Source organism: Bacillus sp. AG4(2022) (genome assembly GCF_031844465.1).
GTDB lineage: Bacteria > Bacillota > Bacilli > Bacillales > Cytobacillaceae > Bacillus_AB > Bacillus_AB infantis.
This window is the reverse complement of record NZ_JAUZVH010000005.1, coordinates 56,358-114,028: the sequence shown is the minus strand read 5'-3', so window position 1 is coordinate 114,028 and position 57,671 is coordinate 56,358. Positions and strand designations below refer to the sequence as shown.

Annotated in this window: 56 protein-coding genes and 1 other annotated feature (2 of these 57 cut by a window edge); of the genes, 15 read left to right on the top strand and 41 right to left on the bottom strand. The window is 47.1% G+C overall.

Translation table 11 applies throughout. The annotated features are described in order from the left end of the window. Positions 1–104 carry the start of an acetate--CoA ligase gene (gene acsA, locus Q9R36_RS14765; RefSeq protein WP_009795357.1) on the bottom strand. It extends 1,615 nt beyond the left edge of the window, so 104 of the gene's 1,719 nt are visible here — the first part of the coding sequence; it begins with the start codon at positions 102–104; the stop codon falls past the left edge of the window. 248 nt (positions 105–352) lie between these two features. On the opposite strand from acsA, the gene Q9R36_RS14760 reads away from it, so the two are divergent. The 4 genes from Q9R36_RS14760 to Q9R36_RS14745 all read left to right on the top strand — a co-directional run bounded on the left by Q9R36_RS14760 (position 353) and on the right by Q9R36_RS14745 (position 3,407). Then, positions 353–985, top strand: a complete 633-nt coding sequence (locus Q9R36_RS14760; protein WP_094766884.1) for a GNAT family N-acetyltransferase — start codon at positions 353–355, stop codon at positions 983–985. Positions 986–1,021: 36 nt separating this feature from the next. Next, positions 1,022–1,669: an acetoin utilization AcuB family protein gene (locus Q9R36_RS14755; RefSeq protein ID WP_009795359.1), complete on the top strand. Its 648-nt coding sequence runs from the start codon at positions 1,022–1,024 to the stop codon at positions 1,667–1,669. Beyond that, a complete protein-coding gene (locus tag Q9R36_RS14750; protein WP_009795360.1) occupies positions 1,666–2,838 on the top strand; it encodes an acetoin utilization protein AcuC in 1,173 nt (390 codons plus the stop codon). Before Q9R36_RS14755 ends, Q9R36_RS14750 begins: the two co-directional genes overlap by 4 nt. Positions 2,839–2,942: 104 nt before the next feature. Continuing rightward, positions 2,943–3,407, top strand: a complete 465-nt coding sequence (locus Q9R36_RS14745) for a hypothetical protein (RefSeq protein WP_022544284.1) — start codon at positions 2,943–2,945, stop codon at positions 3,405–3,407. A gap of 58 nt (positions 3,408–3,465) precedes the next feature. Here Q9R36_RS14745 and motS read toward each other — a convergent pair whose 3' ends face one another. The 4 genes from motS to Q9R36_RS14725 all read right to left on the bottom strand — a co-directional run bounded on the left by motS (position 3,466) and on the right by Q9R36_RS14725 (position 7,739). After that, positions 3,466–4,206, bottom strand: coding sequence for a flagellar motor protein MotS (motS, locus tag Q9R36_RS14740; RefSeq protein WP_101550541.1), 741 nt, complete (start codon positions 4,204–4,206; stop codon positions 3,466–3,468). Continuing rightward, complete coding sequence (gene motP, locus Q9R36_RS14735; protein WP_094766882.1) at positions 4,196–5,014, bottom strand: flagellar motor protein MotP; 819 nt, start codon at positions 5,012–5,014, stop codon at positions 4,196–4,198. The genes motS and motP overlap by 11 nt, the downstream gene beginning before the upstream one ends. A gap of 106 nt (positions 5,015–5,120) precedes the next feature. Then, positions 5,121–6,119, bottom strand: a complete 999-nt coding sequence (gene ccpA, locus Q9R36_RS14730) for a catabolite control protein A (protein ID WP_009795364.1) — start codon at positions 6,117–6,119, stop codon at positions 5,121–5,123. 543 nt (positions 6,120–6,662) lie between these two features. Further along, the gene (locus Q9R36_RS14725) at positions 6,663–7,739 is read right to left on the bottom strand and encodes a bifunctional 3-deoxy-7-phosphoheptulonate synthase/chorismate mutase (protein ID WP_035403260.1); all 1,077 of its coding nucleotides are present in this window, start codon (positions 7,737–7,739) and stop codon (positions 6,663–6,665) included. Between the two features lie 245 nt (positions 7,740–7,984). Here Q9R36_RS14725 and pilM point away from each other — a divergent pair, with 245 nt between their 5' ends. Further along, on the top strand, positions 7,985–10,144 hold the full coding sequence (pilM, locus tag Q9R36_RS14720; protein ID WP_101550543.1) for a cell division protein FtsA: 2,160 nt from the start codon (positions 7,985–7,987) through the stop codon (positions 10,142–10,144). 40 nt (positions 10,145–10,184) lie between these two features. Here the strand turns inward: pilM and ytxJ are convergent, their stop codons facing one another. From ytxJ to Q9R36_RS14705, 3 genes are all read right to left on the bottom strand, one after another. Next, positions 10,185–10,514 carry a bacillithiol system redox-active protein YtxJ gene (gene ytxJ / locus Q9R36_RS14715; RefSeq protein WP_311225444.1) on the bottom strand — a complete coding sequence of 110 codons (330 nt, stop codon included), beginning with the start codon at positions 10,512–10,514 and terminating at the stop codon, positions 10,185–10,187. Positions 10,515–10,580: 66 nt separating this feature from the next. Continuing rightward, positions 10,581–11,081, bottom strand: a complete 501-nt coding sequence (locus Q9R36_RS14710; RefSeq protein ID WP_009795369.1) for a YtxH domain-containing protein — start codon at positions 11,079–11,081, stop codon at positions 10,581–10,583. A 22-nt stretch (positions 11,082–11,103) separates the two neighbouring features. Further along, a complete protein-coding gene (locus Q9R36_RS14705) occupies positions 11,104–11,619 on the bottom strand; it encodes a DUF948 domain-containing protein (RefSeq protein ID WP_022544286.1) in 516 nt (171 codons plus the stop codon). Between the two features lie 418 nt (positions 11,620–12,037). Here Q9R36_RS14705 and Q9R36_RS14700 point away from each other — a divergent pair, with 418 nt between their 5' ends. Continuing rightward, positions 12,038–13,153, top strand: coding sequence for an aminopeptidase (locus Q9R36_RS14700; RefSeq protein WP_311225443.1), 1,116 nt, complete (start codon positions 12,038–12,040; stop codon positions 13,151–13,153). A 325-nt stretch (positions 13,154–13,478) separates the two neighbouring features. Here the strand turns inward: Q9R36_RS14700 and murC are convergent, their stop codons facing one another. The 8 genes from murC to Q9R36_RS14660 form a co-directional block, all read right to left on the bottom strand. Then, entirely contained in the window at positions 13,479–14,774 is a 1,296-nt protein-coding gene (murC, locus tag Q9R36_RS14695) for a UDP-N-acetylmuramate--L-alanine ligase (protein ID WP_009795373.1), read from the bottom strand. 234 nt (positions 14,775–15,008) lie between these two features. Beyond that, a complete protein-coding gene (locus Q9R36_RS14690; RefSeq protein ID WP_311225442.1) occupies positions 15,009–15,644 on the bottom strand; it encodes a hypothetical protein in 636 nt (211 codons plus the stop codon). A gap of 40 nt (positions 15,645–15,684) precedes the next feature. Then, a complete protein-coding gene (locus Q9R36_RS14685) occupies positions 15,685–16,785 on the bottom strand; it encodes a nicotinate phosphoribosyltransferase (protein WP_311225441.1) in 1,101 nt (366 codons plus the stop codon). A 79-nt stretch (positions 16,786–16,864) separates the two neighbouring features. After that, positions 16,865–20,185 carry a DNA translocase FtsK gene (locus tag Q9R36_RS14680; protein WP_311225440.1) on the bottom strand — a complete coding sequence of 1,107 codons (3,321 nt, stop codon included), beginning with the start codon at positions 20,183–20,185 and terminating at the stop codon, positions 16,865–16,867. A gap of 349 nt (positions 20,186–20,534) precedes the next feature. Continuing rightward, entirely contained in the window at positions 20,535–21,335 is an 801-nt protein-coding gene (locus Q9R36_RS14675; protein ID WP_248137476.1) for a DUF1444 domain-containing protein, read from the bottom strand. An 89-nt stretch (positions 21,336–21,424) separates the two neighbouring features. Further along, positions 21,425–21,742, bottom strand: coding sequence for a thioredoxin family protein (locus Q9R36_RS14670; RefSeq protein WP_094766876.1), 318 nt, complete (start codon positions 21,740–21,742; stop codon positions 21,425–21,427). Beyond that, positions 21,729–22,772, bottom strand: a complete 1,044-nt coding sequence (locus tag Q9R36_RS14665) for a PTS sugar transporter subunit IIC (RefSeq protein WP_311225439.1) — start codon at positions 22,770–22,772, stop codon at positions 21,729–21,731. The genes Q9R36_RS14670 and Q9R36_RS14665 overlap by 14 nt, the downstream gene beginning before the upstream one ends. Positions 22,773–22,973: 201 nt before the next feature. Continuing rightward, positions 22,974–23,483 carry a hypothetical protein gene (locus Q9R36_RS14660; RefSeq protein WP_094767241.1) on the bottom strand — a complete coding sequence of 170 codons (510 nt, stop codon included), beginning with the start codon at positions 23,481–23,483 and terminating at the stop codon, positions 22,974–22,976. A 160-nt stretch (positions 23,484–23,643) separates the two neighbouring features. On the opposite strand from Q9R36_RS14660, the gene Q9R36_RS14655 reads away from it, so the two are divergent. Further along, the gene (locus Q9R36_RS14655) at positions 23,644–24,090 is read left to right on the top strand and encodes a YtoQ family protein (protein WP_094766874.1); all 447 of its coding nucleotides are present in this window, start codon (positions 23,644–23,646) and stop codon (positions 24,088–24,090) included. 41 nt (positions 24,091–24,131) lie between these two features. Here the strand turns inward: Q9R36_RS14655 and Q9R36_RS14650 are convergent, their stop codons facing one another. Beyond that, on the bottom strand, positions 24,132–24,656 hold the full coding sequence (locus Q9R36_RS14650) for a DUF84 family protein (RefSeq protein ID WP_094766873.1): 525 nt from the start codon (positions 24,654–24,656) through the stop codon (positions 24,132–24,134). Positions 24,657–24,751: 95 nt separating this feature from the next. Next, positions 24,752–25,825, bottom strand: coding sequence for a M42 family metallopeptidase (locus tag Q9R36_RS14645; RefSeq protein ID WP_094766872.1), 1,074 nt, complete (start codon positions 25,823–25,825; stop codon positions 24,752–24,754). A 212-nt stretch (positions 25,826–26,037) separates the two neighbouring features. Here Q9R36_RS14645 and Q9R36_RS14640 point away from each other — a divergent pair, with 212 nt between their 5' ends. Continuing rightward, a complete protein-coding gene (locus Q9R36_RS14640) occupies positions 26,038–26,352 on the top strand; it encodes a PepSY domain-containing protein (RefSeq protein WP_009795384.1) in 315 nt (104 codons plus the stop codon). Between the two features lie 49 nt (positions 26,353–26,401). Here Q9R36_RS14640 and Q9R36_RS14635 read toward each other — a convergent pair whose 3' ends face one another. Further along, on the bottom strand, positions 26,402–27,241 hold the full coding sequence (locus Q9R36_RS14635; protein WP_094766871.1) for a YtnP family quorum-quenching lactonase: 840 nt from the start codon (positions 27,239–27,241) through the stop codon (positions 26,402–26,404). A gap of 458 nt (positions 27,242–27,699) precedes the next feature. Next, positions 27,700–28,338, bottom strand: coding sequence for a tRNA (guanosine(46)-N7)-methyltransferase TrmB (trmB, locus tag Q9R36_RS14630; protein ID WP_022544290.1), 639 nt, complete (start codon positions 28,336–28,338; stop codon positions 27,700–27,702). 283 nt (positions 28,339–28,621) lie between these two features. Between trmB and Q9R36_RS14625 the strand changes: the two genes are divergently transcribed. Both Q9R36_RS14625 and Q9R36_RS14620 read left to right on the top strand, forming a co-directional pair. After that, positions 28,622–28,801 carry a hypothetical protein gene (locus tag Q9R36_RS14625; RefSeq protein ID WP_009795231.1) on the top strand — a complete coding sequence of 60 codons (180 nt, stop codon included), beginning with the start codon at positions 28,622–28,624 and terminating at the stop codon, positions 28,799–28,801. A gap of 112 nt (positions 28,802–28,913) precedes the next feature. Continuing rightward, complete coding sequence (locus tag Q9R36_RS14620) at positions 28,914–29,192, top strand: YtzH-like family protein (protein WP_009795233.1); 279 nt, start codon at positions 28,914–28,916, stop codon at positions 29,190–29,192. Here the strand turns inward: Q9R36_RS14620 and Q9R36_RS14615 are convergent. The 4 genes from Q9R36_RS14615 to thpR all read right to left on the bottom strand — a co-directional run bounded on the left by Q9R36_RS14615 (position 29,189) and on the right by thpR (position 34,214). After that, positions 29,189–29,968 carry a phosphotransferase family protein gene (locus Q9R36_RS14615; protein ID WP_009795234.1) on the bottom strand — a complete coding sequence of 260 codons (780 nt, stop codon included), beginning with the start codon at positions 29,966–29,968 and terminating at the stop codon, positions 29,189–29,191. The genes Q9R36_RS14620 and Q9R36_RS14615 overlap by 4 nt on opposite strands. Before the next feature lie 366 nt (positions 29,969–30,334). Next, positions 30,335–32,476: a type I pullulanase gene (gene pulA / locus Q9R36_RS14610; protein ID WP_009795236.1), complete on the bottom strand. Its 2,142-nt coding sequence runs from the start codon at positions 32,474–32,476 to the stop codon at positions 30,335–30,337. 197 nt (positions 32,477–32,673) lie between these two features. After that, complete coding sequence (locus Q9R36_RS14605) at positions 32,674–33,627, bottom strand: NERD domain-containing protein (protein ID WP_009795237.1); 954 nt, start codon at positions 33,625–33,627, stop codon at positions 32,674–32,676. Between the two features lie 29 nt (positions 33,628–33,656). Then, positions 33,657–34,214, bottom strand: a complete 558-nt coding sequence (gene thpR / locus Q9R36_RS14600; protein ID WP_311225438.1) for an RNA 2',3'-cyclic phosphodiesterase — start codon at positions 34,212–34,214, stop codon at positions 33,657–33,659. A 229-nt stretch (positions 34,215–34,443) separates the two neighbouring features. Between thpR and cysK the strand changes: the two genes are divergently transcribed. Beyond that, on the top strand, positions 34,444–35,376 hold the full coding sequence (gene cysK / locus Q9R36_RS14595) for a cysteine synthase A (RefSeq protein WP_009795240.1): 933 nt from the start codon (positions 34,444–34,446) through the stop codon (positions 35,374–35,376). Between the two features lie 79 nt (positions 35,377–35,455). Here the strand turns inward: cysK and dat are convergent, their stop codons facing one another. The 6 genes from dat to Q9R36_RS14565 form a co-directional block, all read right to left on the bottom strand. Beyond that, a complete protein-coding gene (gene dat, locus Q9R36_RS14590) occupies positions 35,456–36,331 on the bottom strand; it encodes a D-amino-acid transaminase (protein WP_148951085.1) in 876 nt (291 codons plus the stop codon). A 38-nt stretch (positions 36,332–36,369) separates the two neighbouring features. Continuing rightward, entirely contained in the window at positions 36,370–37,788 is a 1,419-nt protein-coding gene (pepV, locus tag Q9R36_RS14585) for a dipeptidase PepV (RefSeq protein ID WP_224952399.1), read from the bottom strand. Between the two features lie 104 nt (positions 37,789–37,892). Further along, positions 37,893–39,080 (bottom strand): ABC transporter permease, encoded by a 1,188-nt coding sequence (locus tag Q9R36_RS14580; RefSeq protein ID WP_009795243.1) that lies wholly within the window; start codon positions 39,078–39,080, stop codon positions 37,893–37,895. Beyond that, on the bottom strand, positions 39,073–39,786 hold the full coding sequence (locus Q9R36_RS14575) for an ABC transporter ATP-binding protein (protein WP_009795244.1): 714 nt from the start codon (positions 39,784–39,786) through the stop codon (positions 39,073–39,075). The genes Q9R36_RS14580 and Q9R36_RS14575 overlap by 8 nt, the downstream gene beginning before the upstream one ends. 51 nt (positions 39,787–39,837) lie before the next feature. Next, complete coding sequence (locus Q9R36_RS14570; RefSeq protein ID WP_022544293.1) at positions 39,838–40,566, bottom strand: MOSC domain-containing protein; 729 nt, start codon at positions 40,564–40,566, stop codon at positions 39,838–39,840. A 134-nt stretch (positions 40,567–40,700) separates the two neighbouring features. Then, positions 40,701–41,996, bottom strand: a complete 1,296-nt coding sequence (locus tag Q9R36_RS14565) for a M48 family metallopeptidase (protein ID WP_248137480.1) — start codon at positions 41,994–41,996, stop codon at positions 40,701–40,703. A gap of 433 nt (positions 41,997–42,429) precedes the next feature. On the opposite strand from Q9R36_RS14565, the gene Q9R36_RS14560 reads away from it, so the two are divergent. Next, positions 42,430–42,651, top strand: a complete 222-nt coding sequence (locus Q9R36_RS14560; RefSeq protein ID WP_009795247.1) for a DeoR family transcriptional regulator — start codon at positions 42,430–42,432, stop codon at positions 42,649–42,651. A 65-nt stretch (positions 42,652–42,716) separates the two neighbouring features. Here the strand turns inward: Q9R36_RS14560 and Q9R36_RS14555 are convergent, their stop codons facing one another. Further along, entirely contained in the window at positions 42,717–43,436 is a 720-nt protein-coding gene (locus Q9R36_RS14555; RefSeq protein ID WP_009795248.1) for a pseudouridine synthase, read from the bottom strand. Positions 43,437–43,535: 99 nt separating this feature from the next. On the opposite strand from Q9R36_RS14555, the gene Q9R36_RS14550 reads away from it, so the two are divergent. Beyond that, positions 43,536–43,781 (top strand): hypothetical protein, encoded by a 246-nt coding sequence (locus Q9R36_RS14550; RefSeq protein ID WP_311225437.1) that lies wholly within the window; start codon positions 43,536–43,538, stop codon positions 43,779–43,781. A 65-nt stretch (positions 43,782–43,846) separates the two neighbouring features. Here the strand turns inward: Q9R36_RS14550 and Q9R36_RS14545 are convergent, their stop codons facing one another. After that, positions 43,847–45,463: a putative polysaccharide biosynthesis protein gene (locus tag Q9R36_RS14545; protein WP_311225436.1), complete on the bottom strand. Its 1,617-nt coding sequence runs from the start codon at positions 45,461–45,463 to the stop codon at positions 43,847–43,849. 285 nt (positions 45,464–45,748) lie between these two features. Between Q9R36_RS14545 and Q9R36_RS14540 the strand changes: the two genes are divergently transcribed. Next, positions 45,749–47,008, top strand: coding sequence for a BaiN/RdsA family NAD(P)/FAD-dependent oxidoreductase (locus Q9R36_RS14540; protein ID WP_094769902.1), 1,260 nt, complete (start codon positions 45,749–45,751; stop codon positions 47,006–47,008). 17 nt (positions 47,009–47,025) lie between these two features. Here Q9R36_RS14540 and Q9R36_RS14535 read toward each other — a convergent pair whose 3' ends face one another. The 7 genes from Q9R36_RS14535 to Q9R36_RS14505 form a co-directional block, all read right to left on the bottom strand. After that, on the bottom strand, positions 47,026–47,208 hold the full coding sequence (locus Q9R36_RS14535; RefSeq protein ID WP_009795251.1) for a sporulation protein Cse60: 183 nt from the start codon (positions 47,206–47,208) through the stop codon (positions 47,026–47,028). Between the two features lie 97 nt (positions 47,209–47,305). Next, entirely contained in the window at positions 47,306–47,611 is a 306-nt protein-coding gene (locus Q9R36_RS14530; RefSeq protein WP_009795252.1) for a rhodanese-like domain-containing protein, read from the bottom strand. Positions 47,612–47,774: 163 nt separating this feature from the next. Continuing rightward, complete coding sequence (leuS, locus tag Q9R36_RS14525) at positions 47,775–50,192, bottom strand: leucine--tRNA ligase (protein WP_311225435.1); 2,418 nt, start codon at positions 50,190–50,192, stop codon at positions 47,775–47,777. A gap of 99 nt (positions 50,193–50,291) precedes the next feature. Beyond that, positions 50,292–50,510, bottom strand: a binding site (T-box leader). A 177-nt stretch (positions 50,511–50,687) separates the two neighbouring features. Beyond that, entirely contained in the window at positions 50,688–51,464 is a 777-nt protein-coding gene (locus Q9R36_RS14520) for a 3-hydroxybutyrate dehydrogenase (RefSeq protein ID WP_253618206.1), read from the bottom strand. A gap of 63 nt (positions 51,465–51,527) precedes the next feature. Continuing rightward, the gene (locus tag Q9R36_RS14515) at positions 51,528–52,847 is read right to left on the bottom strand and encodes a GntP family permease (protein ID WP_022544298.1); all 1,320 of its coding nucleotides are present in this window, start codon (positions 52,845–52,847) and stop codon (positions 51,528–51,530) included. Between the two features lie 321 nt (positions 52,848–53,168). Further along, a complete protein-coding gene (locus tag Q9R36_RS14510; protein ID WP_187445550.1) occupies positions 53,169–54,533 on the bottom strand; it encodes a sigma-54 interaction domain-containing protein in 1,365 nt (454 codons plus the stop codon). A 461-nt stretch (positions 54,534–54,994) separates the two neighbouring features. Further along, positions 54,995–56,182, bottom strand: coding sequence for an MDR family MFS transporter (locus Q9R36_RS14505; protein WP_311225434.1), 1,188 nt, complete (start codon positions 56,180–56,182; stop codon positions 54,995–54,997). A gap of 245 nt (positions 56,183–56,427) precedes the next feature. Here Q9R36_RS14505 and Q9R36_RS14500 point away from each other — a divergent pair, with 245 nt between their 5' ends. Then, a complete protein-coding gene (locus Q9R36_RS14500; RefSeq protein WP_311225433.1) occupies positions 56,428–57,231 on the top strand; it encodes an alpha/beta fold hydrolase in 804 nt (267 codons plus the stop codon). Positions 57,232–57,270: 39 nt separating this feature from the next. Here Q9R36_RS14500 and Q9R36_RS14495 read toward each other — a convergent pair whose 3' ends face one another. Further along, on the bottom strand, positions 57,271–57,453 hold the full coding sequence (locus Q9R36_RS14495; RefSeq protein ID WP_224898268.1) for a glycogen biosynthesis protein GlgD: 183 nt from the start codon (positions 57,451–57,453) through the stop codon (positions 57,271–57,273). A 12-nt stretch (positions 57,454–57,465) separates the two neighbouring features. Continuing rightward, positions 57,466–57,671, bottom strand: partial view of a YtzC family protein gene (locus Q9R36_RS14490; protein ID WP_257992114.1) — the 3' portion only. It continues 58 nt past the right edge of the window; 206 of the gene's 264 nt are visible here — the last part of the coding sequence; its start codon lies off the right edge, out of view; its stop codon occupies positions 57,466–57,468.

Below are 57,671 nucleotides of genomic sequence, written 5' to 3'. Positions count from 1 at the left end.
GAAAACTCTTTTTCCGCTTCCTTCCAGTCAAATTGACTGTACAGTTCGTCATAGTTTGCCAGATTGAAATTCCCCTGGACTGCTGGCAGCGCTTCCACTTTCATTTGCATGCTCCCCCTTTTACAATGTTTGTCATTATTATAGTACAAAACATTTCTTTTCTCAATTTTTAAAATATTGCAAGCGATTGCGGTTAGCCGATTTAATACTTTTGTCATACAGGAAATATACGAAACTTCAAGATTAAATATTTGCAATTTATTGATAAAATAGTTTGGAAGCGCTTTTACCGCTGTTTTTTATGTATAATAGGAGTACAACTGAAATGCAATGATTTTTTGGTGGTGAATCGATGGAACATACAATGACTTATAATGCGAAAGAATTGAAGACAGTTAAAGGGAGCCTGATCATCGAGGGTCCCGTCCCGTCAGAAAAATTGGCACAGTATGAGTTTCACGAGGACCTGGTCGCATTCCGCCCTCCGCAGCAGCAGCATAAGGCCCTGATTGAAATCGCGTCCCTTCCGGAAGGCAGGATCATCATCGCCCGGGACGGGATGACGATTGTCGGCTATGTGACCTATCTGTACCCCGATCCCCTCGAAAGATGGTCGGAAGGCAATATGAAAAACCTGATAGAGCTGGGAGCCATTGAGGTGATCCCGAAGTTCAGGGGTGCAGGCACAGGAAAAAGCCTTTTGCAGGTATCCATGATGGATGATTATATGGAAAATTATATTATCATAACGACAGAATATTACTGGCATTGGGACCTTAAAGGGACAGGATTGAATGTGTGGGAATATCGCAAGGTAATGGAAAAAATGATGAATGCAGGCGGGCTCGAATGGTATGCCACGGATGATCCTGAAATCAGTTCCCATCCGGCCAACTGCCTGATGGCAAGGATCGGCAAAAGGGTGGACCCTGAATCCATCCAGAGATTTGACCAGCTCCGCTTTATGAACCGATTTATGTACTAGCCTTTTCTATTTCTCTAGTTAAGGGGGAAAATCTCCATGATTGTAGAAGACATAATGAAAGTCGATGTTGCCGCACTCTCTCCTGACCATTCTATTGCAGAAGCCCTCAGGCTTATGAATGACAGGAAAATCCGCCATCTTCCGATCATAGATTCGGAGCGCCGGTTAGTCGGCATCATTTCTGACAGGGATATCCGCGATGCGGCTCCTTCCATTTTCCAGCTGGATGCCGACAGGAGCGAGCTGGGCAAGCCGCTGAAGGCAATCATGAAAACAGATATCATCACCGGCCATCCGCTTGATTTTGCGGAGGAAATTGCAGCAGTGCTATATGAACATAATATTGGCTGCGTCCCAATCGTGAAGGAAGGGACACTGGTCGGTATTGTAACGGAAACGGATCTGCTTTATACCCTGGTGGAGCTGACAGGCGCCAACCAGCCAGGTTCCCAAATAGAAGTGAGGGTTCCGAACAGGGCCGGCGTTCTGTCAGACCTGACAGAGGTTTTCAAAGATCGCAAGGTCAATATCCAAAGTGTCCTCGTCTACCCTGACAAGCAGGATGAACAATTTAAAATCATTGTGCTCCGGGTCAGGACCATGAATCCGCAAACCTTGATATCAGACCTGAAAAAGGCCGGGCATCATGTGCTGTGGCCGAATGGCCAGGGGATGCTGCCATGACCCGCGACAGCATTTTTATTTTTTCAGAGGAGCTGCTGAACTATAAGTTCAATCCCCAGCATCCTTTTAACCAGCTGAGATTAAAACTTACACTTGATCTTCTTCAGCAGGCCGGAGCAATTGATGCCGGCAGCATCATTCCGCCCAGACCTGCTTCCGATGAGGAAATATGCCTTATCCATGATCCCAATTATGTACAGGCGGTGAAGCTGGCAGGCCAGGGCAAGCTTCCGGCAGAAATGGCCGAAAGCTATGGAATTGGTACAGAGGATACTCCGATATTTGCTGATATGCATGAAGCAAGCTCCCTGCTTGTCGGGGGAAGCCTGACTGCGGCAGATTATGTAATGGAGGGCAAAGCGCAGCATGCCCTCCATCTCGGCGGAGGCCTTCACCACGGTTTCCGCGGCAAAGCTTCGGGATTCTGCATTTATAATGACAGCTCTGTTGCCATAAAATATCTTCAGGAAAAATATAAAGCCCGTGTCCTGTATATCGACACTGATGCACACCACGGTGACGGTGTTCAATGGGCGTTTTATGATGATCCTGATGTGTGCACCCTGTCTATCCATGAAACAGGCCGCTATCTTTTTCCAGGGACCGGCAATGTCAATGAAAGAGGGCAGGGGAAAGGGTATGGCTATTCTTTTAATATCCCGGTGGACGCTTTTACGGAAGATGAATCATGGCTTCAGGCTTACCGCGATTCAGTAAGAGAGATCGCCGACTTTTTCCGCCCTGACGTCATTGTGACACAGAATGGCGCCGATTCTCATTATTTGGATCCGCTTACACATTTATCTGCGACCATGAAAATCTATCGTGAAATTCCTAAGCTGGCCCATGAAATAGCCCACCAATATTGTGATGGAAGATGGATTGCCGTCGGCGGAGGCGGCTATGATATCTGGCGGGTTGTGCCAAGGGCCTGGGCCCTGATCTGGATGGAGATGACGGGAAACTCCAATTGCTATGGGAGATTGCCGGAGGGATGGATTAAGACTTGGAAAGATCAGGCTCCGGTAGAGCTGCCGGAAGAGTGGGATGATCCTGACAATCTGTATCCGCCCATCCCGCGAAAACCTGAAATAACTGAGAAAAATGCCAATACAGCAGCCAAGGCTCTGTATCCTATCCGGAATAAGACACATTCTGAATCCCTCTAGTCTTTCCGGCAAAAAATCCTGCAAGCCATGCCCTTTGTCCAAGCTCATCCTTTCAGTTTGCATACAATATGCTGCGATGCTTTCTATGAAAGGAGATATGCAAATTGGGGAAAATGAGGACTCTCTCCACAGGTGTCCTGCGCAAAGAGCCAGGGACAGTGGCTGCGGTTATCAATCTGGCCAATACAGGGCAAAGCGGGCAGGAAGTGACTGTGGAAGTATGGAACTGGTCGTCCTATTCAAAACCGGCAAAGCTTCCCGTCCTGATTGGGAAGAATAATGCGGTGATGTTCCCGCATAAGCTGGAATCTGAGAAGCTGGCGGTCATGTATACAAATCTTGCTGGTGTACTTTTCTATGAAATCCGGATTATCGGCGGCGATGAAGTTATAGCGAATTGCTTTGGCAGGAATGCCAGCCTTGCTGCCCAGGAAGGAAACACAGTTCTTCACCAGCAGCTTACGCCAATAGGCGGGAATGATGATGGCAAATTTGAGTTCAATTTAGAATCCTTGCCCTGGCCATGGCTGCTCTCGGAGTTTGGAAAGAACTTTCTGGACAAGAAATAACAAATGGAATAGAAAAAAGGCTGTTTCTCAAGAAAGAGATACAGCCTTTTTCCTATTCCTATGAATCTGTATTTTCCTCATAGCGGGGATCTGAAATGATAACTTCAACACGCCGGTTCTTTTCAAGATTTTCCGCCGAATCATTCGGGACGAGCGGCCGGGTGTCTCCGTAGCCAACAGCAATAAAGCGTTTGCTGTCAACGCCTGTGCCTGCCAGATACCTGATGACACTGCTTGCCCGCGCGGCAGAAAGCTCCCAATTTGACGGATATCGGTAGGTGGCAATCGGCCTGTTGTCCGTGTGCCCCTCTACCTTGACTAGGTTCGGCATACCGGCAAGCAGTGACCCCACCTTATCCAGAAACCCGCTGTTCCTGTCGATGATTTCGGCTTCACCTGATTCAAACAGCACCTGCTCTTGAAGGACCAGCACCACACCTCGCTCTGTCCGGTTGGCCACAATAACATCCTCAAGGCCGTTCTTTTCAAGATAGCCTTCCACTTCCTGCAGAAGGTTCTCCAGTCTCTCCTCTTCCTGCCTGTCCGAATCCGGCCCCTGGTTCACAACATTCTTGTCATTTTCCGAAGGATTTTCAAATGGAATGATTGAAGGATAAAAATCCATGAACTGCTTGTCCTGAAACGATTCAGAAACGGCCTTGAATTTGACAATATCAATCTGCGACATAGAAAATAACAAAATGAAGAATACGAGGATAAGAGTGACAAGATCAGAAAATGTCACCATCCACTTTGGCGCACCCTTCGGCTCTGTTCTCGGTCGTCTGTTAATCGCCATATTCTAGGCCCTCCGCTGATGCTTGAGCCTCATACTTCTCTTTTCTTTCCTGGGCAGAAAGGAAAGCGCCCAGCTTTTCTTCCAGCAGCCTCGGGTTCTGCCCTGCCTGTACACCGAGAACGCCTTCAATGACAATTTGCTTCAGAAATACTTCCTTCTCAGTTTTCAGCAGAAGCTTGGCTGCCATCGGCAAAAAAACAAGATTGGCCAACAGCGAACCATATAAGGTCGTGAGGAGGGCAATTGCCATGTTCGGCCCAAGGCTTGCAGGATCATTCAGATTCTTCAGCATCAGTACAAGCCCGATGAGAGTCCCGATCATCCCCCAGGCAGGAGCATATTCTCCCGCTTTTTCAAGGATGCTCCTGCCCTTCCGGTGCCTTTCCTCCATGGCCGCAATCTCGGCATTCATAATATCATTGATCACATCCGGCTCGAGCCCGTCGACCGCCAGCAGGACACCCTTCCTGATAAAAGGATCTTCCATCTGTTCTATCTCGGTTTCAAGGGACAGCAGTCCTTCCCGCCGAGCCTTGTCCGATAGCTTGACAAATACATCGATGATCTCGGCCAAATTCTTTTCATCATTTGAAAAAGATTGGCGGACCACTGTAAAGGAATGCTTGATGTCCCTCAATGGAAAGCTGACCAGCAGGCCGGAAATCAGTCCGCCAAGGACAATCAGCATAGAAGCGGGATCCACAAAAGACAGGAAGCCGCTGAAGCCCCCGTTTGTCATAATTCCAAAAACCAGCATTGCAAAACCGATAAACAAGCCAATCGGTGTAAGAGTATCGAGCTTTCTCATAATTCCTCTCCCTGGTTAGCTTATAATCCAATAACACCTGAGAGCAGAATCCCCTGATCCTGGCATGAAGGATTCTGCCCGCTCTCTTTTTATATCGGCATTATTATTATTTTGTTGAGTCTCGATATTCAATCCGGTGAGGCAGGACGACAATGTTTTCCGTTACTTTCTCTTTGTTCATATATTTGGTCAGGAGGCGCATGGCAACCGCCCCGATATCATAAAGCGGCTGGACGACGCTCGTAAGCTGCGGCCTTACCATCAAAGCAAGGCGTGTGTTGTCTGAGCTGATGACTTCAACGTCGTTAGGTACAGAAAAGCCTTTGTCCTCTGCACCATGGACAACACCCAGGGCCATTTCATCAGACCCGGCAAAGATGGCTGTCGGCTTTACAGATGCCTCCATCAGCTTTTCAAACGCTTCGATTCCGGAATCATACGTATAATCTCCTTCTGCAACCAGCTCTTCCCTATATTCAATGCCTGCTTCACTGAGTGCCCTTTTGTAGCCGGCAAGCTTTTTCGCTTCATTGATCGGTTCATGCAGCGGCCCGATGGCAATGCCGATCTCCTTATGGCCTTTTTCAATGAAAGTCTGTACCGCATCATAAGCGGCCTGCTCGTAATTGATATTAACAGAAGGAATTTTCTCTGATTCCTCAATGGAACCGGCCAGAACGATCGGTACTGGGGATTTTTCGAACTCATCCACATGTTCAGCTGTAATATTTCCGCCCATGAATACGATCCCGTCCACTTGCTTGCCCAGCATAGTATTCAGCAGGTGAAGCTCTTTATCTTTATTCTGGTCAGAATTGCTCAGGATAATATTGTACTTATACATCGTTGCAATATCCTCGATGCCCCTTGCCAGCTCTGCAAAGAAGGTGCTGGAAATATCCGGGATGATGACGCCTACAGTGGTCGTTTTCTTGCTGGCAAGTCCCCTGGCAACGGCATTTGGACGGTATCCAAGCCTCTCGATGACCTCAAGCACTTTTTTCCTTGTTGCAGGTTTTACGTTCGGGTTTCCGTTTACTACACGGGAAACCGTTGCCATTGAAACATTTGCTTCACGGGCAACATCATAGATTGTTACATTCATTTAAAACACTCCTTTTTCACTTGAACATTCCTCTTTTACCACACTGTCTTAGCCAGTATCCTTTGCCAATCAGCTTTATTAATAAAAGGCTTTGTTAAACATTGCTGTTAAATTTTAGGATCATTTCAACTGTGCTGAAATCGTGTGAAACAAAGTTTCGCACGCATGAGCCCGAAATCAACAAGGTACACTAACACAGCCTAATAAAAAGAAAAATATAAATTGATTTGGCCATGCATTTTTTAAGTTCATTACTTATGTTGTCCTGATATCCCAAACAGTAACGCAATTTTCCTGTTTGTGAATAACTAAACTTGTCTAATTATGTCTTTAATCATACGACAGACAGGCGTTTGCCGCAATGTAAAGCCCTTTTATTTTACAAAAAAGCGGGGATTTATTCAAAGACATCACTCCGTAAATGCCAAAACCTCTTTATATTTTATGCAAATGACCTTCCCATCAAAGAAAAGGGCTCTCCTGAAAAAATCAGAAGAGCCCTTTTTATATAGCCGGCAAAGGAATATCCCTGTATGCTCTGCCTTATACTTTTACAAAGGAAGAAGCCTTAAGCTGTGCCATGAAATCGTCAAACTGATTCAGGTCCATCTGCTGTGCTGAATCCGAGAGAGCAACCGCAGGATCAGGGTGGACTTCGGCCATGACGCCGTCTGCACCGATTGCCAGTGCTGCTTTGGCAGTTGGAAGAAGCAAATCCCTTCTTCCGGTAGAGTGGGTGACATCGACCATAACAGGAAGATGCGTTTCCTGCTTCAGGATTGGAACGGCAGAAATATCAAGCGTATTGCGTGTTGCACGTTCGTATGTGCGGATGCCCCTCTCGCAGAGGATGATCTGCCCATTGCCCTGAGCCATGATATATTCAGCGGCATTGATGAATTCTTCAATGGTAGCCGCAAGGCCCCTCTTAAGCAATACCGGTTTATTGGCTGCACCCGCTGCTTTCAGGAGCTCGAAGTTCTGCATATTCCTTGCACCGATCTGAATGACATCCAGGTATTCTGAAGCTGTTTCAATATCAGCAGGATTGACTATTTCACTGATAACAGCAAGGTCATATTCATCTGCGACTCTCTTCAGGATTTTCAGGCCTTCAAGTCCCAGCCCCTGGAAATCATAAGGAGAGGTTCTAGGCTTATAGGCACCGCCGCGGAGAAGCTTCATGCCCTTGGCCTTTACTGCTGCCGCAACTGTAGCCACTTGTTCATAGGACTCGACAGCACATGGACCAAAGACAAAATGCGGGTTGCCGTCGCCGATTTTTTCGCCTCTTAAATCGACAATGGTATTTTCCGGCTTTTTCTTCCGGGAAACAAGGAGCGCTTTGCGGTGGTCATCTTTCTGCAGTTCAAGCCCTGCCTTAAAGATTTCCTTGAACAGGTGCTCGATCGTTGAGTTTTCAAACGGCCCCTCGTTATGTTCTTTAATGGAATCCAGCATTTTTCTTTCACGGACAGGATCATAGCGGTTAACACCCTGAGTTTCCTTAACCCTTCCAATTTCCTGAACAAGGCTTGCCCTCTCGCTGATCAATGATAACAGCTGAAGATTGATTTCCTCTACTCGTTCGCGCAGCTGATCTAATTCTTTATTGCTCATCATGTCCCGTCCCTTCTCTTTGGCTGAACCGAAGTATTGCGCCCTAAATTAGCATCCGCAACGGTTCTTCTTTATCGGCCTGTTAAAATATGATACATTTTTTATAATTAGGGATTATTATATATGAATTACCTGCCAATGTCACGTATTTTTTCTTTATTAATTAAACGCTTTTAAGCATTAAAGAAATTTACCTATGCAGATAGGCTTAAGTTTCCTCTATCCTGTAAAAGAAGGTGCATCCCTTGCTTAAAAATAAAATATTCGCCCTTGATATCGGCACCCGTTCAGTGGTCGGAATCATCCTGGAAGAACAGGACGGGCAGTTCAAAGTAATAGATATCCACACGAAAGAACATAAAGAACGAGCCATGCTTGATGGACAGATCCACGACGTCATCTCTGTATCCAAAATCATCGCTGAGATTAAGGAAGACCTTGAAGCAGCCCATGGCCCCTTAAAAAAGGTCTGCGTCGCAGCTGCCGGAAGGGCCCTCAAAACTAAAAGGGCACAGGCATCCGTCAATATCACCGGCAAGCCAATAATCCAGAAGGATGATATCCTCCATCTTGAGCTGAGCGCGGTTCAGCAGGCGCAGGCAGAAGTAGCGGAAGAGCAGAAGTCGGATAAAAGCCATTATTATTATTGTGTCGGATACTCTGTGCTGCATTACAGGCTGGATGGTGAAGAAATTGGCAATCTCATTGACCAGCAGGGAGAAGAAGCTTCAGTCGATATTATTGCCACATTCCTTCCCAGAGTGGTCGTTGAGTCGCTGATTTCTGCCCTCCACCGTGCCGGCCTTGAAATGCAGGCTCTTACACTCGAGCCTATTGCCGCCATCAATGTCCTCATACCGCCCTCCATGAGGAGGCTGAACGTTGCACTTGTCGACATTGGGGCGGGTACTTCTGATATTGCCCTTACAGATTCCGGAACCGTTATTGCATATGGTATGGTCCCTGTTGCAGGGGATGAGATCACTGAGTCACTCAGCGATCAGCTTCTTCTCGATTTCCCTTTGGCTGAAGAAGCAAAACGGAAACTGCTTGATCACAATACGATTAAAACGACAGATATTCTCGGCTTTGAAACAGACTGGGACAGTGAAGATATTATTTCACAAATTGAACCGGCAATCGAAAAGCTTGCAGATTCGATTTGTAATGAAATTCTGCAGCTCAATAATCATAAATCTCCCAAGGCCGTCATGCTTGTGGGGGGCGGGAGCCTTACGCCGCGCCTGCCCCAAATGGTTGCAGCCCGCCTGGAACTCCCGGAGAACCGGGTTGCCATCAGGGGGATTGATGCAGTCGCTTCCCTGGCCTTCGCCGACCATATATTAAAAGGCCCTGATCTTGTTACGCCGGTTGGGATAGCGATAGCGGCCTTGCAGTCTCCTGTCCAATACAGGACCGTTTATGTAAATGATCTGCCTGTCCGCCTTTTTGAAGTGAAAAAATTGACTGTGGGCGACTGCCTCCTTGCTGCCGGGATCAAAATGAGCAAGCTTTATGGAAAGCCCGGCATGGCCAAGATTATATCCTTGAATGGCCTAAGCATCACGATACCTGGAGAGCACGGCAATCCGCCTGTTCTCCTGCAAAATGGCTCTGCCTGTTCTTTGGATGACGGAGTCAAGGATGGAGATATGCTGACAGTTGCCAGGGGCGCTGACGGAAGAGCATCTTTTCTTAAAATTAAGGACCTGGTCGATACCATTCCGGATAAAAACCTGATCGTCAATGGGAAGGACTATAGTGTCAAAGCAATCATTTCCAAAAACGGTATAGCAGCGTCTTCGGAAGATTCTGTGGAGGACCGCGATAAAATTGAGTGCAGAAGTGCTGACAGCATTGAATCGGTCTTAAAGACTCTTAACCTGGGGGACTTATTAAAAAGCATAAAGCCCTTCCATCTGAGGATTAACGGAAAAGAAACATACATTCCCTCTCTTTCTGGAAGGCTGACCCGAAATGGGATTGATGCCAAACCTTCAAGCGGCTGTGAAGATGGGGATGTGATTGAAGCCGCGGGAAAACACCAGGCGACAGTGGCCGAGCTGGCTGAAAAGAAGCAGCTGACACTTACGCGGACATTGCCTGTATTCTTTAACGGCGAGCGCATTACCCTGACAAGGGATGCAGCCGAGGTTTGGCGCGAAGATGTGAAGCTGAAAGCTGAGAGTATAATCAGGAGCGGGGATTCAATCCAGATCAGGAACCTCCCTGAAGAACCTTTTATTTTCCAGGATCTTTTCACCTATGTTGAAGTAAAGCCGCCCGCTCATGCAGCCGGCAGCTTTGAACTAATGAGGAATGGAAGGAAATGCTCCTTCCATGAACCGGTAAATGCTGGGGACACCCTCCATATCCACTGGCCTGAGCACATTAAAGTAAAATAAATTAAAAAGGCCGTCCCTTTACCGGAACGGCCTTTTGGTGTCAGCTGTTTTCACTTACAGCCTTCACCAGTGAATCTTCCGTTATTTTCCAGTGTGATGCATGCCATACAACATCTTTGTTCAAGAAAAGAATCGCCTGAGGGGATTCATGCTTAATATGATATTCCTCAGCCACATGATTGGAGACAGGGCGGGCATCCTGTACAGTTAAAAAATAGGCAGGAACGCTGCTGTTAGAAGACGTGAAGCTTTCATACTCTTCATAAGCCGCCTGGCTTACAGGGCAGGTGGTGCTGTGCTTCAGTAGAAATGCCGGGCTCTTTTCTTCTAAAATGCTATTAAATTCTTCGATTGAATGTATTTGTTTCATCTTATTTCCTCCTGAAATAAAGAATGCGGCAGAGTCATTTTAACACTCCACCGCCTGATTTCCTAATTATCGGTATTTCATTTCTGTTTCATCAAAAGCGTTCTTTGTTTCCTCCAGCTTCTGCTGTATGCTTTCCCCATCCTCTTCTGAAAGCATTGCAGCTGAGCCGGAAGGCACTGTTTCAGTGAACGCCTCCTCTTCTTCGCTTGAATCCTCAGATTGGCTGCCGGCCTTTCCTGACATGCCCTTTACCTTTTCAACCAGGCCTGAAGACTGCTTTGAAACGCTCTGAGTAAGTGTGCTGGTCTTTTCTTTGGCTGCTGATGCCAATTCAGAACCTTTTGTCACAGCTGTCTCTTTAAGGTGGCCAGTTTTCTCCTTCAGCACCGCAGCCTGCTCATTCAGGTCTGTCCTCAGCTCTTTCCCTGTCTTAGGGGCAAGGAATAATGCTGCCGCAGCACCCACCATTCCGCCGACCAGGGCACCAATCAGAAAATCCTTGGAATTAATATTATCTTCCTGCCTTGTCTCGTTAGCCTGCGTAGTCATTCTTTCATTGTAAGCCATGTGGGATCCTCCTACACTTCCTTTAATATTTTGCTCTTTCTCTTTCCCGGGCTCTCACAGCCGCTCTTTCTACTGCTCTTTCTGCGGGCGGTATATCCTCAATATGGTTCTGGAGCGGAGAAGACTGCTGTTTGCGAATCTTCCACTTATCTTTCAGCTCAAGGAATACATTGCTCCATTGAACCACCTGGGAGATTTTATCCTTATTCTGTTCAACCTGCGTATTGACCGATGAAGAAATGGATTGAATCGTCCCATTGAACTTTCTGACAGAATCTCCGACATCCCTCACCGCATTGACCACTCCATTAAGGCTTTCCGACTTCTGCTGAATGTCGCTCGCAAGGGCATTCGTCTTATGAAGCAGAACAGTGGTCTCACGGGTTACACCGTCCAGCTGCTGTTCAAGCCCATCTAAGGTAGTTGAGACACTATCCAATGTTGTCGCCAGGGATTTCAATGTTCGGGATAGGAAAATGACGAGCACTAAAAAGGCTACTGCTATTAAAGCCACGCTCAAATATAGAATAATTTCCAAAAGAAGCACCTCCATGATTGTTATATATTTATTCTATTACCCGGGGATAGGCACCCTAAACCAGGGCCGTCCTTGTAAGTAATTCCATCAGCCGGCCTGAATCTCCTGCTTTTTGAGGCATTTAGCATTATAATTGCAGGCTGTGTTAAACATTGCGGCTGATATTGGAGATGATTCAGCCAGATATTCATCATGGCTAAAAGGCGCTTGTAAAACAGATGAGTTTCACAATGAGCCAAAAATCAGCATGAACTAATAAAGCTGATTGCAGATTGACTATGTACGAAAATATTATATCCATCACCATGGAGCTTTTGCAAATCCCCACAGGCACAACTGCCAGTATAATCATTTAAAGCAGAAAAAAGCTTTTTCGGGTACAATAATAGCTGTACGAAGAAATGAAGGAGGAATCAGGATGAAAGATCCCCGGATTCAAACATTGGCAAAAAATTTAATTAATTATTCAGTGCGCCTTCAAAAAGGTGAGAAAGTTTTAATTGAAAACTTTGGACTTCAGCGCGAACTGGTTACTGCACTTGTCGCTGAAGCCTATGCAGCGGGCGGTTTCCCGTTCGTGCTGCTGAAGGACCAGCAGGTCGACAGGGCGCTCCTGCTCGGCGCGCAGGATGAGCAGTTCGATATGATGGCTGACTTTGAAGCAAACGTGATGGGCAAGATGGATGCTTATATTGGCCTTAGATCTGGAGATAACATCAATGAACATGCCGATGTGCCGGATGATAAAATGAAAATCCACGGCAGCACGATCGGTAAGAAAGTCCACAGGGAAATCCGCGTGCCAAAAACAAAATGGGTTGTACTGAGATATCCTAACTCCTCAATGGCACAGCTTGCGAAAATGAGCACAGAGGCGTTCGAGGATTTCTATTTTAATGTCTGCAATCTGGATTACGGCAAGATGGACAAAGCGATGGACAGCCTTGTGGAGCTTATGGACAAAACAGACAAAGTAAAGCTGACAGGCCCCGGGACAGATTTGACCTTCTCCATTAAGGATATTCCGGCAATCAAATGCTCTGGACAGATGAATATTCCTGACGGCGAAGTCTATACAGCTCCTGTGAAAGATTCTGTTAACGGCGTGATTACATATAATACTCCATCTCCTTATCACGGATTTACTTTTGAGCATGTCAAGCTTACCTTTAAGGATGGAAAGATTGTTGAGGCGTCAGCAAATGATACAGACAGAATCAACAAGATCTTTGATACAGATGAAGGCGCCCGCTATATCGGGGAATTCGCCATCGGCGTGAACCCTTATATCCTCCATCCGATGCAGGACATTCTTTTCGATGAGAAAATTGATGGCAGTTTCCACTTCACGCCAGGGCAATGCTATGATGAAGCCTACAATGGCAATTCATCCAATATCCACTGGGATATGGTCAATATCCAGCGTCCGGACTATGGCGGAGGGGAAATCTACTTTGACGATGTCCTGATCCGGAAGGATGGAAGATTCGTCATCCCTGAACTCGATGCGCTGAACCCTGAAAATCTTAAATAAACAGGAATAAAAGCGCAAGCTCCTTGATCACCTTAAGAAACGCAGACTAAGAACGCCACGTCCTGTGGCAACGTCTGCATGACTCCCATGCTGGAGCCCTCAAGACGAACCTCCCGGAAACCTTTTTGGGAGGTTTGGCTAGTGACCTGGGCGCAGCTGCTGGACGTGGATCAAGAATTGAAAATTATACACAAGTCTTACAATTTATAAATTCCTTAACAGCAAAAAAGGATGCAGCATGAGCCTGCATCCTTTTTCTTATGTAGCCAAAAGGCCTTTCCGGAGAGCGCCAGGAGACAGCCTGCCCAACGCTTCTGCACGGAACTTATAAAGTGCCCTCATATGCTTCCTGGAATTTCTGGATGTCTCCCGCTCCCATAAAGAGGATGACACTGTTTTCGTGCTGTTTCAGCGCACTTGTATCTTCTTCTTTCATGATTTCCGAGCTTGGGATCCTGTCCTGAAGATCTGTAATGGTCAGCTTTCCATGGTTCTCCCTGGCTGAACCGAAAATATCGCAAAGATAAACTTTATCAGCTTTATTAAGGCTTTCGGCAAAGTCATCCAGGAATGTCTGTGTCCGGGTAAAGGTATGAGGCTGGAATACAGCCACTATTTCTTTTTCCGGATATTTCTGCCTGGCTGCCTCGACCGTCGCGCGAATCTCCGTCGGATGATGAGCATAGTCGTCAATGATAACCTGGCTTGCCACTTTCTTCTCCGAAAATCTTCTTTTCACTCCCTCAAATGTCAGCAGGAGATCTTTGACGATTTCAGAATCAATTTCCTCATAATGGCAAAGTGCAATAACGGCCAATGAATTCAGTACGTTATGGTCGCCGAACTGAGGGATTGAGAAAGTATCATAAAAGGTGTTGCGCACAAAAACATCAAAGGTTGTTCCTTCCGTGCTCTTGATGACATTGCGTGCCTGGAAGTCATTCTCCTCCCCAAATCCGTAAAACAGGACAGGAACCTTTGCCTGGATCTTTTGCAGCTGCTCATCATCGCCGCATGCAAAAATACCCTTATTCACCTGCCATGACATCTCCTGGAATGCAGAGAACACATCATCAATATTGGCGAAATAATCAGGGTGGTCAAAATCTATATTCGTCATGATTGCATAATCAGGGAAATATGAAAGAAAATGCCTTCTATATTCGCAAGCTTCAAAAACGAAATATTCAGCATCGGCATCCCCTCTGCCCGTTCCGTCCCCAATAAGGAAAGAAGTCGGTTTTGCTCCCTTCATAACATGGGCCAGCAGCCCTGTAGTGGAGGTCTTGCCATGCGCCCCAGTAACAGCTACACTGGTGAACTTCTTCATAAAGTCCCCAAGGAAGCGGTGGTAGCGGACGATCGGAAGGCCCAGCTTCATGGCTTCCTGAATTTCTTCATGCGTATCCGGGTACGCATTGCCTGCTATAACGGTCATTCCAGGCTGTATGTTTTCCTTTTGGAAAGGAAGGATCTTTATTCCTGACTGTTCAAGCGAAATCTGTGTAAAAAAACGCTTTTCTACATCAGATCCCTGAACATGATAATTCATATCATGAAGGACTTGAGCCAAGGCGCTCATTCCAGACCCTTTTATACCTACAAAATGGTAAATAGTCATATAAAGAACCTCCAACTGTCGTCTATCTGTAACACAGTATATGATATCTGACTATAAATTGCTCATATATTCATTACGGACAAACGTTTCCTGCATAAGCAGATTAAAGTATTATATCATCTTTCAAGCACAAAAACTATGTAGCACCACACTCCGGCTGGCGGCAGGGGCGGCCTGAACGGGGTTCGGCCGGGATCGCATGGCTAAAATTGGCAAAAATCAGCGTGAATAGACTCACATATCACCAATGAACAGGAAGGCCACGGCAGTCTTTTTTAGAAAAGTCCTATAGGCCATACCTTCCCGAACAGCCTCATTGTAACTCTCCACAACAGCGTCTGTATTGTCCATTGGAAAAGCAGGGCCAAAACAGAAGGTCCGGGAGAAAACGGGTATGCACCTGATGAAATAGGAGCGTCCCTCCTCAAGGCTGATGCTTTCCGCGGCTTTCAGCTGAAGCTTTTCCCCGGTCAGAATATCATAGGCAGCAAGTATTTCTCCTTCTGCCCTTTCAATCTTTACAGGCTGGAGGACAGAGCTGAGGAAAAGCGCTCCCTGAATGAGATCTGCCTCGGCTAGTTGCCCGGTATTCCGGCGGAGGAAAAGGTTAAACATCGTAAAGCCCCTGATGCTTATATAATCGAATAAGAACCAGTCCTCAAACACTTCTTCCTGTTCACTGCTGAATGGGATTCCGCCCGGCAGGCCGGCTGCTTCCCGGAAAATATGGCGGGCACGGACCTTTTCTCTTATGTTCGCATTCACCGCAGAATCCTTCTGTGCTTTCCGGTAAAGGGCCAGCGCGTTCTCTTCACCCTTAGCCTGCTTCTGTTTGCGGTAGGCTTCCAAGTCTTTAATTGTATTCTCCATATCCGGGTGCTCCCTCCAATTCCCCAGGGCCGAAAATGAATTAAAACTCTACTTTTTCCAGCCGCGGATTCGGCCTGTAGCGCCTTCCTGCTTTTGCAGCATGCTTACCATTAATCAGAACATTATCTCCGGTGAAGCCGATATTGATCTTCAGCAGGCTGTTGCCTATGCCGTAAGTGTCGACTGGCACACCGTTTTCTTCAAATTCCTGGATTCTCATTTCATTAAAGCCGCCGCTGACAACAATTTTCACATGATTATACCCTTCGTCATCCAGCGCCTTCCTTAATGCAAAAATCAGCTCCGCATTAACGCCCCGTGGATCAAAGGTCCCGAGAAGATGCTGATTCCTCAGGAAATATTGGTCGATCATTGTCCTGGAGGTATCAACACGGACACCCTTCAGCTCATCGCCGAATTCCCTCGCAACTTTCAGGGAATCTGTTATAGCATCATTATTATAATCAACAAGCGCAATCAGGGCATCCTCAGGGTATGTCTCCTGATATGCCTTGGTTGCTGCCACCAGGTCCCCGTCAAACATCTGGATAAGGGCATGCGGCATTGTTCCCATCCCCTGCTTGCCCCACCATTCGTTCATGGCATGGGTAGCCTGGGCAGTCGCTCCGCCTATATGGGCGGCATAGCCGTCTCCGGCCTGGGTGATATAATGGTCATCCCGGTCACCCATGAAGATGACCTGTTTTTGCCTGCCTGACGTTCCTGCTGCCTTGACCGTGTTATACACATTAGTGGCAACTGACGTTCTCCTCGCAAGGATGCCGTCAATGATCCCCTCAAGATAGCCGAAGCTCTGATAGGGCCCGGTAATCGTCATGACCGTTTCGAATGGGCTGATTTTATCTCCATCTTTCAAAGAAAAGATTTCCAGCTCATCCGGATTTTCGGCGAATGTATGGATCAATGCAATCACTTCATCGGTCCCGCAAAGGACAGCATGATTTTTCTGGAAGAATTGCATGGTCACGATATTGTCTTTGTGATATTTCTTGACAATCTCCCGTGTCTTTAAGAAATAGACAGCTGAAAACCAGCCGTCTCTTACTCTTTCATCAAATTTAAAGGTCTTATTTGTTAGCCTGTTGATCTTGCCTTGAATCTTTAGCTCAATTTCTTTCATCCTAAAGCTCCTCATACCAAATCAGTTATAACTACCGTTATTTTAGTATTCTTTACATGCATGTAAAGAATACCACGTATTATAGCATTGTACTAGTGTCTTGCATGGCCTCGAGGTCTGTTTCCGTGATCAGCACATCACGCGGCTTACTTCCTTTTGCCTCAGAGATATAGCCGCAGTCCTCCATCATGCCGATCAGCCTTGCAGCACGGTTATAGCCGATCTTAAAGCGCCTCTGGACACTTGATGTCGATGCGCTGCCCTGATCGACAACATACTCGCACGCCTCATAGAAAAGCTCATCTTCCTCCTCGGTTGCCTGTGCTTTTTTCAGGAGCTCTTCCTGTTCAAATAAATAATCCGGCTTGCGCTGGCTCCTCGCATGGGCGACGACTTCATCAATTTCTGCATCGGAAACATAAGTTCCCTGAAGCCTGACCGGCTTGGATGAGCCATTTTCCAGGAAGAGCATATCCCCTCTGCCCAAGAGCTTTTCGGCACCGCTGATGTCGATGATGGTTCGTGAATCGACCTGGGAGGATACAGAGAATGCCACCCTTGTCGGGACATTGGCTTTAATCAGGCCAGTGATGACATCGACAGACGGCCTTTGTGTGGCGATGATCAAATGAATGCCGCATGCCCTCGCCTTTTGGGCGATCCGGCAGATTGCTTCCTCAACATCTGCCGGGGACATCATCATCAGGTCAGCAAGCTCATCAATGACAATGACAATGAACGGAAGCTTGTCAGAATAGCGTTTATGCTGTTCAGCCAGCTGATTGAAACGGTTGATATCCCTGACACCTGCGTGTGCAAACAGCTCATAGCGCCGCTCCATCTCTTCCACCGCCCATTTCAGTGCTGCAGTGGCGGCCTTCACATCTGTAATGACCGGGCTGACAAGATGAGGTATCTGGTTGTATGGAGCAAGCTCGACCATTTTCGGATCGATCAGCAGAAGCTTCAGCTCTTCAGGCGATGCTTTATAAAGAAGGCTGACAAGGATTGAGTTGATGCAGACGCTTTTTCCGGATCCGGTTGCACCGGCAATCAGTCCGTGAGGCATCTTCCGCAGATCAGTGACGATCGGGCTTCCCGAGATGTCCAGCCCAAGGACTGCAGTCAGCGGCGATTCTCCGTCCCTGAACACAGGCGTATTGATGATCTCGCTGATCAATACCGGCCTGCTCTTCTGGTTCGGCACCTCAATTCCGATGGTATGCTTGCCCGGGATCGGCGCTTCCATACGGATATCCCTGGCGGCCAGGCTGAGCTTAATATCATCAGTCAGGTTCGTGATTTTATTTACTTTAACTCCGGGCTCCGGCTGAACCTCAAATCGGGTAACAGAAGGCCCCTGGGTTACATTAACAACCTTTGCCCTGACATTGAAATTCTTCAGTGTCAGATTAAGGAACTCTTCCTGCTCCAGCAGCCACTCCTCATTGTCCTCAGGAATGACTGGAGGGGCAAGCAGGCTTTTTGCCGGAAATTCATAGGCCTTGTATTTCGGATCTTCTGCCGGCTGGCCATACTGATGGAATCCGTCCAGTTCCTGTCGCGTCCCTGCTTGTGTCTGTTCAGCTGGCTCTTCAGCCTGCTGATGGAATTGTGCTGGTTCTGCCGCTGCTGCAGTTTCATTTGGCTGTGGAGCATAATTATAATCAGAAGCGCGGGCATTATCCTCGCCGCGTCCCTGTACATTTGTATTTGCAGGCGCTTCATTCCCGATAACTTCAGCTGAGACAGCCGGTGGCGTTGCTTCTTCTGTATTTTCCCGGGTGACAGGCATTTGCTTCACAGCGGTATTTTGTTCTTTTTTCTTCTGCTCTGCAATCCTTCTGTCCTGCTTCAGCATAATCACATTGAAAGGCAGCGGTGATCTTGGCTTCGGCTTCGGCTCTTCTTCTGCCCGGGGAGGAATGTCCTCACGGGTTTCCCCGGCCCTTCCCTCTACAGTTTCCGGCTCCGCCTCATCCAGCAGCAGGGCAGACGCTGCTTCATGCTGGCCGGTTATCTGAGTACACTGTTCACCTTTGACAGATCCTGCCTGGAGTTCAGCATTTTTTTCAGCATGGTCTCCGGATAGTACTGCTGCTTCTGTTTCTTTATCAATTTCATTCTTATCCGGCAAATCTGCAGGATCGTCCGCAGGTTCCGGCACTGCTTCAAAGTTAAGTGGAGCCGGCCCGGTTCCCGACGGGTTATATGGGATATCCTTGTTATATTCTTCAGTATCTATTCTATTTGGCTCAGCGTCTTCATGCAGGATTGTATCGCTGCTGTTAACCAGCGCTTCACCTGCATTTTCATCTTCCGCCTCATCGGGCTCAAAGTCTAATTTGGTGGCCGGGGCAGTACTATATCCGGCCTCAGGAGTGCTGCTGTCCATTACTTCAGGGTTACTGCTGGTGATCCCTTCAGTCATGCCATCCAGCGGCGGGGTACCGTCAAAAGGTTTGATGCTGCTGTCAGCTTCAATTCTTCCGGCCGGCAGCTCTGCATATGAATCGCCACTTTCAAGCATCTCCCTCTCCTGCCCTGCTTCTGTTGTCACGACAAGTTCGTCTTCGTCCGCTTTTGCAGAAAAAGCTTTTTCAGCAGCTGGATTGGAGAGGCCGCCCGTATAGGTGTCAGTATCCGTTACTTTAGCAGGACTCTCTTCTGCACTGCCTGGCACGGCAGAAGCTTCTTCGTATCCTACCCTTAAATCAGGGCTGATGGTTCCTTTCAGGTCAGAGATGCCTTCCGGCTGTTCTCCAGGCACTGGCTCTGGCGGATTATTCACAGTATTGCTTTCTTTTTCCCGGCCTCCATCAAGGACCGTTTTCTTCAGAAAATCAATATCATCGAAAAGTGGCGCGTTTTTCACCTGGTCAAAGCTATTCATCTCATAGACTACTGATTCTTCCTTTTTCTTCGGCCGTTCGAACCCGTATATCGGGGAAGGAATTTCCGTTGGCCTGAAGGGGCGCCGGTGGCGGTTGTCTATCGGCGGCTCGCTCTTGCTTTTTTGGGAAGGCTTCGAATAAGATTCATGCTGCTCCGGCTGCCGTTTATTTCTTTTTTCTTGACTATCATTCAGCGGGCCGGCCTTTCCCCGCCCATGCTTCCAGGTTTCTGCCGCCGGCTGCTCCCTTTGGCTTCTTCGCGGATTATGTCCAGGATTTTCCGGCTTTTCTCTGGGTCTCCTTTCCTTTACCGGTGAGCCTTCATCAGGAATAAGCGGAAATCTGAACTGACCCTTAGGGTACTGGTAGAGGATCCTGGCCTCCATCTCACGTCCGTCTCTGTCTTTTTTCGGTTTTGCCGGTTCTATGTACGGCTGCTCTTCTTCCGTTTCTTTATACTCGTCTTCATTATTAAACACTCGGAATAGTTTTTTTATCCAACTCAATATCAATCACTCTTTCTTAAAGGCTGTTTAGGCAAAGCTGTCGGTGTATGGGGATGCTCAAATTTCTGGTACAAAAGCAGAATAACCCTTAAGATTCTATGAAAAGGGCAGCTTATTCTTCCTACCCTTTTATTTTATCAGCTATTCATAAAAATTCGAGTTAAAAAGAGAGAATGAGCCTTTTTATAGGCTTTATGGGTAAAATTGCCACAGTTTCCCTCATCATGCTTATACTTTTGGCATAACCAGTTTAACATCGGGTTTACAACTGTTACAGGCAGTGTAACCTGCAGGCTTTTCCCTGTCTATCAGATATAAAAAAGGACCACATTTCGTGATCCTTCCCCTGTCACTTTTTCTTATTTTTGCCGAGAATGAAAATCGGCTCAAGTTCCCCGTTTTCATAAAGAAATGATAATGCCGTAATCGGTACCCTGCCGCTTGCAAAGAAGCTCATATTCATCTGGGCGAGGATATCGTAGCCCGTATTATTCCGCACATCCGCTATGATCAGGACGTCCTGATGGGGAACGGCAAGTGCCATCTCACCGGTTATCTGCTGCTCCATGCTCTTCAGAAAAGCTTCATTGAGGATGCGGCTCGCATCATAGCCGTCATTTGCGTTCAAAAAATAAAAGATATTGCCGGCCACTTCGTCCTTTTTAATCCCGGTTGACAGGGACCTGACATTAAATAAGGCAATCTCCCTGATCCTTTCAGCTGTCCAGCCCTCTTTTTCCATGAGCGCTGAATCAATGAGCCTGTAGGTTTTGCCCTGGTCAAGGGCATAATAGATCCTCGTTTCTGCTGTATGTTCGTCAAACAGGAACAAGATTCCTTCTTCAGATTCCTGCGGAAAAGAAGTTGACCTGATGACAGGGAAGATATTTTTTTCATGGCCTTCAAGCCCGGATTCTCCCGACATGGCCCTGAGTCCTTCTTCCACATAATAGGCCACCTCTTCAATCGCCTTGTCCTTATGCTCCTGCCATTTAGCAATGATGCCAGGCAGCGAAATGGTGATCCCTTTGCCCGTCCCTTTATTTTCAATCCGGAGGGTATCCTTTTTTTTATCAAATTCGAAAGACCGGTTATCAGCATCCAGCCTCTTCATTAATTCATCCTTCATTTTCCTGCTGTCCATTTTCATCCTTTTTCCCTCCTTAACGGGAAATTTCTGCAGTTTCCATTGTACAATAGAAAGCCCTCCATCTCAAAGAAGACGGAGGGCAAAAGATATCAGCGGCCGAGGCCGGCGATGAAATTCTCGATTTCTTCCTGTGTTTTCCTATCCTTGCTGACAAAGCGGCCTGATTCTTCTCCATCCCTGAAGGCAATGAAGCTCGGGATGCCGAAGATATCGAGCTGCCCGCACAGATCAATATATTCATCCCGGTCTACATATACAAAGGTATAATCGCTGAACTTTTCTTCTACCTCTGGAAGGATCGGTTCAATGATGCGGCAGTCAGGGCACCAGTCTGCTGAAAACATAAAAATATGCTGCCCCTCATTTTTCATTTGCTCAAACTGTTCCATTGATTCAAGCTTTTTCATTTCTTTTTCCTCCTGTCTGGATCAGCATATCGTCATGTTTGATCCAGCCTTTTTTCCTCATATACTCAGATAATAACAAGCTTATTGCGGCTGGTCCAACAAAATGCAGCATGACTATTTTCAGGAAGACAGCCGAGCTGAATCCCATTGCTGTCACAGTCATGATCTGCCCGACAAGGCCGGCTGTCCCCATTCCCGCACCTGCCGCATTGTTCTCGAGAACAAATAAAGTGGTACCAAGCGGTGCAAGAACTGCCCCCGCAATGGTCGGCGGGAGAAGGATTATCGGATTCCTGATGATATTCGGCACCTGCAGCATTGAAGTTCCAAGTCCCTGGGCAATGAGGCCGCCTACTTTATTTTCCCTGTAGCTGCTGACTGCAAAACCGACCATTTGGGCTGCACATCCAATTGTTGCCGCCCCTGCTGCAAGCCCGTGCAGATCAAGCATCAGCGCAATGGCTGCACTGGAGATAGGTGCTGTAAGGGCGAGGCCCATCAGCACTGCCACAATGATTCCCATTAAAATCGGCCTTTGCTCCGTCCCCCACATGATCATGCTTCCAAGACCCTTTAACAGGAAGCTTATTCCGGGTCCGATCAGCGCTGCCGTTCCATAGCCAGCCAATATCGTAACAAAAGGCGTAACAATAATATCGATTTTCGTCTCCTTGCTGACAAGCTTTCCAATCTCCACAGATATCAGGGCAGCTGCAAAGCTCCCGGCTGGTCCGCCCAGCGCGGCCCCTGCTGCCCCGCTTGCAATCGCAGCGAACAGTACCAGCGGCGGCGCATTCAGCCCATAAGCAACAGCAACGCCGATTGCCGGCCCCATAAGCCCCATCGCGAGCGTCCCCATTTCTATGAAAAAACTCCCGCCATATCCTGCCGGCAGCTGCTCTCCCACTGTCTTAATGATCAGACCTATAATCAGAGAAGAAAACAGGCCTAATGCCATGCTGCTCAATGCATCTATAAAGTAAACCCTCGCAGACAGGCTGACCCCTTTTCTCTTCACAAACTCTCTCATTTAAAATCCCCCGTTCATTCTTCATTGTCATGTGTCAAGACAGATGTTACAACCTATATTGTAAGCATGTACAATGTAAAAAGGAAGAAAAATATACCCGGAACCTTCCTAGTATGGGCGCTTTCTGTTATGAGAAACCAGATTTTCCTTTTGTCCTTAGAAAAAACACAAAAAAAAGCAAAGGGACACCCCTTTGCCTGCCTATTTCATCCGGACAGAATTGACGATATCAATCATCATTGAAGCATCTGCTTTCAGGCTGGAGGTCTTTGTTTCCGTTGTGATCTTGACCCCATCAGCTCCGACAATCAATTCGCTTCTGTCATCATCCAGCTTTTTAATTAGAATAAATCCGAATCTGCCATCATATTGGAAGGTTTCATCCACCTCATAGCTTTCGTTCTGAAGTTTCGCAGACTCATAAACCACCTTGCTGCCTTTGCCCTCATTCTGGTTATAAAACAGGATATATGTTTTGCTTCCATTTTTTAAGATTAGATTGTTTGGGCTCTCTTCTTCAACCTCGACACCAAAAGGCAAATAATAATCTATCTCTTCATTTTCATTATTTGCATCCTTGGGCTTTTGGGTGAAAGCTGTCTCCGCTGCCTTCTTCGCTGCTTTCTGCTCCTCTTGGAAGGATGCAGAACAGGCGCTCAGGAACAGAACGGAGCATATCATTAGCAAGGCGGCGATGCTGATTTTTTTCATACTATTTTCCTCCCTGCTGGAAAAAATATCGTCCTTTTCTATCATAACCGTCTTTTTAATTATCTGACAACCCCTCCTGCCGGTTTTTCAGGCCTGCGGACGGTTTGTTATTAACAGAAGTGGTAAAATGTAAGATATCTACCAAAGAGGAGGAAGTATGATGGAATTGACAGTTTATCTGGCAGGCGAGATTCATACAGACTGGAGGGGAGAGCTGAAGGAAAAAGCAAAAGCCCTTCAGCTTCCGGTCCATTTTGTCGGACCGATGGAAAACCACGAGCGATCTGATAAGATTGGGGAAGAAATACTTGGGGAACAGCCGGGCCCTGTTTACCTCGACCAGGCTTCTTCAAGCATCAACAATCTGCGGACCCAGCTGCTGATGGAAAAATCCGACCTGGTCATTGCGCTGTTCGGCGAGCAGTATAAGCAATGGAACACGAGCATGGATGCCAGCACTGCCGCCGCACTGAAAAAGCCGCTGATCCTGATCAGGCCTGAAAAACTGCACCACCCGCTTAAAGAACTCTCACAAAAAGCAAACGCAACAGTCGAAACCGTTAATCAGGCAATCAAAATTCTTTCATATGTCTTTGAAGAAAACTGAAATGCGGAAGCGGCTTGCTTAATACAAGCTGGGGAGAGGCGTCAACGCCTCTCCCTATTTCTGTTCCGGTACTCCAGCTGCCCGGCGAGCAGCCTGACAACATGCGCGAACATTTCGGCCCTGTCGACCCTGCCATTTGTGAACACACCGATGGCGCCTTCTTTTTTCCGGATGTTTTCTTTTTGGGCATATTCATCCATGACAGGCCCAAGCTCTCGGCCTGCGAGCAGCTCTTCGGCAATTTCCTGCGGAAGGGGAATTCTGGCCCCTCCAGCGACAATTGTTTCTTTGCCTTTTTGCGCAAGCGCCCCCCAATTGCAGAGAAACAAACCTGCAGCTGTGTTCTGAACCCCTCCTTCCAGACCGATTCCTATATCGCCATCTCCTTCTTTCAGTGCAAGCTCCGCTCTTTGTACAGCCCCTTTAATCGTTTCATCATCTGTAAAAGGCTGGTCACTCACACCGGAAGGTACATCCACAGAATCGACTTTAAAGCCGCTTTCATTGAAAATGGCTTCCACAGCACCTATTTTCGCCGGATTTTTAGAACCTATTATAATTTTCATAAAGCTGTTCTCCTTTTTCATTGCTGCAATCTATATTGCCCCATTTTGAACCATTGAAAAGAGGCAGCACTGCTGCTGCCTCCGGGCTGTTGTTTTTACGCGTTCTCGCGGATGGATGCGACAGTGGCTTTGTCGCAGGATTTAACAAGCTTGACCAGAAGCTCTTTTGCTGCCGCATAATCATCCACATGGATAATGGAAGCGTGAGTATGAATATAACGGGAGCAAATGCCGACTACCGCACTTGGGACTCCTTCATTTGAAGTGTGGACACGCCCTGCATCTGTTCCGCCCTGGGAAACAAAATACTGGTAAGGCACATTATTCTTCTCAGCTGTATCCAGCACGAATTCCCTCATGCCGCGGTGCGTAACCATGGAGCGGTCCAGAATGCGAAGCAGCGCACCTTTCCCAAGCTGGCCGAATTCCCTTTTGTCGCCTGTCATGTCATTCGCAGGGCTTGCATCCAATGCAAAGAAAATATCAGGCTTGATCATATTGGCGGCTGTCTGCGCACCTCTCAGCCCGACTTCTTCCTGGACTGTCGCCCCGGAATAAAGGATGTTCGGCAGCTTTTCGTCTTTCACTTCTTCCAGAAGTTCAACCGCAAGCCCGCATCCATAACGGTTATCCCAGGCTTTCGCCATGATTTTCTTTTCATTTGCCATTGGCGTAAACGGACAGATAGGGATGATCTGCTGTCCGGGCTTAATGCCGATCTTCTCTGCATCCGCACGGTCATCTGCACCGATGTCAATCAGCATATTTTTAATATCCATTGGCTTGCTGCGCTTGGCTTCATCCAGCAGGTGCGGAGGGATGGAACCGATGACGCCTGTGACCGGGCCATTATTGGTCATGATCTGCACCCTCTGGGCAAGCAGGACCTGGCTCCACCAGCCGCCAAGGGTCTGGAAGCGGATCATGCCGTTATCGGTGATGGAGGTAACCATGAAGCCAACCTCATCCATATGGCCTGCTACCATCACAGTCGGGCCTTCCTCATCTCCCCTTTTTACTCCAAATACTCCCCCAAGCTTGTCCTGGACCACTTCATCAGAATACTGGCCAAGCTGCTCTCGCATAAACTTGCGGACTAAATGTTCATTCCCCGGCGCTCCCGGCAATTCTGTCAGTGTTTTAAAAAGCTGCAATGTTTTATTGTTCATTGTACCTGCTCCTTTAATGGGATTTATATCATTATTATGTATACAGTTATTTTACAGAACTTTCTTACCTCTTACCACCTTTTCCTCCTAGCCGTCCCCCAGATATGGTTCCATGTTCTTTCACTTTATGTGAATTCCTTTAATATATCCGGTTACATTTGGTAGAATGGAATAAAGAACAACAATGATGGAAAAAGACGGAGGGGCAGATCATGAACTGGAAATCATTTTTGCTTGGTGTTGGAGTCGGAGCAGCAGGCGGCTTGGCTGTGAAGGAATTAATGGCAGATAAAACCGCGGTTTCTCCAGAGAAAGCACTTGACCAGGCTAAAGCCGCTTTCAAGAAAAATGGCCCGATCAGCGGATCATGGATACATATGCAGCCTGAACCTTATGAGAAGCATGGGCTTAGCTATAATGTCTATAAAGGCGGCATTTCAAGGACAGCTGATGGAGAGGTATCTCAATATGAGTTTGTCGCAGACAGCCGCACCGGAACGATTTTGGATGCCTATCCGCTGTCTTAAAGATTGCAAGCTAAAGGCCGGATTCTTTTATCCGGCCTTTAGCTTGCCTTTATCTGGTGCGTTTCAGCTCTTCCTTCAGCTGTTTATCCCCGTCCCATTTCACCGCCCGGAAATAGGCATCATGGTAAAACGTAAACCATGCATCCCTGCTGATTCCGTACTCAAGCCATTTCTGCTTCGCAGCGATTGAATCCATCGGATAATCGTCAAAGGCAAGAACCCATAGAACATTCTGGTGGGCATGTGTCGGCATGATGTCTGCCATATGAACGATTGTTTCCCCTTCTTCCTCGATGAGAATAATGGCATGTCCATCGCTGTGACCGCCTGTGTGGACCATTCTCACTGGACCGAAGCTCCATTCATCTTTGAATGTGATCACCTGGTCCTCTATCCCGCTCCAATTTTCTTTCCAGTATGTATTCCTGGACCGGATGTTCGGATTGCGCATCTCTTCCCACTCGGTTTCCGATACAATGATTTTTGCATTGGTGAACACTGATACAAATTCTTCTCCTTCAAGTCTGGTAAGGCCGCATGCGTGGTCGAAATGCAGATGGGTCATCAGTACATAGTCGATATCCTCCGGGCTGAGGCTAAGCTCTCCGAGGGATTTTTCAAGACTGGATTCTTCTGTCACTCCGTAGTTCCGCTTTTGCTTTTCGTTAAGCTTGCCTGAGCCAATGCCTGTTTCTATGAGCATCTTTTTCCCGTTAGCTTCCACAAGGATTGGATCTGTTCTAAGCTCGATCTGGTTCTTTTCATTGCAGGGATATTTCTTTTCCCACAGAGCTTTTGGGACAACGCCGAACATGGCGCCGCCATCCAGATGTGTGACCCCGCCGTTGAGCCACGTGAGCTTGACTGTTTTTAATTTTAAGGTTTCCATTTGGACACTCCCTTTTTCAGCAGATTGTATGTATACTTGTTAGTTTATCATTAAGAGGGGAGTTGGTGGAATATTTGCTCAGCATAAAATAAGATACAACAGAATTATTGAAATGTATTGAAATTAGGAAGATTTTTGGTTTTATCTTTAAAAAACTCAGTTGCATTCCCAAGGTTATTGAACCTGTTAATTGGAGTGGAAGGCACGCAGACTCCTGCGGGAAGTAGCGGCAAGGCTGAGACCCCGCATGAGCGTAGCGAAGAGGAGGCTCAGCGTCGCCCTGCGGAAAACGAAGTGCCTGGAACGGAAATTAACAGCCCATTTAAAAAGCTAAACAAATGAACAATTGTTGTGGCCTTTCACAATAAATCTTAAAAAACATAACCAAAGAAGGAGTACGAAATGTCCGTACTCCTTTTTTCTATACCAATGCCGCTCACGAGCAGCTTTATGCAATTTTATTGATATCTCACTTCAGAGCGGTAGATTCTGCTGCCTCTGCCGGAGAATTTTTCTTCGTATTCGGTCATGATATTGCCTTCATAGTCGCTGTTGTGAAGGTCGAGGCTGACGTAAGTGAGGAGGAGTCCGTATTCGGAGAAGCTTGTAAGTGAATATTCGAACAGCCCCTGGTTGTCAGTCTTGAAATGGATTTCTCCTTTATCGACAAGGATGCTTTTGTAGACATCAAGGAAACTTTTGAAAGTGAGCCTTCTTTTTTCATGACGGGTCTTTGGCCAAGGGTCTGAGAAATTAAGGTAAACCCTGTCTACGTCCCCTTTATCGAAATACTCAGCCAGGTTCTTGGCATTGGCATTCATCAGCTTAAGGTTTGGAAGCTCTTCTTCAATAAGCTTATCAAGGGCAGTCACGATGACGCTTTCTGCCAATTCTATGCCGATATAGTTGATATGAGGATTGGCCTTTGCCATCCCTGTGATGAATCGGCCTTTCCCTGTTCCAATTTCTATATGGAGCGGCTGGTCTTCTTCAAATACTTCAGCCCATTTTCCTTTATGCTGAATCGGCTCCAGGATGACATACTGCGGATGCTGCATTAATTTATCTTTAGCCCAAGGCTTGTTTCTTTGTCTCATGAGGACACCCCTAAATAATAATATCGTTCAAACAATACCATGCCTTCCCTATCGATGCAACCCTCGTTCAGGAAGGATCGGGGAGCATCCGGCCGCATATGTAAGGGCACTGTCTGTTAAAGCGCGTTCATCTTATGTTACCGGAAATATCTCCTGTATATCAATCGAAACCGCGTTTTTCATTTATATGATGTTTTGTTAAGGTTTTAAGAGTGTACTCGAACGGAAAAACCCGAGCCTGAAATGCTTTTCCTTCAGGCATCAAAAGGAGCTGGAAATATACATGGGAAAATTGATTGAGACAGGATTGGAAATGGCCGTCCTTTTAGTTATAGGCATCATGTTCCTTGGCTACAGTGTGACTGTCTATCCGTATGAGAAGCTTAGGAACAGAAAATGGACTCAGAAAGTCAGATCAAAGAGACAGAGCCTTTATATCGGAAAGCCTGTCAACCATCTATAAAAGATAAGCTGATGAATAATAAAAAAAAGGAATTCACATGATAAATGTGAATTCCTTTTTTTGTTGGTGCCTCAATCCCATTCATGTACAAATAGAAAGGATGCTGAATCATATGCCGCTGTGCCATACAGATCAACTAACCCTGCTGAGGGATATATTAAGCAGCCATCAGACAGACTGCTGCGGATCGGTTTCAGAGTGTGAACAATTGGAGCGCTTGGTAAAATCCCTCATGGTCAATGCAAATATCGGCCAGGAGGTAAGGACAGTACTGGAGCAGATTTACAGCTACAGCCAAAACGGCGCCGGCTCTTCCAATCTCGACGGCCATATAGAGCTGCACCAGCAGGAGCTCTCCCAGTGGGTAGAGAGCATTGACCAGCTTTCCTAGCCCAGGTCAAGCTCCTTGATGAACTGGATCCACTTATCCATTTCTTCATATCTCCCCTTGCTTTTATGCCATTGAATCGATGTCAAAGTCTGGGCAGCCACATACCATTTCATGCGAAGGGCAAGGGAGGATGTTAATTCCATTCCATACCGCTTCAGCCAGGAATGCCATTTATCACGGGGGATGTACCAGTATAAGAGCATCCCGAGATCAATGGCAGGGTCGGCAATCATTGCCCCATCCCAATCAATCAGATACAGCTGGTCGTTCTCTGTGAGCAGCCAGTTGTTATGATTGACATCGCAGTGGCAGACGACCATATCTTCACAGAAGATATTCCCCTTCTCCTTTTCAAGGAACCCGAGGGCTTTCCTGACAGCATCCAGTCTGCGGATTTCTTCATCCAGCTCTTCTGTGACCGCGTTCAGTATTGCCTCTGGCTTCAGGGGAGATTTTCCCAGCCTGCTAAGCATCCCAAGGAGCGGCCTGGAGTCATGGATTTTCTTGAGAAGCCTGGCTACCCGCTCATCTTCCATATCCCCCGGCTTCAATTCCCTTCCGGCAAGCCATTGCTGGGCTGTTATGACGTCCCCATTTTCAAGCCTTTTTGTCCACACAAGCTTTGGAACAATTCCTTCTGCTGACAAAACAGCGAGAAAAGGCGATGAATTCCGCTTCAAGAATAATTGCTGCTCTTCATGCTGGGCAAAAAACGCTTCACCTGTCGCTCCTCCGGCAGGAACTATCTCCCAATCTTGTCCGAATAAATGTTCCAAAATTGTTCACCTACAATGTTTTTCTGCAAATTAAATGCGAGTAAGGAAAGTGCAAGGCCCGCATCTCAGCCAGGCCTTTTACAGTCTCCTATCTATATATGCGGAACTGCAAAGAAAGCAAAGCCCGCTCCTGTCCATTCCGCCGCTAATTGATTAAAGGACTATTGTATAGAAAAGCAAAGTAAAATAAAAAAAAGCTATTGAAGCAAATGTCCTGCAATAGCTATCTTATAAATTTTATCTCTTAGCGTGTTTTCTAGTCAAGTCAATCAGAGATAAAAACAGTATTTTATTATAATGATTTCTTTTTCAATTTTTATGGTTTGATCCCGATTCAGCTTCGGGCGGGCAAAAGGGCAGCTTCTTTCACCTTCTGGCAAGGATCAGCAGGCTGCATGGGGCAATTATTGCAGCGCCCGAATTCACAGTATTTACCGGTTCTGCACCCGCCCTGTCTCCGTCCGCCAAAACTTCCCATTCTCCATCAGCAGGGAACTTCCGCTCTTCCCGGGAAGGATTGAAACATACCCTGATGGAATCATAGCCCCCGAATTCCCTGATATCCTGCAGCTCGAATGCAATCATCGGCTCTTCTGCCTGGATGAACTGCATATGCCTCCTGATCAGGTCTGTGCTGTGAAAACGGAAAGCTTTGATGTTCTTCCTTATGCTAATCAGCCCTTTTATATAGTCCACATTATCCTGATAGTGAAGCCGGCGCTCCCAATCAAGCCAGTTGACCTCATTTGGGGACCGATAGCTGTTGCCGTCCCCATTTTTTGTCCTGAAGAACTCCTGTCCGCTGTGAAGGAAAGGAATTCCCTGTGCAAGGATGACCATTGCCGTCGCAAGCCGGTGGTGCTTCTCCTTGAATTCCTCTCTCTCTTCAGGGAAACATGCGCCAAGCTTATCCCATAGTGTATGGTTATCATGCGATTCGGCATAGTTCACAGACTGCCCCGGAGAACGGAAGAGAGGCTTAGCCTTTTTCCCCATTCCGATGCTTCCGGCAAGAACCTGTTTCGCATCCTCGCGGTAATGTGCATTTCCCAGTGCATATCCTTTATCATAAATATTGAATGTACTTCCCTTAATAGAATCCCTGAACCAGTCATTGAACTGGCCGATCCTCTCGAGCTTGCCCTGGTTGCGCAGATTGGCCTTTTGTTCCTGCGGGAGAGGAGTGTTAAGGTCCCACCCCTCCCCAATGATGAGAATATGCCTGCCGGCTTCATCTGCAGCTTTCCTGACCTCCTGCATCGTCCCGACATCCAGGATTCCCATCAGATCAAAGCGCAGCCCGTCAATTTTATATTCATGCAGCCAGAACTTCACGGAATCGACGATGAACTTCCCTGCCATCTTCCTCTCAGAGGCAAAGTCATTGCCTACCCCGGTTCCATTTGATGGCATCCCGAACTCATCGTGCCGGAAGTAATAGCCTGGTACAAGCTTTTCAAAATCGGATGATTCCCTTATATAGACATGGTTGTACACAGCGTCCATTATGACCCGCAGGCCCTGGGAATGGACAGCTGAAATCAAATCCTTCAGCTCAAGGATCCGCAAATACGGGTCTGAAGGATCCTCGGAGTAGCTGCCATCAGGTGCGTTGAAGTGGAGCGGGTTATAGCCCCAGTTATAATCTGATTTTCCCCCGAGCTCATCCACCCCCGCAAAGTCGTGGAAGGGGAGGAACTCGATATGGGTCGCCCCCAGCTCCTTTACGTAGGAAAGGCCGGTCGAACAGCCCTCCGGCCCCTTTGTACCCAGCTCTGCCGCACCGCGGTATGTGCCTTTTTTATCCGCGCCGCTCCCGGGATGGATGGTAAAGTCCCTGATATGGGTTTCGTATATAACCGCATCTGTATCATGTTCCAGCTCCGGAAGCTCAAGCTCAGGCATCTTTATTTTCCCGGGGCTGGCAACGACGGCTTTCTCCCCATTGGCTGTAAGCGCGGCAGCATATGGGTCTGCAGCCTCCCGCCACTCAAGATCGATGCATACCTTGTAAGAATAGGCATGAAGTTCAAGATCTCCCTCGGCACAATAGGACCAGACACCGTAATCTCCTCTTTCCATTGCATATTCCGTGATACCCTTCCCTGGCTCTTCTAACGACAGCCTGGCTTGAGTGGCGGTAGGGGCCCATAGCTTGAACACTGTCTGTTCTTCTGTATAAAAGCACCCCAGGCTCCCGCTATAATAATATTTTTCATCAAATGCCTCTGTCCGGATGACAGATCCAATCTGAAGGTCTGTCTTCCCCCCATGTTCATCATGGATCCAGCAGGTTGTTCCGAGATCCAGATCACCTTCGAAGGTGCAAATATATTTAATCTCCTCTTCCAGTTCCTGCTGTTCTTTAATAAAGAGCTCCTTCTTCCCTTCCTGGCCTGAAAGAGCAAATTCAGAACAGCTGCCATTGTAATAAGAACGGGGAAGCAGGATGGCAATGATATTCAATTCATCAAGGTATGCATGGTACATCCGTTCCACTGTGATCATCGTCTCACTCCGCTTCTATTCTCGGCTTTCCTCCGAGTACTTCCTTATTACCTGTAATACAGGCTGCCCCAAACCTTGCCCAGGGCATTTTTTAAAGGGTGTCTTAACAGCTATTCACACGAACGAGCCCAAAATCAGGATGAATTACTACAAGACCTTTTGATAATTGCCCAGACATGTATTTAAGATCATGTGCCTTATTCAACTTCTCCCCATTCCGGGCGTTTCACACAGGTTGTCTGGCAATATTGCAGGAGGATCTGCGCGCTTTTAAGCTGGATATGCTTGATGGGGGACGTGTTTTTCCTCATAGCTTCAAACCACTCCTCGAATCCGCGCTTCTCAATCAGCTCCACCCCATATGGTACATTCGGATAATCAAAATAGCCTTTCCGGCTTACTAATACTTTATGTACCGGGAAATCGATTTCATACATTTGAAAAATGCTCTTTACAATTTTTTCTGTCCGGTCCAGGGCGATGAGCGGATTCAGTATTTTCTTTTCTTCCTTCCCTGTCCTTTTTAACCAGAAATGCTCCTTGGAACCGATGAAAACAGCCTGCTCATCTTCTTCCATAAAGGAAAGGCAATAGGCCCCAGTCGGCGTAATAAAGACCGATTCTGCCTCTACAGGCGCTTTTTTCAAACGGAATACCGGCTTATAAAGAAGCAGATAGGTGTCCGGAAAACGCTGAAGGAGGAAGCGGAGCTCGGGGTCATAGAAAAAGGATCTCTGAACAAATGATTTTTCCATGATGGTCGAGCTCGCCCACTTCATTTGAAATCTAAAAAGCTGATCCAGGAATTGCTGCTTCAATTCATCTGCCGTATCCGGCCTTGAGGCAAACTGCGGATCAAAATCGAGCTTCTCTTCCACTGCCTTTTCAGGAACCGGCTCAGCGTCCTCTGACTTCCTCTTCAGGCTGAATATTCCCTTAATCCTCTCTGACAGGGGCTGTTTCTCTTCCAGCTTCCAATCATCCTCTGCTTGTCCCGGTTCAGGGCCGAAAAACCGACCATCGTTATTTTCCCATGCGTCCAAAAGCTGTGCCCACCGCTGCTTCTTCAGTCGGACATATCTGGAAGGATATAAAAAGATATCCTGTTCATAGCGTGAAATATAATCCTGTAGCTTTATTAACTGTCCCATTCCCTCTGCCTTCCTTGTTTCCTTGTATTTTATTTCAGTGTATAAACCTCAATTGCTTCGTATTTAGGACTTCTATCCATATGCGTCTGATATAAAACCACTTCTGCGGCAGGGAATGAGATTGTCTCTGTTAAAACAGATTCATTTCCCAAAAGGTCCGGCTCAAAAGGGCTGCTGCCTGCCCACTTCCTTGCCAGAGTGATATGCGGCTTAAATGGCCGGGTCTCCAGCTGAAAGCCTGCTTCCTTACAGGCATCAAAAACTTTCTTCCTTACCTCGCCAAGCCTGGGCTGGGCTGCTGTGTCCGACCAAAAGATCCTGGGCTGATCCGGCTTTCCGAAGACGCCAAACCTTGAGGTGGATAGGCTGAAAGCTTCCTCTTCCTCAAGTGCCATCCTGACAAGCCTGGCTGCATGCTGCAGCTGATCCTTCCCTGCATTTCCCAGAAAGGCCAGCGTAATATGATAATCCTGATAATGGACCCATTTTTGAAATTCAAGCATTCCTGCTGCCGCTTCGCATTTCAGCTTCAGCTTTTCTTTGGCATCGTCAGGAAGCCGCACAGCAAAAAAATAATGTGTTTGCATCAATAAAACGCCCTTTCCACGACATTTCAATTTATTTTAACAAAATTTGCACAGCCGGGAACAAAAAGCTGCCGGAAAATCCTTAAGATTTGATAGCCTTCCCACCTTTTAGGTATGATTATGGAGCAGAGCATTAAATGAAAATCATTTAGTTTTCCCTCCTTTTGCATGAGATTTGCTGAAGGAATGCAAAATAGCTTTATTATTATTTTTAGAAAGGAAGAGTTTTATGAAGGTTGTAGACAACCTGTCTGACTTGATTGGCGACACGCCGCTCGTGAAGCTGAACAGGCTGGCCCCAGAGAATGGGGCAGCCATTTATGCAAAGCTTGAATTTTACAATCCGAGCAAAAGCGTCAAAGATCGGGCAGCTTTTAATATGATCATTAAAGCAGAGGAAGAAGGAAGGCTGAAAAAAGGGTCAACCATCATTGAGCCTACAAGCGGGAATACCGGGATCGGCCTTGCGATGAATGCTGCTGCACGCGGCTATAAGGCCATTCTTGTTATGCCTGACACAATGACACTTGAACGGATCAATCTGCTGAAAGCGTATGGGGCGGAAGTGGTCCTCACACCAGGTGATGAAAAGATGCCCGGATCAATCAAAAAAGCGCTGGAGCTTGCAGAGGAAATCCCGGACAGCTTTGTCCCGATGCAGTTTGATAATGAAGCAAATCCCGATGCCCACAGAAAATCAACCGCACTTGAAATCATTGATGGGATGGAACAGATCGGAAAGCCCCTGTCTGCTTTCGTCGCGACTGCAGGCACAGGCGGAACGATCACCGGAACCGGAGAGGTGCTGAAAGAGAAATATCCGGGTCTTGAGGTCCACGTTGTTGAACCGAAGGGCTCTCCAGTCCTTTCAGGAGGCAAGCCCGGCAAGCATAAGCTTGTAGGCACCAGCCCCGGTTTTATCCCTGAAATCCTTAATCAGGATGTTTATGATGAAATCCACCAGATCAAGGACGAAGAGGCTTATGACACAACAAGGAGGCTCGCCAGGGAGGAAGGCATCCTTGTCGGCCCTTCCTCAGGGGCAGCCTGCTTTGCGGCCATCGAAGTCGCCAAAAAGCTCACACCCGAAGATGCAGTCGTCTTCATTGTGTGTGATACAGGAGAAAGATACCTTTCCAGCGACCTGTTCCGTTTTGAGTAAGATAGTATAAATGACGGAAACAGCTTTATATGAAAAAACCGGCCATGCCTCCTGATCTGGAGTGCCTGGCCGGTTTTTTTCAGCTGTTCAACGCACCTGTTTGAATGCTTCCGCATTCCTTTTCAATTTTTTCGAGGAATAGGCCTTGCAGCTTCTGCGTCAGCTCTCCTGGCTTACCGTTCTTCACAGGACTGCCGTCAATCACGATGACCGGCATCACTTCAGCTGTTGTGCTGGAAATGAAGATTTCATCTGCACCAAGGAGCTCATCAATCGTGAATGCTTTTTCCTCAAACGGAATATCATTCTCACGGGAAATCTCGAGCACTTTTTGCCGTGATATCCCATTAAGAATGAAATGGTCAGCCGGATGTGTCACCAGTTTATCGCCACTTACGATGAAGATATTAGATGAGCTGCCCTCGGTCACTGTATGGCCCCGATGCTGGATGGCTTCAAAGCACCCAGACTGGGCTGCCTTCTGCTTGGCCAGCAAATTGCCAAGCAGGTTAAGGCTTTTAATATCGCAGCGGAGCCAGCGGATATCTTCAGTCAGTATTGCCTTGATCCCCGATTTCATATTCTCCTCCGGCCGCGCAGCTTCACGGGTATAGGCTACGAAAGCGGCAGGGACTTCACTGCCCGGAAAGGCGTGATTCCTTGGCGAAATGCCCCTTGAATACTGAAGGTAGACTGTTCCGAAACCAATTTTGTTCTTCCCGATCAGCTGTTCCAGTTTCGTTTTTAGCTCTTCCTTTGTAAAACCAGGGTTCAGTCCGATCTTTTCACAGCTTTCAGACAGCCTGTTCAGGTGTTCCTCAGCTGTAAACATTTTGCCGTTATATACCCGGATTACTTCATAGACACCATCGCCAAACTGATAGCCTCTGTCTTCAATGTCAACCTTGGCATCTTTGCGTTCAATCAATTCCCCATTCAGGATTGCATATTCCACTTTCGTTCCTCCCCTATACAATATTCAGCCTGTTTCTTTTATTTTGCCAGCTCATAAATAGCCTGTGCATAGATGGCTGCAGCTTTTACAAGGTCCTCAATAAACATATATTCATCCTTCTGGTGGGCAATGTCCTCCCTGTCAGGGAATAATGGGCCAAAAGCGACACCGGCCTTCAGGGAACGGGCATACGTTCCTCCCCCGATCGAGATGAGCTTGGCCTCATCTCCAGTCTGCTCCTCATACACTTTTTTCAGCGTCTGGATCAGGAAAGTATCCTCATCCACATGATGGGGCTTGGAATCTGTAAAGTTTTCGAGGCGGAACCCTTCTTTTCCAGCAGCAGCCATGACCGTTTCCTTGGTTAAAGCCATATCATTGGTGACAGGGTAGCGGAGATTCAATCCAAGCCGTCCGCCTTCTGCCTGTGAATAGCTTATCTTTCCAAGATTGATGGTCAGGTCGCCTGTGATATCGTCAGAGTAGGCCGCGCCCAGCTGCCTGCCGCGGGAATCCTTGAAGAAATAGCGGTCAGCAAAGCTGAAAAATTGGGCTGCCTTTGAATCGATTGAAAGCTCTGACAGGAATTTAGCTAAATATAAGCCTGCATTCTTCCCGTTATCAGGCTCCATCCCATGTGCAGAAATTCCTTCAACCTCAAGAATCAACTCACCATTATCCACATGATAGCTGCCTTTCAGGTCATGCTGCTTCTGGAAATCTACAAAACGCTGCAGCACCTCTGTCTGTTCATGATGGACAAGCAGGGATGCTTTGGCATAGTCAGGGACCATGTTGTATCTTCGGCCGGACTGGAATGAAGCAACTTCTGCCTTGACATCGCCATCCTGATTTTCTGCTGTGCTTTCCTGAACAAGGTCAAAGTCGGAAATTCCTTTTTCTGCATAGATGATCGGAAAATCAGCATCTGGGGCGAAGCCGATATCAGGCATCTGCTCGTGCTTGAAATAATGGTCCACACAGCGCCAGTTGCTCTCTTCGTCCGTTCCGACGATCATCCGCACTTTTTTGCTCAGCGGCAGCCCAAGCTCCTTGACTATTTTCATAGCATAATAAGCGGCCATTGTAGGCCCTTTATCATCCAGCGCCCCGCGTGCAAAAATCTTTCCATCCCTTATTTCTGCAGCAAAAGGATCGCTTGTCCATCCGTCACCTTCAGGAACAACATCGACGTGGCAAAGAATCCCGACGATTTCTTCTCCACTCCCAAACTCAATATGTCCAGCAAGATTGCCGGTGTTTTTCACGGAGAATCCGTCCTTGCTGCCCAGCTCCAGCATAAAATCAAGTGCTTCTTTGACTTCTTTTCCCAGAGGGGCATCTTCAGTCGCATTCTCTTCATCAAGAATGCTCCTGATTTGCAGAAGCTTCTGGGTATCAGCCAGGAAAGCCTGCTCACGTTCTTCTATTTCTTTCTGCCAATCAATGTTTTTCATACAAATCCTCCTTATGTACATTCAAAAAGCAGACCGGATGCATCCGGAATAATTAAACCAATTTCGCTCTTCCATTATAAATCATTTCAATGGAAAACCTTAAATCAAAGAGAAAGGCTGCCAGCAGGCATCTGGCCTGTCAGCCAAAGTCCTCCCGCTGCCGCCAGTATAACAAGAATGATGGACAGAAGAAAGAGAGCCCATACCGCTTTGGTCCTTGCCGAAAAATACGCATCTCTTTCACCGTATTTTTTTGTGAGGGGGTGGGAGATCGTGATTTTTCCCCAAACCATCTGCAGCCAGGAAAACATCATGATGAGGAAGCCGATGGCTATAAGTGTTTTTAACCAGATAGGCGGAATGATGACGATCGCTGCCACTGCAGGTGATATGATTTTTAAATAGTTTCCCCAATAAGACGGGTTGCGCAGGAATACTTTAATGAAAACTTCCAGAAATCCGGCAGAGACCGTCCTTTTTTTAAAGATCCTTTTTGATTGCCTGAACAAAAAAGGCTTTTTTCTTACTGCGGAAGGCGAAGGCATCTCTACCTCATAGGAAAGCTGGAAAATTAAGCCTGTATATTTGACTCGTTCCTCCCTCTCAAATGCCGCTTCAGTATCAAAGGTATGTGTTTTGGACAGATTCCTATTGTATAGGAAGCTTCCCAGGGCAAGCAGCAGAATAGCCGACATATTAAAGGCCAGCAGATTTCCCCCGAGCCACAGGGCAAAAACCAGCTGGACCATCCAGCTTAACAGCACAAAGCTTGCAAGACTGAATAGTATCCTTAAAAGCTTCCCTTCTATCTTCCTCAGATTTTGCTTCAGCCACATAATAAATACTCTGCAGGAAAAGAAAAACAGGAAATAAGAAACGGCATATAGCATTGTAAAGCCGTAGTGCCCTATTAAAAAGGGAAGCAGCAGAATGGCTATGAAGGCTGCCTGGCATGCTCCAGCCAGAAGAGAATAGAAAAAAGCTCCTTTTTTAAGGCCGAAATAAAGCTTCCGGTTTTTAATTAGAAATACCTTATCTGCCTCCTGGATAAAGGTTCGGTAATGGCCGCCCCATGAGGCAATATAGCCTGGAAGGAACAGGAAAGCTGCCGGCACCATTAAAATCCACCCGGGCATTTCTGTCCACCAGGATCTGTATATGAAAAAGGAAATGACTGCTGCAGGAACCGCCAGATAAAGGATGATGGTCCAGTCCGCAATTGATCTGAAGACGCTGTACTGATATTTCCATTCTGCCGAAAGCCTTTTAAAAAGGAGCCTGCTGCTAGTCATTTACATGCTCCTCTGAATACATGTGGAAGCAATCGAACAGCGACCCGCCCGGCAGGCCGCATTGCTGCCTGATTTCATCCATGGTCCCTGATGCCGCGACCCTGCCTTTATTAATGATTATAAACCTGTCGCAAACCTTTTCGGCAGTGTCCAGAACATGGGTCGACATCAAAATGCCTGCACCCTTTTGGCGCTCCTTTTCGACTGATTCCAGGAAAAGCCTTGTTGCATTCGGATCCAGGCCGATGAAAGGCTCATCAATGATATATACAGAAGGGTTGATGATCAGAGAGAGGACCAGCATGGCCTTCTGCTGCATCCCTTTTGAATATGTATGGGGATAATCATGTGCATAGTCTGCCAGCTTATACAGCTCCAGCAGCTCTTCCGCCTGCTTCCTGTATTCCTGATCGCTGAGCCCTTCTACTGCAGCGATGAAGTCGAGATGCTCCCATAATGTAAGCTCGTCATAAAAGATGGGCCGCTCGGGAACATAAGAATATTTGATCCCCTCTTTAAAAACGGTTTCTCCTTCTGTATAATCCATCAGGCCAAGGATCGTTTTGATCGTAGTGCTCTTTCCCGCACCATTCGCCCCGATCAGGCCGATCAGCTCTCCTGAATGGACTTCAAATTGAATATCCTGCAGATATGGAGCCTCTTTGCTGTATCCCGCCTGTTTTATTTGCGCTGTTAATAGTTTCATTGTTTTCCCCCCGATATATATACGGCGAAGAGAAGGAAAAAGTTTCCTTGGTCAATCTGCAAGATAGATTGCATCACCTGTTCGGATCGGACCTGTACGCACCACTGAAGCATAGACGCCGAAATGATTGCTCCTTTCTTTGGCAACCATTTTCAGAAGGGCGGCATCCTTACCGGCATCCTCCGGATCGACTGTGATGATCTGGCATCTTTCACAATGACGCTTAATCATGATAGCGGATCCTCCGCTGCCGATGATCAGCTTTTTCCCAAACCAGCTTTCTTCTGCAAAGGGAACAGATCCTTCAATATCAAGGATAATATTGGCCCGGAAGCGCCGGTGATCAACTTCTCTGCCCCGCATTTCACCGAGCTTTCTCAATGAAGCGGCGGAAACGAGCTGCAGATGCTCCTCTTCTATTGGACCTAAAGGTATACTCTTTGGCGAGTATTGAATCTGCTCAGTTTTTTTGCCTGTGAGGCTTTCTAAATAACCTGCTACGCGGGGATCGCCCCATTTGGCGCTACTTCCGTCAGGCATTCTGATGATGACTGCCGGAAACATGTTATCCTGTTCCTTTCCTGCAAAACGCGCTGAAAATGTGGCCATCTCGGGAGCCTGGGTAATGGTCAGGAATTTCCCGGGCCTCGACGTGTCCAGGAAAGCATGGCTCCTGTCTCCATATAATCCGTAAGACATCAGCCGCGTCTCTGCCACACTTTCACCGCCAAAGGATTTGACAGGGTGCCTGATGATTTCTTTAATCGTTCCCACCTTCATATCTCTCTCCCCTTTCCCGCTGCTTTTTTCCATATTATAGCACGGTGTTTGTTCAGACGGCAGACAAGGCTTACTCGATAAACTCATGGTAAGCACCAAAAAACGCTGCTGAACTCTTCAGCAGCGTTCATTTCTTATTCATAATAAGGCTTAAGCACTTCCAATACTTCAGGGTTTCCGTATTCCTGAGCGTAATCATAGGCTGTAAGGCCCTCTGCATCTGTATATAACGGATCTGCCCCATATTCCAGAAGCAATTCAGCCATACTGGCATCATCTGCAAAAACCGCGCTCATTAAAGGCGTTGTGTCATAGGCATCAACTGTATTTGGATCAGCTCCGTGTTCTGCCAGGAGCCGGGCGGCATCGGCCTGTCCGCTGTACACGGCCCAGTGCAGGGCAGTTGAGCCTTCACTGTCAGCAGCATTAATGTCAGCTCCATTCCCAATCTGGTTTTCAATAGAGGCGAGGTCACTTGTCTCTGCAGCCTCCATCAGAGGCGTAATTCCTTCCACTTCTTCAACTGGTCCATCAATTGGCATATCTGAGAGCATATCAAGATTTTCGATTCCTTTTAAGCCAAACCATAGCCCTGTTCCGGCAAGGGCCAGAAAGAGCACAGCTGCGATAGAACCAATCCAGACAGTACTTCGCTTCTCTTTAAGCACCAGTGCCGTTTCCGGGGCAAAAAACTGTGCCAGTGCATGCAGCCTTTTCGGAAGATGCGGATGAGTGGAAAGCTTCTCATTCAGCCATATGAAAATGCCCTGCTCCGACTCGATCTGTTCCATATAGGTTTCCTGGTCGACCTTCTTATATAATTCTTTCCCGATGGCAAGCATTGTCAGCGCATTCCTGGAAGCTTCATAAGACTCAGTATAGTAGGCAGCATAGCGGTCACAGGTATACTCGCAAGCTCTTAAATACGCATTTCCCAAAAATGGCACCCACAGAGCAGGCAGCAGGAGGAAGCTGACTGTCACATGCCTTCGTTTCAGATGGGCAAACTCGTGTGCCAGTACAAACAATACCTCCTTCTCCGCTTTCTGCTCAATCAATTCAAAAATACCAGAATACAGCACCACCATATTTTTTCTGAAAAACCTGGCTGCAAAAGCATTGAGAACCCCTTCGGATTCCACAATATAAATATCCGGGACTTTCGCAAGCCCCATCTGCCCGGCCACTGAAACCGCCTTTCCATACAGCTCTGGGAATTGCTTTTCCCCAAGCTTTACACCGTTCCTGCGGATTCCGGCCATCATCAGCCCGTGGAGAATGATGGTGGCAGTCAGCAAAATGGCCAGCATGATAATGCCAATAATAGTTATAGATAATAGCAAATACGTAAGGATGCCGAATAAAATGACAAAAGCAAAATAGAGACTTTCTTTTCTGTGTACGAGCTGTTCACGCAACGAATGATTCAAATAATTCCATCCCCTTCAGTTATCTGCATAAATTACTCATTGATTATAATGAATTTCCCCATTTGGGAATACAGGTAAATAGGCCCATTAAAAAAAAGCTGGTAAACACATATGCAGATACTTAAATGCATAGAGATGTAAAGAGAGCCAGGCATCATGCAAGTTTCTGATCAGGCAGGCACCAGTATGGAAATGGAGCCAATTCCAACCAAAATGTGTTAATCTTTTGTAAATTCAAGTATTAAAGTAGCATTATCAAGCAAGAAAGAGTACAATTATTGTAGAAGTATGACATCTAGAACATTCTTTAATGATTAGAAAAGGAGTTGTCTGGGGAAAAGAAAACTACATACCTTGAAGACATGTTTCTTCATCGAAGCTGTCGGTTGCAGGAATTTGCCAAAGGTTTGAAAAAAGGATAGGGAGTGGTTCTTTGAAACCTTCGACTAACCGGATGTTAAACCGCATTAAAGCCGTCTACATGTTTATTTGTAAGCGCGGAACTGTAACAACTCAGGAGCTTGTAGAGGAATTTGGTATTACTCCTCGCACCATACAACGAGATTTGAATGTCCTGGCCTATAATGATTTAGTCATCAGTCCGAGCAGAGGAAAATGGACGACGACGCAAAGAAAAGTTAAATTATCATCGTAAATACAGTCTCCCGGGCTCGGGGGATCCATAAACAAAAAAATCGCCCTTATCAGGCGATTTTTTTGTTACTTCACTTCATATTCCATCAGAGACTGCAGCTCTTCCTCTGTCAGCTCCCTGTACTCACCAAGCTCGAGCGTCTCATCAAGCCGCAGCGGCCCCATCGAAAGCCTCTGCAGATATACCACTTTCTTCCCTACAGCTTCAAACATTCTTTTGACTTGGTGAAACTTTCCCTCTGTGATCGTCAATTCGATATCAGACCGTTCTCCGGACTTCAGGATATTGAGCTCTCCCGGCTTTGTCGCATAGCCGTCATCCAGGATGACTCCTTTGCGGAAGGCAGTGACATCTTCTTCCGTCACTTCCTGGTCTATGACTGCAAAATACGTTTTCGGCACATGCTTTTTTGGGGAGAGCAGGCGGTGGGCCAGCTGGCCATCATTCGTAATCAAAAGCAGACCCTCCGTATCCTTATCAAGCCTTCCGACCGGAAAAGGTTCAAAGATCAGATCCTCTGCCTCAAGGAGATCAATGACCGTTTCATCTCTGTTATCTTCTGTTGCTGAAATGACGCCCGGCGGCTTGTTCATCATCAAATAAATAAATTCCCTGTATTCGACGGTTTCTCCGTTTATACGGATCAGATCTTTTTCAGGATCGACATGCTGCTTGGCATCTTTGATCTTTTCATCATTGACGGTCACCGAACCGTCCTTAAGCAGCTTTTTTACCTCTTTCCTGCTGCCGTATCCAAGATTGGCCAGCACTTTATCAATTCTCATCCTTCTTCCTCCTTAAAAATTTCAGTCCCGGGACCACTGCTTTTATCATAGACTGCACTATCTGGTTATTTACCTGAGTATAGTAGAACTTTTTACAAAATGAAAGGAGCGCTTCTTATTCACTATTTTCCCGTCTGCCCTTATCCCCTGCCCCCTGTCTTCCGTACATCTCCTTCTTTTTTATCCCAGGGAGATGCCCAGATTCTGCAGCGCGTCATCGAGCTCGAACGCACCGTCGAGCAGCTTAACAAACAATGCAGCCGGTTCAACAGGAGGCTGAACCGCATTGAGCGCAGGCTCGGGCTCGGCGGATCCGCCCCAATCTACTATAATCCGGAGCTCTAGCACCCCTTCACGGAAAAAAATGAAAGGCCCCGCTTCGTGCTGCGGCGGCCTTTCGTTTGGCTTTATTAAAAGCGGAGGCGGAGCTTCTGTTTGATTTTCTCCACTCTTTGTCCAAATAGGAAATAAACAAGCCTTGTTCTGAAGGCCAAGTAAAAATAGATGGCTGCTCCAATGCCTGCACAAATGAAAATGATGATCAGCGACTGGATGGTAGAAGCCGGAGACAGGAATAATGTCAGCAGTTTATAGGATACTGCAGTTCCGGCAAACATGAATGCCGTGAACAGGATGATCAGCAGGCTCCTTCTGACGACCAGGCGGAATGGATATTCCGCATAGGTCCTGATGACATATAAATTGATCAGTATGGCTGCAGTGTATCCAAGGGTTGTAGCCAATACTGCTCCCTGTGTTTCCATCACCTTGATGAGCGGAATATTCAGGCTCAGCTTGACGAGCAGACCGACAAGCAGGCTCAGAATCGTGAATCTCTGTTCATTGATGCCCTGCAGGATCGCCGCTGTAACGGAGAACAAGGAAAACAGCATCGCCACCGGGGCATACGTTCTCAAAACCTCTGTACCCAATTCCTTATGCTCGTAAAAGACAGTGAAAACCGGCTCAGCCAGCAGTGAAAGCCCCGCTGCGGCAGGCAATGTAAGAAAAAGGAGCACCTGGAATGTCTGGTTCAGCTGCTTGTTCAGGCTCGTACGGTCATTATCTGTGAACGCCTTCGTTATGGCAGGGACAAGTGTCAGTGAAAAGGCCGTTGCCAGCGACACTGGGATGATCACCAGCTTATGCGCCTGAAAGTTCAGCACCGCCAGTGACGACTCAGCCTGCCCGGCAAGGCCAATTTCTGCCATCGCCCTGTTGAATGTGAGCTGGTCAATGATTTGAAACAAGGGGTTGGCAAGGCCGACAAAGATAAATGGTGCAGCATATATGAGAATTTCTTTATACATATCCTTCAGGGAAATATCCATCGTCCCTTTGTCTTGAAGGAGGAGGTCATCCAAATGGGATTTCCGTTTATACCAGTACCAGAACAGTACCGCAAGGCTGCCAATTGCTCCTATGAATGCAGCAAAAGTTGCCACGCTGACAGCTTTGACCAGGCTTCCGCCCATCCAGTTCAGGACAATATAGGCACCGGCAAGCAAAAAGACAATGCGGACAATCTGTTCAACAACCTGGGAAACGGCTGACGGTCCCATTGATTGATGGCCCTGGAAGAATCCTCTGATTAAACTCATGAACGGGACAACAATCAAAGCAAAGCTTACTGCCCTGATGACAGTAATAACATCACTGACACTGGAGTCCAGATCAGAGTCAGGAATGAATAATTCTGCAAGGACCGGGGCCGAAAAATAAAGAATTAAAAATGAGAAAATCCCGCTGCAGAGCATGACGACAAGGCCGGACTTAAAAAGCTTTCTGCCGACAGCATACTCTTCAAGGGCATTATACTTGGCAATAAACTTGGAAACAGCAAGGGGGATCCCCGCTGTAGCAATGCTGATAAAAATCGTATACGGAACATAGGAGTACTGGTATAAAGCACTTCCATGGTCCCCTACAATCCGGTAGAACGGTATCACATAAAACAGGCCCAGAACCTTTGAAATAATGGTTCCGAGGGTTAAAATAAAGGTACCTCTTAAAAGCTTAGATGACATATAATCCCTTCCTAAAAAGAAAATCTTGCTTCATTCATCCATGCGGCCGGCATCATGCCGCAAGACCGCCAATTTTATCAGTTTCTGTCGAAATGTAAACACACTATTAGTAGTTTACCCTTCTTTCGCCCCCAAAGCTACTAGATTGCCGGGCGTCCCACCAGAAAAATACGCAGATCGGGCAGGCCCCGCCAGATTAGACGTGTTCCCCCTGAATAAATTTGCCTTTCCCTTCCGTTTGTACTAATGTTAAAAAAGCAAAAAGTAAATAAAGTTGGTGAAAAAATGTACGATGTAATTGTAATTGGAGGCGGTCCATCAGGCCTGATGGCTTCGATTGCGGCGGCAGAAAAGAGAATGAAAGTCCTTCTTATCGACAAGGGAAACAAACTTGGCAGAAAGCTCGCCATTTCAGGCGGAGGCCGCTGCAATGTTACGAACCGCCTGCCCATCGATGAGATCATAAAGCATATTCCCGGCAACGGCAGGTTCTTATACAGCGCATTTTCTATTTTCAGCAACGAAGATATCATCAGCTTCTTCGAGGATATGGGCATCCAGCTGAAAGAGGAAGACCATGGCAGGATGTTCCCTGTCACAGACAAGGCCCAGTCGGTCGTTGATGCGCTCCTTTCAAAAATGAAGGAGCTCCGTGTCGAGGTGAAAACCGATTCACCGGTGGAGGATATTTCTTATGGGGAGAATGGGCATACAGTATTTCTGAAAAATGGAGCAAAGTATGATGCCAGGTCGCTGGTTATTGCGGTGGGAGGCAAGTCAGTCCCACATACCGGTTCTACAGGGGATGGCTACGCATGGGCGGAAAAAGCAGGACACACGATCACCGATCTGTTCCCGACAGAGGTGCCTGTCACTTCTTCTGAGCCATTTATAAAAAATAAAGTTCTGCAGGGGCTCGCTCTCAGGGATGCAGCTCTAAGTGTCCTGAATCCTAAAGGCAAGCCCCTTATCACCCATAAGATGGACATGCTCTTCACCCATTTCGGCGTAAGCGGCCCTGCCGTCCTGAGATGTTCGCAGTATGTGGTGAAAGCGATGAAGAAGTGGGATCTTAAACAAGTCGTATTAAGCCTTGATGCTGTTCCGGACCGGAAGGAAGAGCCGTTATTCCAGGAAGTGTCCTCCATGATAAAGGCTGATCCAAAAAAGAGCATTAAAAACATCCTGAAAGGACTTTTGCCGGAACGCTACCTGCTGTTCCTGCTCGATTGGAATGAAATCGATCCATCTGCTCAGGGCGGGACCATTTCGCATGAAAAGATCCGCCTGTTTGTAAAAAGCTGCAAGGCATTTCAATTTAAAGCCGATGGCACCCTTCCGATTGAAAAAGCATTCGTCACTGGCGGCGGTGTATCCACAAAAGAAATCGAACCGCAGACAATGGCCTCCAAGCTGATGCCCGGCCTCTACTTTTGCGGTGAAATCCTGGATATCCACGGCTATACCGGCGGCTATAACATCACCTCAGCGCTGGTGACAGGCAGGCTTGCCGGTTCCAATGCAGCAGAAGCTGCGTCCTATTAAAAAAACGGCCCATCTGTTCAGGACCGGTAAACAACCATGGCGGAAAAGCAGTAAATTTGTTCTTCTTCCTCTTCCTGGATGGCTGCAACATTATATTTAATATCGATCAGCCTGTTTTCATCAATCCGTTCCAGGAAATGGTTCATATCCTTTTCAAGATCTTTTTCATGCTCATGGTCAAAGAGCTTCACTTTAATCAACTTTGTCCCTCCTCAATTGCTTTTTTAAGAGTATGGACGAAATATTCAGAAACTATAACCATGATAAAAAGCTGCCTGCGACAGGCAGCTTTCTTCTTTACTTCGTTTCGCCTTTCCATTCGAGCATTCCGCCAGCCATATTGCGGACTTTATAGCCCTGGTCCTGCATGTAATAGCAGACGTTCTCACTGCGGCGGCCGGAGCGGCAGATGAAAATATATTCTTTCTCATCATCAAAATAGTCCATATTGGCAGGAATATCTCCCATCCTGATATGCTTGGCGCCGGGAATCATGCCCTGCTCCACTTCTTCGTCTTCCCTTACGTCTACAAGCTCGAGCTTCTTGCCTTCCTTCAGCAACTGTTCCAGCTCTTCTGTTGTGATAATTTCAATATTTTCCATCTATGACACCCTCTCATTAATTCGTCTACCCAATATGATTAGTATAAACAAAGGAAGTAAAATAAGGCAAAAAACTGGTTCCATTGATGACAGTTTCTATCGCAATCATCTTCCCTGCCTTAAAAAATCCCCCGTTTCTCGCTGAAACAGGGGATTCCTTGCTTTAGTTGGCTACAATATTAACAAGCTTTCCTGGGACGGCAATGACCTTGCGGATTGTTTTGCCATCAATCTGCTCCTGGATTTTATCATCATCCATCGCAATCTGCTCCAAGGCTTCACGTCCCGCATCAGCAGGCACCATTAGCTTCGCTTTAACCTTGCCGTTGACCTGGATGACGATTTCAACTTCATCATCGACCAACTTGGCTTCATCATAAGCAGGCCAAGCTTCATAAGAGATAGTGCCGCTGTGACCAAGCTTCTCCCAAAGCTCTTCTGCGATATGAGGGGCAATCGGCGACAGCATTTTAACAAAACCTTCAATATAGCTTACCGGCAGTGTCTCTGCTTTATAAGCTTCATTGATGAATACCATCAGCTGTGAAATGGCTGTATTGAACCGCAGCCCCTCATAGTCTTCTGTTACCTTTTTAACTGTCTGATGGTAGGCTTTTTCAAGGCTTGATTCCGGCTCTGCATCCTTTATTCTGCTGTGCAGGTTTCCATCAGTGTCGATCAGCAGCCTCCAAACACGGTCAAGGAAGCGGCGGGCTCCGTCCAAACCGTTTGTTGACCAGGCAACAGAGGCTTCGAGCGGCCCCATGAACATTTCATACAGGCGCAGTGTGTCGGCCCCATGTGACTCGACGATTTCATCCGGATTCACTACATTGCCTTTTGATTTGCTCATTTTTTCATTGTTCTCTCCAAGGATCATCCCCTGGTTGAACAGCTTCTGGAACGGCTCCTTGGTAGAAACCACACCGATATCATACAGGAACTTATGCCAGAAGCGTGCATACAGCAAGTGCAGAACCGCATGCTCGGCACCGCCGATATAAATATCAACCGGAAGCCATTCTTTCAGCAGGTCGGCATCAGCGATCGCATTTTCGTTTTTAGGATCGATATAGCGCAGATAATACCAGCAGCTTCCCGCCCATTGCGGCATTGTATTGGTCTCACGGCGCCCTTTTTTGCCTGTTTCAGGATCTGTCACATTGACCCACTCATCAATATTGGCGAGCGGTGATTCTCCTGTTCCGGATGGTCTGATTTCTGTTGTTTTCGGAAGCATCAGCGGCAGCTCTGATTCCGGTACAGCAGTCATTGTGCCGTCTTCCCAATGGATGATCGGAATCGGCTCTCCCCAATAGCGCTGGCGGCTGAACAGCCAGTCGCGGAGGCGGTAAGTTACTTTCTTCGTCCCGATGCCCTTTTCTTCAAGCCACTCAATCGCTTTGGAAATGGCCTCTTCCTTCTGAAGGCCGTCAAGGAATCCGGAGTTCACATGCTCCCCGTCGCCTGTATACGCTTCTTTTTCGATATCTCCGCCTGCCACAACTTCCTTGATCGGCAGGCTGAACTCTTTTGCAAACTCATAGTCGCGCTCATCATGTGCAGGAACGGCCATGATGGCGCCGGTTCCATAGCTTGCAAGAACATAGTCGGCAATCCAGATCGGCATTTTATCGCCGTTTACAGGGTTGATGGCGTAAGCGCCGGTAAAGACCCCTGTTTTTTCTTTTGCCAGATCCGTACGTTCCAGATCGCTTTTGCTCTTCACTTTTTCTAAATATGCTTCGACCGCCTCAACCCGGTCTTCAGCCGTAATGCTTTCAACAAGTGAATGCTCTGGTGCAAACACCGCATAAGTCGCCCCAAAGAGTGTATCAGGACGGGTTGTAAAGACGGTGAATGTCCCTTCATGGTTCTCAATGCTGAAGGTCACTTCTGCGCCTTCAGAACGGCCGATCCAGTTCCTTTGCATGTCCTTCAGGCTTTCCGGCCAGTCAAGCTCTTCCAGATCCTCAAGCAGCCTGTCGCCGTAAGCCGTGATTTTCAGCATCCACTGCTTCATCGGGCGGCGCTCTACCGGGTGCCCTCCGCGCTCACTCTTGCCGTCGATTACTTCCTCATTAGCCAGGACTGTTCCAAGTGCCGGGCACCAGTTGACAGCCACTTCGTCAATATAGGCAAGCCCTTTTTCATACAGCTTAGTGAAAATCCATTGTGTCCACTTATAATATTCCGGGTCCGTCGTGCTGATTTCCCGGTCCCAGTCATATGAAAATCCAAGCGATTTGATCTGGCGGCGGAATGTATCGATATTTTTCTTCGTGAATTCTGCCGGATCATTGCCTGTGTCCAGGGCATATTGTTCTGCCGGAAGCCCGAAAGCATCCCAGCCCATTGGATGGAGTACATTATAGCCCTGCATCCTTTTTACACGGGACAGAATATCTGTCGCTGTATATCCTTCCGGATGCCCGACATGAAGTCCGGCGCCTGAAGGATACGGGAACATATCAAGCGCATAAAAATTGCTTTTTCCCTTTTCCTCGCCCATTTTAAATGTTTTATTGGCTTCCCAAGACTTTTGCCATTTCTTTTCAATCTCCCTGTGATTGAAGCTCATTGTGCTTTCCTCCTGCATAATATGAATTTTTCTTTTGGGGAAAGGTTTTGCCGGTCTGCTTTACAGCGAAAAAGACCATAAAAAAACCCCTCATCCCAAAACAGGGACGAGAGGATATGTATTCTCCCGCGGTACCACCCACATTAGCGGCATTGCCGCTCTCTTCATTCATCCTTAACGCGGAAAACGGCAGGCATTACTGTGGTTCACACCTGCAACTCCAAGGCGAGTTCATGACAGTCCCGGCTGGCTTGCACCTCCCGCCAGCTCTCTAATGAGCGGAACTACATCATTACTATTCCTCATCATAGTTTTTACTTTAAAATATATAAAGCTATTGTATTAAAATTCTCCTTTGTATGCAAGTATGCTCTTCAATTAGAAAAGTTATACTTTTCAATGTATGCAAAGGCTGTGCTCTCGTGCAAACAGCTTCACTATTCTTTGTGATGGCAAATAAAAGACGCAGCAGCCTTCCCGGCTGTCTGCATCTTTTCATTGCACTGTGTATCCCCCGTCAATAACAACGGCCTGCCCCGTTATGCCTCTCGCATCTTTTCCTGCCAGGAAAAGGGCATAGGCGGCAACTTCTTCTACTGATAAAAGCCTTTTCTGGGGAACCAGAGGATAAAGTACTTCTTCGAGTACCTTTTCCAGCGGGACTTTTCTTGTAACTGCCAGGTCCTTCAGCTGATTTCGGACAAGCGGGGTATCCACATAGCCCGGGCAGATGCTGTTCACGGTGATTCCATAGGGCGCAGCTTCAAGGGCAGCTACTTTTGTCAGCCCGATGACCCCATGCTTGGCGCTGTTGTAGGCAGCCTTCCCTGCAAACCCGACCAGGCCATTGATCGAGGCCATATTGATGATCCTTCCAAAGCCCTGTTTTTTCATAATCGGCAGACTATGTTTGATGGCAGTGAAAGGAGCCGTCAGCATGACCTTAAGCATAAACTCAAATGTTTCTGTCGGAAAATCTTCAATCATGGATACATGCTGAAGTCCCGCATTATTGATTAGTACATCTAATCCCCCAAATTCTTCAACCGCAGAATGGATGGACTTTTTGATTTCTTCTTCAAGTGTCACATCGCATCTCAGGCCCACTGCCCTGAACCCTTCTGCCCTCAGCTGCTCTGCAGCTTTTTCAACCTGTTCTTCCTGAATATCTGTCAGGACAAGATTAGCTCCTTGCCTGGCAAAGTTTTTTCCTATCTCATACCCTATCCCCTGGGCAGCCCCGGTGATAAGAACTGTTCTTCCTTGCACCATTTCTTTTCTCCTTCCATAAAGGAAAGGAAGGGATTGGATAAATCTCTTCCTTTTCGAAAAATGTTATATGCCCAGTCCAAGCGAGAATAAGAGGATCGCCAATGCCAGGCCGAGCAGAGGTACGATGACAGTCACAATGCCGACAGCTCCATACGCATCCTGGTGGGTCTCTCCGCAGATGGATCTGACTGTTGTGACCACATAGCCGTTATGCGGCAGGGAATCCAGAGCACCTGATGAAATGGCCGCTACACGGTGCAGTGCTTCTGGGTTGACTCCCATATCCATATAGTGCGGCGCAATCAGCGGCAGGGCGATTACCTGGCCTCCGGATGCGGAGCCAGTCATCCCGGCGATAACACTGACCGCGATTGCTCCTCCGATCAAAGGGCTTCCGGGGATATCTGTCATAAAGTCGACCGCTGTCTGGAACGCAGGCACTGCCTTGGCCACCCCGCCGAATCCTACGACCGCGGCGGTATTGCCGATGGCAATAAGCGCTCCAAGCGTCCCCTCGGAAACAGCATTCCAGAAATTCCTGAAGTACTTCCTGTTCAGCAGATAAGTAGCGATGACTCCTCCCAATAAAGCAATGATAAGTGCGGATTGTGCGAGTGAGTCATGAAAAATAAAGGCAATGACCAGCACGACTGCCAAAGGCAGGACTCCCATTACAGGATGCGGAAGTTCTTTTTTCTCGGCCACCGGATCTGTTTCCCTGGAAATAAAGGATTCACCCTTGCTGACGGCTTTTGTAATGATCCTTTTCAGCCACCAGTAGCCGAAAATCATCATGAAGACTGCGACAATAAGGCTGACCTCCCAGCCAGCGTACGGGGATGTACCCAAGTGTTCAATCGGGATCCAGTTCTGGATTTCAGGAGATCCCGCAGAAGTCATAGTGAAGGTGACCGACCCAAATGCAAGGGCGGCCGGAATGAAGCGGCGCGGAAGATTGGCCTGCTTAAAAAGGCTCAATGCCATCGGATAAACGGAGAAAGCTACAACGAACAAACTCACGCCACCATAAGTCAAAACCGCACAAGAAGCTACTATTGCAAGGACAGCGTATTTCATTCCCAGCTTTCCAACAATCAATTCAGCGACACTGTCGGCTGCACCGCTGTCTTCCATGACTTTTCCAAAAATGGCGCCAAGCAGGAACATCAGATACCAGGATGTTACAAACCCTGAAAAGCCCGACATATAATTTCCTACCAGGTTGGCCTCCCCCTCGCCCGCCAGCTGCGGAAATAATGGCATCCCGCTCAACACGGCAACAAACAGAGCTGAAAGCGGCCCGACAACAAGCAGGTTCATGCCCCTCATCGTCAGGAATATCAGGAGGGCAAGCCCACCTACCAATCCAATCATACTAAGCATTCGTTTTCCCCCTTATTTATCTCCTTATTTGAAACCGTTTACATTTAAAAGGATAACACCCTCCCTTCTTAAGATTTTGTCTGCCCATATTCCAATGCAAGATATGTGCCAAGTGTCCGAATAAGCAGCAGCAGGTAAAGGAGGCTATTCTGCGAATTTTTTTCCGGATTTCCGGAAAAAAAGTTTTTGCCTATAAAATTTGCGGAGGTTCTGGATTACTAGATAATCGCCTTCAATAAACAAGCAAGAGAAATCTTTATCTTCTTTTCAAAAAAAAACAAAAGTCCGGAAGACCGGAATATTTTCCGATTTTCCGGACTGCTAGATTTCCAGCCCGTATTTTTTCACCTTTTCATAAAAAGTCGACTTGCTGATGCCCAAAACCTTAGCAGCTTTCAGCTTATCATCTTTATACTTTTCCAGGCTCTGCGCCAGGACTCTCTTCTCTGTCTCTTCAAGGATTTCCTTCAGTTTGCTCGTCCCAATCGGGAGAATGGCCCTTTCCCGCAAATATTCTGGAAGAGACCCTTTCCGGATTCGTTCATCACTGGTCAGGTAAATGGATGCTTCCATCACATTTTCTATTTCCCTTATGTTTCCCGGCCAGCTGTAGGCCTGAAAAATCTGGCGCACCTCTTCATCAATGCCCGTTATTCTCTTTCCTGACTTTTTAGTAATTTTGCCTGTAAAATAGTCGACCAGCTCATCAAGGTCTTCCATTCGCTCTCTAATGGGCGGAATGAAAAACGGAACTACATTTATTCTGTAAAACAGATCCTCCCGGAACCGTTTTTCTTCCATCATTTTCTCCAGAGGCCTGTTTGTCGCGGCGATGATCCGGACATCGACTGAGATAGGCTTAACAGAGCCCACTGCCTCGACTTCACCTTCCTGAAGGACGCGAAGAAGCTTAACCTGCATATTGAGCGGCATATCGCCGATTTCGTCCAAAAATAAAGTCCCACCATGCGCCAGCTGGAACTTCCCTTTTTTCCCGCCCTTTTTCGCCCCGGTAAAAGCTCCTTCCTCATATCCAAAAAGCTCGGATTCAAGGAGATGCTCCGGTATCGCACCGCAATTAATTTTGACAAAAGGCTGATGGCTCCTGGCGCTGAGCTGATGAATGCTGTGGGCAAAAAGCTCTTTTCCTGTCCCGCTTTCACCTCTGATCAGAATGGATATATCGCTGGAAGCGATCATTTTGACTTTTTCCTTCAGGCTGGCAATCTGCTTTGATTTCCCCAAAATATCCTCAAGGCTGTATTTCACCCCGCTGTCGATATGCTGGATATAATGCTGGATTTTATTCAGCAGGCTTTTGACATGGCTGTTCATCTTCATCCATTCCTGTGTATCGCGGAAAAAGACGGTTCCGAATGCGCCGATGATTTCTCCTCCTGACATGATCGGCATCCTGTTGGCAATCATATAATTCCCTTTTATATACTGCAGATCTGCCACTTCTTCTTTCCCGGTCGAGGCAACGATATGCATTCTTGTATTTTCGATCACTCCGGTCACATCCCGGCCGATTACTTCATCGCGTTCACAGCCGATAAATTCGCAATAATTGCGGTTGATATAGATGATTTTGCCTTCCTTATCGACCACTACCAGCCAGCCGAAAGCATTTTCAACAATCGTTTCCAGGATCTCGTATGGAAGCTCCATTAATGTTTTATTCATCTGCTTCTCCCTTAACTCTAATCTTACTTGAATTTTATCACATTTTTCTGATAATAAAGGAGGGAGGATAAAAAATTGGGACAAGCTGGTTTGGCATTTCCTTTTGTATACCCTTCTCTAAAAGAAGGGTTGGCGCAGTCATGCAGTCTGTTCATTTCCGTTCCAGGCACTTCGCTTTCCGCGGGGCGACGCTGAGCCTCCTCGCGCTGCGCGCTGCGGGGTCTCAGCATTGCCGCTGCAATCCCGCAGGAGTCTACGTGCCTTGCACTGCAATGAACAGGTTTATTTAAACTTTGATGGCAGTTAGAACCGCTTTGGAAGAATTCAAGTATAATTTCCCCCCATCTTATCGCCTGCCTTTGTAAATAAATACTTCACAGAACAATTGGACAGATTAATGTCAGAAATGTGGGTGAAACATGGACTAGCACAGCCAAATAAGAAGCGCCGGAATCCGGCGCTTAGGATGCACGAACAGTCATTTCTTCCGACTGCTTCAGCTTTTTATCATACATGATGGTTGTAAAGATGGAAATGACCAGCAGTCCGATCAATACGGAGAACAGCATGCCCATCCCATTCATATCTACAAGGATCCCGCCAAGAAGCGGCCCGATCATCCGGCCGCCGGTCGCCGTACTGTTGACGATTCCCTGGTAGAAACCTTCCCGCCCTTTTGGGGCAAGATCATTGGCGATAGTCGGCACAGCCGGCCAAATGAGCATTTCACCGATTGTGAGAATGACCATGGAAGCAATGAATGCAGAGAATTGCTCAGCAGAAGCTGCCAGGGCAAATGAAACGATGAATATGATGATCCCGGTAATGATCTGTGTCTTCAGATTCTTGCCGATTTTTTTCAGAATTACATTTAAAAACGGCTGTCCAAGGACGATAAGTGCTCCATTGATTGTCCACAGCAGGCTGTATTGCTTCAGGGAAATATTGATTTCCTGTGTATAAGCCGCAATCGTGGACTGCCACTGGACATAGCCGACCCAGCACAACAGATAGCCGGCACAAAGGATCAATAATGCGTACAGCTTGGCATGGTTCTTGATCCTTTTGTTTTCTTTCAGGACAGATGTCTGGTTTCCTGAAATCGTCTGGATCCCTTTATAGCCAAAGACTGCTATTAGAAGGAAAATAATATACATTAATGCATTCGCAAGGAAAATCAATTGGAAGGAATAGGAGGCGACAAGCCCTCCAAGAGCTGCTCCAACCGCGACACCCAGATTCTGAGCTACATAAATGGCGTTGAACGATTTCCTCCCGCCTTCCTTCCAGACCGAACCGGCCATGGCATACATGGATGGAAAAACAATCCCGGATCCGAATCCGATGACAGTCAGGAAGATCACATAATGCGGCCATCCATGCCAGATGGTCAGGCCTGTGAGAGCTAATACTGTAATGCCTATTCCAAGGAGGATTGATTTATATCCCCCGATTTTATCAAAAAGATATCCGCCGTATAAATTTCCGGCAACACTGGCTGCAGAATTGAGCATCAGCACAATCCCCGCAACCGACAGCGACTTGCCCAGATGGTCGTGAATGTAAATGGCATTAAGAGGCCACAAAAAAGAAGAGCCTGTTACATTCACCGCCATCCCTATAATTAAAAGCCAGAGGGCACGAGGCATGAAAAACGCTCCTTTGCTTAAATAATATTTCGAACACCAAAACAATTCTAGTGGTTTTTACCCTTCCCTGCAATAGAAAAGTTTCATGTTTTTTCGCCTAAACTTTCCAGGGATTGAATAAAAATAAACAAAAGAAAATATCGTCCTGCCCAGCAGCTGTTTTTCTCAATGGAAAACAGGCGGAAAGCGTGTATAGCATGTGGGTTTATATTCATTTTCCATCTAAAAATAAAGGAGGAGTTTTCATGCCAAGGGCAGCCATCAGCGATTACCTTGAACTGTATTATGAGGATTCAGGAACCGGGACACCGGTCATTTTCATACATGGCGTCTGGATGAGCAGCGCTTTTTTCAGAAAGCAGCTCGGAAGGATTTCCGGTGCGAGGACTATTGCAGTCGATATGAGGGGACATGGAAAATCAGGCCAGCCGCATTCCGGCCATACCATTTCTTCGTATGCCAGGGATCTTCACGACTTTATGGAGAAGCTTGAATTAAAGGATGTGGTCCTTGCCGGCTGGTCAATGGGGGCATTTATCGTCTGGGAATATATTAAGCAGTTCGGTGAGGAGAACCTCAAGGGTACGATCATTGTGGATGAATTGGCATCTGATTTTAGATGGCCGGATTTTCCGATGGGCGCATTTGATATGCCGACCCTGATCCATTTCATGCAGGAAATTCAAAATAACAGGAGGGAGTTCGTAAGCGGATTTCTGCCATTGATGTTCAAGGAAAGCATTAAAGAAAACGATTTAGAATGGATGATGGATGCTGTTACAGCGATGCCTGAATCAATTGCATCAAGCATCTTATTCGATCAATCAATCGTTGACTACCGGCCGCTCTATCCCACCCTGAAAAAGCCGTCTCTGCTCTGCTATGGCAGGGAAGAAAAACTGATACCGGTGGCGGCTGGCCAATATATACAAGAGCATAGCGCTGATTCTGAGCTGATTATCTTTGAAAACAGCTGCCATTGCCCCTTCCTTGAAGAAGCTGATTTATTCAATGAAACGGTGGAAAGTTTCCTTGTCAGGCTTGGATAATAGGTTAAGCCGGCTCATTCTGGATGAGCCGGCTTATTTTTATGAAAGCTGTTCAGGTTCGGGATGCTGCTTCGACTTAATGGGCTGGCTCCCAAGATTTTTTTCATATTTCTTTTTTGATTCTTTTACAGGATCATAATCCCTGCCAATTTCAATATCCTGGTTATTGATGCCGTTTCGTGTCTTTTGTTCGGGATTATTCTGCTTTGAACGTTTTTTCATCATGCTTCCCCCTTAATGCCTGAGCAGTGTCATGCTGTTCTGAAGCTGCTGCAGCTGAAGCCTCATCCTGTGGAGCTGCTCCCGCTGCTGAGCATTGGCGCTATGGGCAAGATCCGCCATATCATTGAAAGCAGCCTCCAGCCCCTGCATCGCATCGGCATATTCATGGTTGTTAAAGTGCTCCTGCATGCTCGCCTGCTGGTATTGCTCATTTGCAT

Bases quoted from the DNA above. Each gene is read 5' to 3' on its own strand.
- Q9R36_RS14505 (WP_311225434.1), bottom strand. From the start codon at position 56,182: ATGCCTCGTGCCCTCTGGCTTTTAATTATAGGGATGGCGGTGAATGTA.
- Q9R36_RS14660 (WP_094767241.1), bottom strand. From the start codon at position 23,483: ATGAAAAAAATCAGCATCGCCGCCTTGCTAATGATATGCTCCGTTCTG.
- Q9R36_RS14675 (WP_248137476.1), bottom strand. From the start codon at position 21,335: ATGAAAATGGACAGCAGGAAAATGAAGGATGAATTAATGAAGAGGCTG.
- Q9R36_RS14605 (WP_009795237.1), bottom strand. From the start codon at position 33,627: ATGGGACAGTTAATAAAGCTACAGGATTATATTTCACGCTATGAACAG.
- trmB (WP_022544290.1), bottom strand. From the start codon at position 28,338: ATGAGACAAAGAAACAAGCCTTGGGCTAAAGATAAATTAATGCAGCAT.
- Q9R36_RS14655 (WP_094766874.1), top strand. From the start codon at position 23,644: ATGGAATTGACAGTTTATCTGGCAGGCGAGATTCATACAGACTGGAGG.
- Q9R36_RS14690 (WP_311225442.1), bottom strand. From the start codon at position 15,644: ATGGAGAATACAATTAAAGACTTGGAAGCCTACCGCAAACAGAAGCAG.
- Q9R36_RS14515 (WP_022544298.1), bottom strand. From the start codon at position 52,847: ATGCTTAGTATGATTGGATTGGTAGGTGGGCTTGCCCTCCTGATATTC.
- Q9R36_RS14700 (WP_311225443.1), top strand. From the start codon at position 12,038: ATGAAAGATCCCCGGATTCAAACATTGGCAAAAAATTTAATTAATTAT.
- Q9R36_RS14495 (WP_224898268.1), bottom strand. From the start codon at position 57,453: ATGAAAAAACGTTCAAAGCAGAATAATCCCGAACAAAAGACACGAAAC.
- ytxJ (WP_311225444.1), bottom strand. From the start codon at position 10,514: ATGAAACAAATACATTCAATCGAAGAATTTAATAGCATTTTAGAAGAA.
- Q9R36_RS14520 (WP_253618206.1), bottom strand. From the start codon at position 51,464: ATGGTGCAAGGAAGAACAGTTCTTATCACCGGGGCTGCCCAGGGGATA.
- thpR (WP_311225438.1), bottom strand. From the start codon at position 34,214: ATGCAAACACATTATTTTTTTGCTGTGCGGCTTCCTGACGATGCCAAA.
- Q9R36_RS14550 (WP_311225437.1), top strand. From the start codon at position 43,536: ATGAAAGGAGCGCTTCTTATTCACTATTTTCCCGTCTGCCCTTATCCC.
- leuS (WP_311225435.1), bottom strand. From the start codon at position 50,192: ATGAGCTTCAATCACAGGGAGATTGAAAAGAAATGGCAAAAGTCTTGG.
- Q9R36_RS14710 (WP_009795369.1), bottom strand. From the start codon at position 11,081: ATGGCTTACAATGAAAGAATGACTACGCAGGCTAACGAGACAAGGCAG.
- Q9R36_RS14645 (WP_094766872.1), bottom strand. From the start codon at position 25,825: ATGAACAATAAAACATTGCAGCTTTTTAAAACACTGACAGAATTGCCG.
- Q9R36_RS14725 (WP_035403260.1), bottom strand. From the start codon at position 7,739: ATGAGCAATAAAGAATTAGATCAGCTGCGCGAACGAGTAGAGGAAATC.
- motP (WP_094766882.1), bottom strand. From the start codon at position 5,014: ATGAGAAAGCTCGATACTCTTACACCGATTGGCTTGTTTATCGGTTTT.
- Q9R36_RS14545 (WP_311225436.1), bottom strand. From the start codon at position 45,463: ATGTCATCTAAGCTTTTAAGAGGTACCTTTATTTTAACCCTCGGAACC.
- Q9R36_RS14755 (WP_009795359.1), top strand. From the start codon at position 1,022: ATGATTGTAGAAGACATAATGAAAGTCGATGTTGCCGCACTCTCTCCT.
- Q9R36_RS14620 (WP_009795233.1), top strand. From the start codon at position 28,914: ATGCCGCTGTGCCATACAGATCAACTAACCCTGCTGAGGGATATATTA.
- cysK (WP_009795240.1), top strand. From the start codon at position 34,444: ATGAAGGTTGTAGACAACCTGTCTGACTTGATTGGCGACACGCCGCTC.
- ccpA (WP_009795364.1), bottom strand. From the start codon at position 6,119: ATGAATGTAACAATCTATGATGTTGCCCGTGAAGCAAATGTTTCAATG.
- motS (WP_101550541.1), bottom strand. From the start codon at position 4,206: ATGGCGATTAACAGACGACCGAGAACAGAGCCGAAGGGTGCGCCAAAG.
- murC (WP_009795373.1), bottom strand. From the start codon at position 14,774: ATGACTATTTACCATTTTGTAGGTATAAAAGGGTCTGGAATGAGCGCC.
- Q9R36_RS14510 (WP_187445550.1), bottom strand. From the start codon at position 54,533: ATGAATAAAACATTAATGGAGCTTCCATACGAGATCCTGGAAACGATT.
- Q9R36_RS14650 (WP_094766873.1), bottom strand. From the start codon at position 24,656: ATGAAAATTATAATAGGTTCTAAAAATCCGGCGAAAATAGGTGCTGTG.
- Q9R36_RS14555 (WP_009795248.1), bottom strand. From the start codon at position 43,436: ATGAGAATTGATAAAGTGCTGGCCAATCTTGGATACGGCAGCAGGAAA.
- Q9R36_RS14575 (WP_009795244.1), bottom strand. From the start codon at position 39,786: ATGAAACTATTAACAGCGCAAATAAAACAGGCGGGATACAGCAAAGAG.
- Q9R36_RS14670 (WP_094766876.1), bottom strand. From the start codon at position 21,742: ATGAAAAAGCTTGAATCAATGGAACAGTTTGAGCAAATGAAAAATGAG.
- Q9R36_RS14640 (WP_009795384.1), top strand. From the start codon at position 26,038: ATGAACTGGAAATCATTTTTGCTTGGTGTTGGAGTCGGAGCAGCAGGC.
- Q9R36_RS14760 (WP_094766884.1), top strand. From the start codon at position 353: ATGGAACATACAATGACTTATAATGCGAAAGAATTGAAGACAGTTAAA.
- Q9R36_RS14750 (WP_009795360.1), top strand. From the start codon at position 1,666: ATGACCCGCGACAGCATTTTTATTTTTTCAGAGGAGCTGCTGAACTAT.
- Q9R36_RS14665 (WP_311225439.1), bottom strand. From the start codon at position 22,772: ATGAGAGAGTTTGTGAAGAGAAAAGGGGTCAGCCTGTCTGCGAGGGTT.
- pepV (WP_224952399.1), bottom strand. From the start codon at position 37,788: ATGAAAAACATTGATTGGCAGAAAGAAATAGAAGAACGTGAGCAGGCT.
- Q9R36_RS14570 (WP_022544293.1), bottom strand. From the start codon at position 40,566: ATGAAGGTGGGAACGATTAAAGAAATCATCAGGCACCCTGTCAAATCC.
- Q9R36_RS14685 (WP_311225441.1), bottom strand. From the start codon at position 16,785: ATGAAAGAAATTGAGCTAAAGATTCAAGGCAAGATCAACAGGCTAACA.
- Q9R36_RS14625 (WP_009795231.1), top strand. From the start codon at position 28,622: ATGGGAAAATTGATTGAGACAGGATTGGAAATGGCCGTCCTTTTAGTT.
- Q9R36_RS14540 (WP_094769902.1), top strand. From the start codon at position 45,749: ATGTACGATGTAATTGTAATTGGAGGCGGTCCATCAGGCCTGATGGCT.
- pulA (WP_009795236.1), bottom strand. From the start codon at position 32,476: ATGATCACAGTGGAACGGATGTACCATGCATACCTTGATGAATTGAAT.
- Q9R36_RS14580 (WP_009795243.1), bottom strand. From the start codon at position 39,080: ATGACTAGCAGCAGGCTCCTTTTTAAAAGGCTTTCGGCAGAATGGAAA.
- Q9R36_RS14500 (WP_311225433.1), top strand. From the start codon at position 56,428: ATGCCAAGGGCAGCCATCAGCGATTACCTTGAACTGTATTATGAGGAT.
- Q9R36_RS14530 (WP_009795252.1), bottom strand. From the start codon at position 47,611: ATGGAAAATATTGAAATTATCACAACAGAAGAGCTGGAACAGTTGCTG.
- Q9R36_RS14635 (WP_094766871.1), bottom strand. From the start codon at position 27,241: ATGGAAACCTTAAAATTAAAAACAGTCAAGCTCACGTGGCTCAACGGC.